48 protein-coding genes, 8 tRNA genes and 1 pseudogene (2 of these 57 running past the window's edge) are annotated in these 56,267 nt (G+C 60.2%); 29 read left to right on the top strand and 28 right to left on the bottom strand.

Annotated elements, in window-relative coordinates; translation table 11 throughout:
* Both BLU46_RS26060 and BLU46_RS26055 read right to left on the bottom strand, forming a co-directional pair.
* Window positions 1–347, bottom strand: the 5' portion of a protein-coding gene (locus tag BLU46_RS26060) for a YkvA family protein (protein ID WP_093207676.1). It extends 109 nt beyond the left edge of the window; only the first 347 of its 456 coding nucleotides appear in the window; its start codon is at window positions 345–347; the stop codon falls past the left edge of the window.
* Window positions 348–810: 463 nt separating this feature from the next.
* The gene (locus tag BLU46_RS26055; protein ID WP_003211122.1) at window positions 811–1,551 is read right to left on the bottom strand and encodes an FKBP-type peptidyl-prolyl cis-trans isomerase; all 741 of its coding nucleotides are present in this window, start codon (window positions 1,549–1,551) and stop codon (window positions 811–813) included.
* A 246-nt stretch (window positions 1,552–1,797) separates the two neighbouring features.
* Here BLU46_RS26055 and BLU46_RS26050 point away from each other — a divergent pair, with 246 nt between their 5' ends.
* The 3 genes from BLU46_RS26050 (at window position 1,798) to BLU46_RS26040 (ending at window position 6,148) form a co-directional block, all read left to right on the top strand.
* Window positions 1,798–3,609 carry a di-heme-cytochrome C peroxidase gene (locus BLU46_RS26050; RefSeq protein WP_093207673.1) on the top strand — a complete coding sequence of 604 codons (1,812 nt, stop codon included), beginning with the start codon at window positions 1,798–1,800 and terminating at the stop codon, window positions 3,607–3,609.
* Window positions 3,610–3,640: 31 nt separating this feature from the next.
* A complete protein-coding gene (locus BLU46_RS26045; protein WP_093207671.1) occupies window positions 3,641–4,771 on the top strand; it encodes a catalase family protein in 1,131 nt (376 codons plus the stop codon).
* Between the two features lie 201 nt (window positions 4,772–4,972).
* Window positions 4,973–6,148 (top strand): integrase core domain-containing protein, encoded by a 1,176-nt coding sequence (locus tag BLU46_RS26040; protein WP_093206837.1) that lies wholly within the window; start codon window positions 4,973–4,975, stop codon window positions 6,146–6,148.
* 649 nt (window positions 6,149–6,797) lie between these two features.
* Here BLU46_RS26040 and BLU46_RS26030 read toward each other — a convergent pair.
* A complete protein-coding gene (locus BLU46_RS26030; protein ID WP_093200084.1) occupies window positions 6,798–7,739 on the bottom strand; it encodes an IS110 family RNA-guided transposase in 942 nt (313 codons plus the stop codon).
* 731 nt (window positions 7,740–8,470) lie between these two features.
* On the opposite strand from BLU46_RS26030, the gene kdpF reads away from it, so the two are divergent.
* The 6 genes from kdpF (at window position 8,471) to BLU46_RS26000 (ending at window position 16,608) form a co-directional block, all read left to right on the top strand.
* Window positions 8,471–8,569 carry a K(+)-transporting ATPase subunit F gene (gene kdpF, locus BLU46_RS26025; RefSeq protein WP_003219423.1) on the top strand — a complete coding sequence of 33 codons (99 nt, stop codon included), beginning with the start codon at window positions 8,471–8,473 and terminating at the stop codon, window positions 8,567–8,569.
* 108 nt (window positions 8,570–8,677) lie between these two features.
* Window positions 8,678–10,384: a potassium-transporting ATPase subunit KdpA gene (gene kdpA, locus BLU46_RS26020; RefSeq protein WP_093207668.1), complete on the top strand. Its 1,707-nt coding sequence runs from the start codon at window positions 8,678–8,680 to the stop codon at window positions 10,382–10,384.
* Window positions 10,385–10,394: 10 nt separating this feature from the next.
* Window positions 10,395–11,054, top strand: a complete 660-nt coding sequence (gene kdpC / locus BLU46_RS26015; RefSeq protein WP_093207665.1) for a K(+)-transporting ATPase subunit C — start codon at window positions 10,395–10,397, stop codon at window positions 11,052–11,054.
* Between the two features lie 11 nt (window positions 11,055–11,065).
* Complete coding sequence (gene kdpB, locus BLU46_RS26010; RefSeq protein ID WP_093207662.1) at window positions 11,066–13,138, top strand: potassium-transporting ATPase subunit KdpB; 2,073 nt, start codon at window positions 11,066–11,068, stop codon at window positions 13,136–13,138.
* A gap of 129 nt (window positions 13,139–13,267) precedes the next feature.
* Window positions 13,268–15,919 (top strand): sensor histidine kinase, encoded by a 2,652-nt coding sequence (locus BLU46_RS26005; RefSeq protein WP_093207660.1) that lies wholly within the window; start codon window positions 13,268–13,270, stop codon window positions 15,917–15,919.
* Window positions 15,916–16,608: a response regulator gene (locus BLU46_RS26000; protein WP_010166411.1), complete on the top strand. Its 693-nt coding sequence runs from the start codon at window positions 15,916–15,918 to the stop codon at window positions 16,606–16,608. The genes BLU46_RS26005 and BLU46_RS26000 overlap by 4 nt, the downstream gene beginning before the upstream one ends.
* Here BLU46_RS26000 and BLU46_RS25995 read toward each other — a convergent pair.
* Window positions 16,568–17,491, bottom strand: a complete 924-nt coding sequence (locus tag BLU46_RS25995) for a LysR family transcriptional regulator (RefSeq protein WP_063028302.1) — start codon at window positions 17,489–17,491, stop codon at window positions 16,568–16,570. The genes BLU46_RS26000 and BLU46_RS25995 overlap by 41 nt on opposite strands.
* A 105-nt stretch (window positions 17,492–17,596) precedes the next feature.
* Here BLU46_RS25995 and BLU46_RS25990 point away from each other — a divergent pair, with 105 nt between their 5' ends.
* Window positions 17,597–19,135, top strand: coding sequence for an MFS transporter (locus BLU46_RS25990; RefSeq protein WP_063028301.1), 1,539 nt, complete (start codon window positions 17,597–17,599; stop codon window positions 19,133–19,135).
* A complete protein-coding gene (locus BLU46_RS25985; protein WP_093207658.1) occupies window positions 19,110–19,880 on the top strand; it encodes an APH(3')-II family aminoglycoside O-phosphotransferase in 771 nt (256 codons plus the stop codon). The genes BLU46_RS25990 and BLU46_RS25985 overlap by 26 nt, the downstream gene beginning before the upstream one ends.
* Window positions 19,881–19,964: 84 nt before the next feature.
* Here BLU46_RS25985 and BLU46_RS25980 read toward each other — a convergent pair.
* Both BLU46_RS25980 and BLU46_RS25975 read right to left on the bottom strand, forming a co-directional pair.
* A tRNA-Asp gene (locus BLU46_RS25980) sits at window positions 19,965–20,041 on the bottom strand.
* Between the two features lie 19 nt (window positions 20,042–20,060).
* Window positions 20,061–20,136, bottom strand: a tRNA-Val gene (locus BLU46_RS25975).
* Between the two features lie 201 nt (window positions 20,137–20,337).
* Between BLU46_RS25975 and BLU46_RS25970 the strand changes: the two genes are divergently transcribed.
* From BLU46_RS25970 to BLU46_RS25960, 3 genes are all read left to right on the top strand, one after another.
* Window positions 20,338–20,856: a sigma-70 family RNA polymerase sigma factor gene (locus BLU46_RS25970; RefSeq protein WP_093207656.1), complete on the top strand. Its 519-nt coding sequence runs from the start codon at window positions 20,338–20,340 to the stop codon at window positions 20,854–20,856.
* A 7-nt stretch (window positions 20,857–20,863) separates the two neighbouring features.
* Entirely contained in the window at window positions 20,864–21,844 is a 981-nt protein-coding gene (locus BLU46_RS25965) for a FecR family protein (RefSeq protein ID WP_093207653.1), read from the top strand.
* Window positions 21,845–21,921: 77 nt separating this feature from the next.
* Entirely contained in the window at window positions 21,922–24,345 is a 2,424-nt protein-coding gene (locus BLU46_RS25960; RefSeq protein WP_093207650.1) for a TonB-dependent siderophore receptor, read from the top strand.
* Window positions 24,346–24,492: 147 nt separating this feature from the next.
* Here the strand turns inward: BLU46_RS25960 and BLU46_RS25955 are convergent.
* A tRNA-Asp gene (locus BLU46_RS25955) sits at window positions 24,493–24,569 on the bottom strand.
* A 20-nt stretch (window positions 24,570–24,589) separates the two neighbouring features.
* Window positions 24,590–24,665: transfer RNA gene (locus BLU46_RS25950), tRNA-Val, on the bottom strand.
* 161 nt (window positions 24,666–24,826) lie between these two features.
* On the opposite strand from BLU46_RS25950, the gene rdgC reads away from it, so the two are divergent.
* The 3 genes from rdgC (at window position 24,827) to sugE (ending at window position 27,289) form a co-directional block, all read left to right on the top strand.
* Window positions 24,827–25,747, top strand: coding sequence for a recombination-associated protein RdgC (gene rdgC / locus BLU46_RS25945; protein WP_008430455.1), 921 nt, complete (start codon window positions 24,827–24,829; stop codon window positions 25,745–25,747).
* Between the two features lie 156 nt (window positions 25,748–25,903).
* Window positions 25,904–26,869, top strand: a complete 966-nt coding sequence (locus BLU46_RS25940) for a bile acid:sodium symporter family protein (protein ID WP_063028291.1) — start codon at window positions 25,904–25,906, stop codon at window positions 26,867–26,869.
* A gap of 105 nt (window positions 26,870–26,974) precedes the next feature.
* Entirely contained in the window at window positions 26,975–27,289 is a 315-nt protein-coding gene (gene sugE / locus BLU46_RS25935) for a quaternary ammonium compound efflux SMR transporter SugE (protein ID WP_003190128.1), read from the top strand.
* Window positions 27,290–27,391: 102 nt separating this feature from the next.
* On the opposite strand, the gene BLU46_RS25930 is transcribed toward sugE, so the two are convergent.
* The 4 genes from BLU46_RS25930 to BLU46_RS25915 all read right to left on the bottom strand — a co-directional run bounded on the left by BLU46_RS25930 (window position 27,392) and on the right by BLU46_RS25915 (window position 32,146).
* The gene (locus BLU46_RS25930) at window positions 27,392–29,266 is read right to left on the bottom strand and encodes an MFS transporter (RefSeq protein WP_093207647.1); all 1,875 of its coding nucleotides are present in this window, start codon (window positions 29,264–29,266) and stop codon (window positions 27,392–27,394) included.
* A gap of 69 nt (window positions 29,267–29,335) precedes the next feature.
* Window positions 29,336–30,493: a TDT family transporter gene (locus BLU46_RS25925; RefSeq protein ID WP_093207644.1), complete on the bottom strand. Its 1,158-nt coding sequence runs from the start codon at window positions 30,491–30,493 to the stop codon at window positions 29,336–29,338.
* A gap of 106 nt (window positions 30,494–30,599) precedes the next feature.
* Window positions 30,600–30,911 (bottom strand): cupin domain-containing protein, encoded by a 312-nt coding sequence (locus BLU46_RS25920; protein WP_093207641.1) that lies wholly within the window; start codon window positions 30,909–30,911, stop codon window positions 30,600–30,602.
* 41 nt (window positions 30,912–30,952) lie between these two features.
* Entirely contained in the window at window positions 30,953–32,146 is a 1,194-nt protein-coding gene (locus BLU46_RS25915) for an MFS transporter (protein WP_093207638.1), read from the bottom strand.
* Between the two features lie 91 nt (window positions 32,147–32,237).
* On the opposite strand from BLU46_RS25915, the gene BLU46_RS25910 reads away from it, so the two are divergent.
* Window positions 32,238–32,783: a TetR/AcrR family transcriptional regulator gene (locus BLU46_RS25910; RefSeq protein ID WP_093207636.1), complete on the top strand. Its 546-nt coding sequence runs from the start codon at window positions 32,238–32,240 to the stop codon at window positions 32,781–32,783.
* Between the two features lie 898 nt (window positions 32,784–33,681).
* Here the strand turns inward: BLU46_RS25910 and BLU46_RS25895 are convergent.
* The 4 genes from BLU46_RS25895 to BLU46_RS25880 all read right to left on the bottom strand — a co-directional run bounded on the left by BLU46_RS25895 (window position 33,682) and on the right by BLU46_RS25880 (window position 36,866).
* On the bottom strand, window positions 33,682–34,461 hold the full coding sequence (locus tag BLU46_RS25895) for an ABC transporter permease (protein WP_003217229.1): 780 nt from the start codon (window positions 34,459–34,461) through the stop codon (window positions 33,682–33,684).
* Window positions 34,458–35,390 (bottom strand): ABC transporter ATP-binding protein, encoded by a 933-nt coding sequence (locus BLU46_RS25890; protein ID WP_017480239.1) that lies wholly within the window; start codon window positions 35,388–35,390, stop codon window positions 34,458–34,460. The genes BLU46_RS25895 and BLU46_RS25890 overlap by 4 nt, the downstream gene beginning before the upstream one ends.
* Window positions 35,391–35,525: 135 nt before the next feature.
* Window positions 35,526–36,149: a glutathione S-transferase family protein gene (locus BLU46_RS25885; RefSeq protein WP_063028279.1), complete on the bottom strand. Its 624-nt coding sequence runs from the start codon at window positions 36,147–36,149 to the stop codon at window positions 35,526–35,528.
* A gap of 57 nt (window positions 36,150–36,206) precedes the next feature.
* Entirely contained in the window at window positions 36,207–36,866 is a 660-nt protein-coding gene (locus tag BLU46_RS25880) for a transglutaminase-like domain-containing protein (RefSeq protein ID WP_063028277.1), read from the bottom strand.
* A 191-nt stretch (window positions 36,867–37,057) separates the two neighbouring features.
* On the opposite strand from BLU46_RS25880, the gene BLU46_RS25875 reads away from it, so the two are divergent.
* Both BLU46_RS25875 and BLU46_RS25870 read left to right on the top strand, forming a co-directional pair.
* Window positions 37,058–39,505 carry an acyl-CoA dehydrogenase gene (locus BLU46_RS25875; RefSeq protein WP_093207632.1) on the top strand — a complete coding sequence of 816 codons (2,448 nt, stop codon included), beginning with the start codon at window positions 37,058–37,060 and terminating at the stop codon, window positions 39,503–39,505.
* 74 nt (window positions 39,506–39,579) lie between these two features.
* The gene (locus BLU46_RS25870; protein WP_003217220.1) at window positions 39,580–39,987 is read left to right on the top strand and encodes a PA2817 family protein; all 408 of its coding nucleotides are present in this window, start codon (window positions 39,580–39,582) and stop codon (window positions 39,985–39,987) included.
* Between the two features lie 127 nt (window positions 39,988–40,114).
* Here the strand turns inward: BLU46_RS25870 and BLU46_RS25865 are convergent, their stop codons facing one another.
* A complete protein-coding gene (locus tag BLU46_RS25865; RefSeq protein WP_063028271.1) occupies window positions 40,115–41,047 on the bottom strand; it encodes a LysR family transcriptional regulator in 933 nt (310 codons plus the stop codon).
* Window positions 41,048–41,138: 91 nt separating this feature from the next.
* Between BLU46_RS25865 and BLU46_RS25860 the strand changes: the two genes are divergently transcribed.
* Window positions 41,139–41,765 carry an alanyl-tRNA editing protein gene (locus tag BLU46_RS25860; RefSeq protein ID WP_093210196.1) on the top strand — a complete coding sequence of 209 codons (627 nt, stop codon included), beginning with the start codon at window positions 41,139–41,141 and terminating at the stop codon, window positions 41,763–41,765.
* On the opposite strand, the gene BLU46_RS25855 is transcribed toward BLU46_RS25860, so the two are convergent.
* Window positions 41,766–43,334, bottom strand: coding sequence for an alkaline phosphatase D family protein (locus BLU46_RS25855; RefSeq protein WP_093207629.1), 1,569 nt, complete (start codon window positions 43,332–43,334; stop codon window positions 41,766–41,768).
* Window positions 43,334–43,888, bottom strand: coding sequence for a GNAT family N-acetyltransferase (locus tag BLU46_RS25850; protein ID WP_093207626.1), 555 nt, complete (start codon window positions 43,886–43,888; stop codon window positions 43,334–43,336). The genes BLU46_RS25855 and BLU46_RS25850 overlap by 1 nt, the downstream gene beginning before the upstream one ends.
* Window positions 43,889–44,077: 189 nt before the next feature.
* On the opposite strand from BLU46_RS25850, the gene BLU46_RS25845 reads away from it, so the two are divergent.
* Genes BLU46_RS25845 through BLU46_RS25825 form a run of 5 tightly spaced genes read left to right on the top strand, consistent with a single transcriptional unit; the run spans window position 44,078 to window position 49,467 of the window.
* Window positions 44,078–44,485, top strand: coding sequence for an ExbD/TolR family protein (locus tag BLU46_RS25845; RefSeq protein ID WP_017480231.1), 408 nt, complete (start codon window positions 44,078–44,080; stop codon window positions 44,483–44,485).
* Window positions 44,486–44,487: 2 nt separating this feature from the next.
* The gene (locus tag BLU46_RS25840; protein WP_063028265.1) at window positions 44,488–45,222 is read left to right on the top strand and encodes an energy transducer TonB family protein; all 735 of its coding nucleotides are present in this window, start codon (window positions 44,488–44,490) and stop codon (window positions 45,220–45,222) included.
* A gap of 24 nt (window positions 45,223–45,246) precedes the next feature.
* Complete coding sequence (locus tag BLU46_RS25835) at window positions 45,247–47,529, top strand: TonB-dependent receptor (RefSeq protein ID WP_063028263.1); 2,283 nt, start codon at window positions 45,247–45,249, stop codon at window positions 47,527–47,529.
* 17 nt (window positions 47,530–47,546) lie between these two features.
* Window positions 47,547–48,194, top strand: coding sequence for a MotA/TolQ/ExbB proton channel family protein (locus BLU46_RS25830; RefSeq protein WP_063028261.1), 648 nt, complete (start codon window positions 47,547–47,549; stop codon window positions 48,192–48,194).
* Between the two features lie 55 nt (window positions 48,195–48,249).
* Window positions 48,250–49,467 (top strand): phospholipase D-like domain-containing protein, encoded by a 1,218-nt coding sequence (locus BLU46_RS25825; RefSeq protein ID WP_063028259.1) that lies wholly within the window; start codon window positions 48,250–48,252, stop codon window positions 49,465–49,467.
* Window positions 49,468–49,728: 261 nt separating this feature from the next.
* On the opposite strand, the gene BLU46_RS25820 is transcribed toward BLU46_RS25825, so the two are convergent.
* From BLU46_RS25820 to BLU46_RS25810, 3 genes are read right to left on the bottom strand one after another with little or no spacing between them, the layout of a single operon-like run.
* Entirely contained in the window at window positions 49,729–49,974 is a 246-nt protein-coding gene (locus BLU46_RS25820; RefSeq protein WP_093207624.1) for a hypothetical protein, read from the bottom strand.
* A 36-nt stretch (window positions 49,975–50,010) separates the two neighbouring features.
* The gene (locus BLU46_RS25815; RefSeq protein ID WP_093207621.1) at window positions 50,011–50,253 is read right to left on the bottom strand and encodes a hypothetical protein; all 243 of its coding nucleotides are present in this window, start codon (window positions 50,251–50,253) and stop codon (window positions 50,011–50,013) included.
* A 36-nt stretch (window positions 50,254–50,289) separates the two neighbouring features.
* A complete protein-coding gene (locus BLU46_RS25810; protein ID WP_063028255.1) occupies window positions 50,290–51,393 on the bottom strand; it encodes a polyamine ABC transporter substrate-binding protein in 1,104 nt (367 codons plus the stop codon).
* Between the two features lie 137 nt (window positions 51,394–51,530).
* Between BLU46_RS25810 and BLU46_RS25805 the strand changes: the two genes are divergently transcribed.
* Window positions 51,531–52,322, top strand: coding sequence for a response regulator transcription factor (locus BLU46_RS25805; protein ID WP_063028253.1), 792 nt, complete (start codon window positions 51,531–51,533; stop codon window positions 52,320–52,322).
* Window positions 52,323–52,389: 67 nt separating this feature from the next.
* Here the strand turns inward: BLU46_RS25805 and BLU46_RS25800 are convergent.
* From BLU46_RS25800 to BLU46_RS25785, 4 genes are all read right to left on the bottom strand, one after another.
* A tRNA-Gly gene (locus tag BLU46_RS25800) sits at window positions 52,390–52,465 on the bottom strand.
* A 3-nt stretch (window positions 52,466–52,468) separates the two neighbouring features.
* Window positions 52,469–52,544: transfer RNA gene (locus BLU46_RS25795), tRNA-Glu, on the bottom strand.
* Window positions 52,545–52,648: 104 nt separating this feature from the next.
* Window positions 52,649–52,724 (bottom strand) — tRNA-Gly (locus BLU46_RS25790).
* 3 nt (window positions 52,725–52,727) lie between these two features.
* Window positions 52,728–52,803: transfer RNA gene (locus tag BLU46_RS25785), tRNA-Glu, on the bottom strand.
* A gap of 370 nt (window positions 52,804–53,173) precedes the next feature.
* On the opposite strand from BLU46_RS25785, the gene BLU46_RS25780 reads away from it, so the two are divergent.
* Both BLU46_RS25780 and BLU46_RS25775 read left to right on the top strand, forming a co-directional pair.
* Entirely contained in the window at window positions 53,174–53,932 is a 759-nt protein-coding gene (locus BLU46_RS25780) for a hypothetical protein (protein ID WP_218167928.1), read from the top strand.
* A gap of 121 nt (window positions 53,933–54,053) precedes the next feature.
* Window positions 54,054–54,866 (top strand): alpha/beta fold hydrolase, encoded by an 813-nt coding sequence (locus BLU46_RS25775; protein ID WP_063028249.1) that lies wholly within the window; start codon window positions 54,054–54,056, stop codon window positions 54,864–54,866.
* Between the two features lie 36 nt (window positions 54,867–54,902).
* On the opposite strand, the gene BLU46_RS33635 is transcribed toward BLU46_RS25775, so the two are convergent.
* Entirely contained in the window at window positions 54,903–55,745 is an 843-nt protein-coding gene (locus BLU46_RS33635) for a methyl-accepting chemotaxis protein (RefSeq protein WP_408003279.1), read from the bottom strand.
* An 18-nt stretch (window positions 55,746–55,763) separates the two neighbouring features.
* Window positions 55,764–56,267, bottom strand: a pseudogene (locus tag BLU46_RS33630) (HAMP domain-containing protein); its annotated part runs 564 nt beyond the window's last position; the annotation flags it as partial.

The raw sequence follows: 56,267 nt of genomic DNA, 5'->3' as shown, positions 1-56,267 counted from the left end.
CTCAGTTCGCCGTCCAGGGTCTTCATGACCCATGCAAGCACGGCAATGTCGTCGAGCATGCCCAATACCGGGATAAAGTCCGGGATTGCGTCAATCGGGCTCAGGAAGTACATCAGCCCCGCCACCACCGAAATCAGTGCCTTGGGGCTGATGGCCCGGTATTCGCCGCGCCAGTAGGCCAGGCACAAGACCTGGAGCAGCTTGAGGTCGTCCTTGAGCTTGCCCAGCCGGCTGCCCTGGCTCGAGCCTTTGGCGGCCACCGCGAACAGCAACGTCGGCAAGCGCCCACGGCCCAGCAGGCGAGCAGCCATGGGCAGGAAGCGGGTGAAATTAAACGGCGCTTTCATCATCACTCCAGTTCCGGGCGACAGAAAAGGTTATCCACACAAATTGTGGATAACCTTGTGAACAGAGCCTATTTTCCAGGCTGAAAGCCACGTAATACAAGGCCTACAGTCAGATCGGGCGTTTTTTGCGCACATAAAAAAAACCCAAGAATTCATTGACTTGGAGATTATCTGCGTCTACCCGTGCTCGGGTCTTTTATCAGACTGCTCTAGCCCGCATGGGTTCGGTTGAATTTGGCCTGGATTCAACTGATCGTTCCCACGCTCTGCGTGGGAATGCCGCCTGTGGCGCTCCGCGCTTGCTGTTAGCGCAAGGCTTGAGCAATGCGCAATGGTGACGCAGAGCGTCACGGGATGCATTCCCACGCAGAGCGTGGGAATGATCGCAGAGCGCGGGAACGATCGCGCAGGCCAGAAACAACAACGCCCCGTCGAGACGGGGCGTTGTGTGTTCAGGCGCTGATTACTTCTTGGCAGCAGGAGCCGCCGGTGCGTCAGGAGCGTCTGCCTTGGACGGGTCCTTGATGGCCAGCAGTTCCAGGTCGAATACCAGCACGGAGTTGGCTGGAATCGCCGGGCTCGGACTCTGCGCGCCGTAGGCCAGGTCGGACGGGATGTACAACTCGACCTTCTCGCCAACGTGCATCAGTTGCAGGCCTTCGACCCAACCTGGAATCACGCCGCTGACCGGCAGGTCAATCGGGCTGCCGCGATCCACGGAGCTGTCAAAGGTGGTGCCGTTGGTGAGCTTGCCGGTGTAGTGAACAGTCACTACGTCGGTAGGCTTGGGTTGAGCACCGTCCGCTTTCTTCACGATCTTGTATTGCAGACCGGAAGCGGTGGTGACAACGCCGTCTTTCTTGGCGTTTTCTTCGAGGAATTTCTTGCCGGCGGTTGCCGACTCTTCGCTCATCTTGGCCATACGCTCTTCAGCACGTTTTTGCAGTGCGGCGAAGGCTTCGACCAGCTCGTCGTCTTTCAGCTTCTGTTCTTTCTTGCCGACGGCATCTTCGATGCCTTGGGCTACCGCTTTGGAGTCCAGGTCATCCATGCCTTCTTGAGCAAGGCTTTTGCCCATGTTCAGGCCGATACCGTAGGAAGCTTTTTGCGCCGGGGTTTTCAGCTCTACGCTGGTTTGCGAATCACAACCCGCAAGTACCAGGCTAACCAGGGCCACCGCCGCCGCCAACCGATGCTGTTTCATGCTATTTCCTTGTTCGTGTGCCAAAAGGGCATTCGAGTAAAGTCGCGAGCTTATCAGGCGGCCACGACCAATGGCTACCGGCATGTGAGCAGGAAACTTCTGATAAGTTCACGTGGTTAAAAGCATTTTCATTCAATCCAGGGCCCTGCAGCGGACAGCAGCAGCACTGGAACGAGACTCATGGCCACTTGCCGCACTGCTGGCCTGATGGCATAAGAACGCTACAACTCGACAAGGATAGTTATCTTGCGCATTTTTTCCCGTGTTTTGCTGATGATTTTCATACTGCTGGGCCTGGTCCTGGCGGTGGTGCTCTATTACGTGGTCAACCCGAAGCTGCCGGTCTACGTGCCGGTGGAACAGGTGCACTATCAGGATCAATGGAGCGCCGCAGATCGCCAGACCTACTACTTCACGCCCCAGGGCACCCAGGTCAAGGGCCTGCGTTATGCCTGGTTTACCGCACTGGAACTGCCGTTCTCCGAGCAGCGTTTCGCCACGCCGGAGTACCTGGCGCGCTTCGGCTTCCTGGTAGACCCCAAGCAGGTACCCACCGCGCAAAACCCCGGCAACCTGCCGGTGGGTTTCGCCCGGCATAAAAATGCCGGCAGCAATGATGAGTTTCTCGACATCACCTGCGCCGCGTGCCACACCGGCCAGTTGAACTTCAAAGGGCAAGGCCTGCGTATCGACGGTGGCCCGGCGCAACATGTGCTGCCGTCCAGCGTACCGACCCTGCGCGGCGGCAGCTTCGGCCAGGCACTGGTCGCCAGCCTTGCCTCGACCTACTACAACCCGTGGAAATTCGAGCGCTTTGCCCGCACCGTGCTGGGCCATGACTATGACGACCGGAACGCGGCGCAACTGCGCCAGGACTTCAAGAAGTCCCTGAACAACTTCCTGAAAGTTGCCTGGAACGACACCCACCGTGGCCTCTACCCCACCGAAGAAGGCCCGGGCCGCACCGACGCCTTTGGCCGTATCGCCAACGCCAGCTTCGGCGACGCCATTTCCCCCGACAACTACCGCATCGCCAATGCACCAGTGGACTACCCGCAACTGTGGGACATCTGGACCTTCGACTGGGTGCAATGGAACGGCTCGGCCCAGCAACCCATGGCCCGCAATATCGGCGAAGCCCTGGGCGTTGGCGCCACCCTGGACTTCTTCGACAGCGCCGGCCAGCCGCTCCAGGGCGATGCGCGCTACGCCTCCAGCGTGCGGGTGCGCGACCTGAATACCATCGAAGAAACCCTGCAACGGCTCAAGCCACCCACTTGGCCTGAAGACCTGTTCGGCGCCATCGACAAACCGTTGGCCGCCCAAGGCCGCGCGTTGTTCACCGAAAACTGCGCCGGCTGCCACGTACCGGCAGTTTCCCAAGTCGATGGCCGCCCGGTGCGCCAGTTGAAAATGCTCCCGGTGGAGGTCATCGGCACCGACCCGACTACCGCCAACAATATCGCTGACCACCGCTTCGACCTCAGCGCCCTGCAATGGGACCCGGCGGAGTTGGCGAAAATGAACGTCGAACTGCACCCCACCCCCACTGAGCCACTGGACCTGCGTAGCCTCTCCTCAGCCAAAGGCCTGGCTTACATCACCGCCTTTGTCGAAGACCACGCCTACCGTGCCGCCGGCGTGACACCCGCCGAACGCCCGCGCCTGGACGGCTTCGGCCTGCCCATCGGCGTGCGCGAATTGCGTGCCTACAAGGCACGGCCACTGGCCGGGGTATGGGCGACACCGCCGTTCCTGCACAACGGCTCGGTGCCGACGATCTACCAATTGCTCTCGCCCCAGGACGAGCGCAGCCCGACCTTCTATAAAGGCACTTTCGAATACGATCCGCGCCACCTGGGCTATCAAACCGCTGCGTTCCCCAACGCCTTCCTGTTCGATACGCGGATCACCGGCAACCACAACAGCGGCCACGAATTCCGTGCCGGGCAGCGTGGCAACGGGGTGATCGGCCGAGGCTTGCTGCCCCAGGAACGCTGGGCGCTGCTGGAATATTTGAAAGTGCTGGGTGGCCCGCTGGAACAGCAACTGCCCTGACCCAACCGACTTCGCAGAAAAGGATTTTTAAATGCTCGCTCGACTTTGGCTGCGCCTCGGCGCGTTTCTCGGCAAGACCCTGTTGTGGCTGGTGGGCCTGGGCCTGCTGGCCTGGTTGTTGTCCACCCTGTGGTTTGCCTGGCAGCACAGCGGCCCGGTGTCACCGGATGAACAGATCCCGCCGGGGGAAGCGGCCATGACCCAAGGCATCATCCAGACCGCCGTGCGCATCGTCGACCAACACCGCGAGGGCACGCGTTACCTGCGGGATGCGCATGCCAAGGCCCATGGCTGCGTGAAGGCCGAGGTCAGCGTACTGCCGGACCTCGACCCAGCCTTGCGCCAGGGCGTGTTCGCCGAGCCGGGCAAGACCTGGCAGGCGATGATGCGCCTGTCCAACGGCAATGCGTACCCGCAGTTCGACAGCATCCGGGATGCCCGGGGCATGGCGATCAAGCTCTTGGACGTGCCGGACAAGCAGTTGCTGGCGGATCAGCAGGCGCGCGGTGAGCAGGACTTTGTGATGTTCAGCCATCCGAACTTTTTCGTCAGTGATGTGGCGGAGTATGCGCAGAACATTTCGGCTCAGGCGGATGGCAAGAAGGTCCTGGCGTTCTTCCCCGGGGTGGATCCGCGCAGTTGGCAGGTGCGGCATCTGTTTATCGCGCTGGCGACGTTGGCGCCGCCGCCGGTGAGTCCTACGCAGACGACGTATTTCTCGGTGTCGCCGTATAAGTTTGGGGCGGCGAATGCGAAGTTTCGGGTGGCGCCGGACCCGCAGAGTTGCCCTGAATATGTGTTGCCCAAACAGAACCACGACCTGCCGAACTTTTTGCGCAGTGCGTTGAATCAGCAACTGTCGACGGACCGGGTGGCGGCGTGTTTTGTGTTGCAGATTCAGCGGCAAAATCCGCAGAAGTTTATGCCGATCGAGGACACCAGCGTTGAGTGGAAAGAGAGTGATGCGCCGTTTGAGACGGTGGCCAAGGTGGTGATTCCGACGCAGGATTTTGATACGCCGGCGTTGAATCTGGCTTGTGATAATCAGTCGTTTAATCCGTGGTTTGGGGTGGAGGCGCATCGGCCGATTGGGGGGATTAATCGGTTGCGTAAGGCGGTGTATGAGGCGGTCAGTGATTATCGGCATAGCCGGAATTTGTAGCTCCGCGGTGTGGGGTGCATATCCGTTGCTGCGGTTGTGGCCGCTATTGGTTCCGCTCTTACAGCGGCTCACTTTTGAAAAGCGCAAAAGTAAGCAAAACGCTCTTGCCCGGTATGACTCACCCACATGGGTTACAAATTAGTTCACGCACATAGGTAACAGTTTTTTAACTGGCAGGGTCGATTTCGCGAGGATCTGACCATGCCCTGGAAAGAGCTGAAACCTATGGACCTCAGAGTGAAGTTCATCGCCGACTATTTGGAGGACGAGCACAGCTTTAGCCAGCTGTGCCTGGACCATCAAATCAGTCGCAAGACTGGCTATAAATGGGTCGAGCGCTACAAAGCGGAGGGGCCCAGAGGCCTCGAAGAGCGAAGTCGCAGCCGCCACAATCAGACGTATGTGGTCCCTTTTGCTGTCCGGCAGGCAATTATTGAATTGCGTTCGACTGGAGAAACGGTTCCCGGCCCGAAGAAGATCCAGAACGACTTGATACGGCGTTTTCCTGGGCAGAACCCACCCTCAAAAACCACCATTTACAACATCCTCAAGGCCGCTGATTTGATCACGCCTCGGCAATTGCGCCCGCGTGTAGCTGTCTATCCCAAGCCTTTACGTAAGGCAGAAATCCCCAACCAGCTTTTCAGCGCTGATTACAAAGGGCAATTTCTGACAGGGGCAGGTGTGTGGTGTTATCCGTTGACGATAATGGATCACGCGAGTCGCTTTTTACTGGCCTGCGAGAGTATGGCCAGCACCAATTTCAAGGAAACCCAGCAAACCTTCGAGCGGGTTTTCCGCGAATATGGGCTGCCTGAGCGCATCCGTACCGACAACGGTGTGCCGTTTGCCAGCACGGGCCGTGCCGGGCTGTCGCAGCTATCGATCTGGTGGCTACGACTTGGGATCATTCCTGAGCGAATTGAACCGGGCCGCCCTGATCAGAACGGGCGCCACGAACGTATGCACAGGACGCTGAAAAGTACGTTACCCCAACCACCGGCGGTTGCGTGGGATGCTCAGCAGCGTCACTTTGATCGCTTCGTGCAGCACTATAATTACGAGCGTGGACACGAGGCTCTTGGGCAGAAAACGCCAGCCTCGTGTTACATGCCTTCAACACGAGTCTATCCGGAGCGGTTGCCGGAGATGGGCTATGCGAGTCATGTCGAGTGTTACCTGGCAGACAGTAGTGGGATCATCAATCGAGCAGGTCTAAGGATTTATGTTGGTAATTTGCTGAGCCATCAAACCATCGGAATGGAGATGATCAGTGATGGCATATGGAATGTGATCTTCGGTCCGGTGATCTTGGGCCGAGTAAACGCTAGGGATGCAAAAAACGGTTATGTTTCAATCAAAGTGTCACCTATGTGAAGGCACTTTTTTGTAACCCATGTGGTTGTCCCGTACATGCCCCACCACTCGGCTCCTCGCCTAGGCTCGGAGTGCCCTCACTCCGGCTTTGGACCGTGGGCCGCCGCGATGGGCCATCCTTGGCCCAGCGCGGCTAACCCGGCGTCCTGCCGGGTTACCCACGCTCCAAAGCCTGCGTTCGGCCAGCGTGGTTTAACGGGGCGCCTAAGATCAAGATCAAAAGCAAGAGCACAGCAGCGGCCTACCGGCCGGCTTGAGTGTTGAAGAGCAAAATCAAAAGCCAAAGCGGGCACGGTCCAAATGTGTGTGCTGGCTTGCCTGCGATGGCATCAACTGGGTGTACCTGATGTACCGAGGTGTCTGCATCGCAGGCAAGCCAGCTCCCACAGAAAAGCAGAGCTGCATCAGCTTCAGATTTGGCTTTCGCTCTGGCTTTTGATCTGGCTTCTAACACTCAAGCCGGCCGGGAGGCCGCTGTGCTCTTGATCTGCTTTTGATTTTGATCTGACTGCCCCAATAAGCCCGAGGCCGAACGCAGGTATTGCGGAGCGGGTAAACCGGCAGGACGCCGGTTTAGCCGCGCCGGGCCATGGATGGCCCGTCGCGGCGGCCCACGGTCCAAAGCCGGAGTGAGCAACCGTGTCGAATCTCAAGCCATTTCAGCGAAATGTTTTTGATCTCGGACCATCGCATTCAGGATCGTCAGCAGCTTTCTCATGCATGCAACCAGCGCCACTTTCTTCGTCTTCCCTGCAGCAAGCAGACGGTTGTAGAACCTCTCGATCACCGGGTTATGGCTCTTCGAGGACAAGACAGCCATGTAAAGCACACTTCGCACCTCAGCTCGACCACCCCATATCCGTCTACGTCCTTTGTACAGGCCGCTATCGCAGTTAAAAGGGGCCACACCAACCAATGCAGCCACTTGTTTGCGATTCACTTTGCCTAGCTCAGGAACCATCGCCAGCAGCGAAAGTGCGAGCACATTGCCAACACCTGAGACCTCGCGCAGCAAATCATAATTGGCCTTCCAGGCCGGCGAAGCTTTGATCGCTTCGTGCAAGTCATCGTCTGTACTTTTAAGACGCTTTTGAAGCCAGACGATATGTGCCTTGATATCCCGTCGAAGCGCCTTGAATACCGCCTGTTTCAGTCGAGACTCCTCCGCCACGATCATATCGATAAGCTGACGGCGTCTAGTCAGTAGATCTGCCAGTTCACGAGCGTGTTCATCTGGCATCTCCCGAATTTCGGGTTTGACCGCCTGAGCAAACTCCGCAATCACCTGGGCATCCAGAGCGTCGGTTTTAGCCAGCCGTCCGGTAGCCTTAGCGAAATCACGGACCTGACGGGGATTGACAACAACGACTGGTAATCCAGCAGCGCAAAGCTCGGCAGCGGCAAGCCGCTCATATCCGCCAGTTGCTTCCAGCACCACTAAAGCGGGCATCTGAGCCTTGAGATGCTTAGCTAAACGCTGGATATCTTCTGGAGTATTGAAAAACTGCTCGACTTGGCCAGTAGTGCTGACGAATGAGTCGAGCTTGTTTTTGGAAACATCAATTCCGACGAACGCAGAGTCATGGTCCATGGCGTTTTCCTCACGTCCAACCTTGCAGAATCGGGCTTTACGCCCAGGCAACCGTTCGGACTAGTTTAGAAAAGAACCTGCTTCGACCCATGCTCACTCACGATCTTGAAATCTGAGGGCACCACGGTCTGAAGCAGGTGAAAATAATCTTACAAGGGAACACCGAGCCTAGGCGAGGTGCCGACAGGCGGGGCAGAGCGTTTTGGTTACTTTGCCGCTTTTGCAAAGTGACTCGCTGTAAGAGCGAAACCATAAGTAGCCGTTACCTAAAAAACGGATATACACACAACAACCACGTAAAGATTCCGTATAGATTCAACCCCAGCCATAACGTTTACGTCGTCTCTATTGAGCAACTAATCCCCCTCCACTACTGTGAACTCCACACCAATCACCCCCGTAGGAAGTCATCGTGGAAAGTTCAACTTTAGGCATGATCGTCCTCTCAATGATCGCCCTGTTCGGCGCCGCCGCCTTTTGCTTCGAACAACTCGCCACCCGCGATTCAAAGAAAAAGAAAGCCAAATAAGCTGATCATCAAAAGCAGCAGAACCCCAGTGTTTCAAGGGATACCCCACCCCCGGGCTATCCCTTTTTTCCGTTCGCCCACCCTAACCCTCTCTATACACCGTCTTAATACCCGCCCCCGTAATCAGTGTCCGAACTTGATACCCAACCTCTTAACCTCCCCGCGTCCGCAATCGCGGCTTATTAATCAGGGGAGTTCCACCGTGCTCACACTCAAGTTCATCTATATCGCCAGCGGCTTATGCGCCGTCGGGCTGTTCGCTTATCTGGGCTATGCCCTCATTCGCGCCGAAAAGTTCTAGGGAGCCCCACCATGTACGACGTGATTTTTGTAGGCCTCTCCCTGGTGTTTTTCGCCACGACAACCATGGCCATTGTCGCCATGGGCAAGATTTGAACGGAGCCTCGACATGCTAAGCACTTTGCTGGAATTTGCGCTGGTTCTGGGGTTGATGACCGGCCTCGCCGTGCTGATGGGCAAGTGGCTGACCCGGGTCTTTACCGGAACCCGCCACGCCCTGCCGGAACGTTATACCTATCGCCTGCTGGGCATCGACCCGCTGGAAACCATGAGCTGGGCCCGCTACGGTTCGGCCCTGCTGCTGTCGAACGCGGCGATGATGCTGCTCGGCTATGCCATCCTGCGGCTGCAAGCCGTCATGCCGATCAACCCGCTCGGGCTGGCCGCGCAAACCCCGGACCTGGCGTTCAATACCGCCGCGTCCTTTATCACCAACACCAACTGGCAGGCGTACTCGGGCGAAACCAGCCTGTCGAACTTCAGCCAGATGGCGGTGATTACGTTCCTGATGTTTGTCGGCGCCACCTCGGGCGTGGTCGCCGCAGCGGGTTTTATCCGTGGCTTGAGCCGCTCAAGCTCGGCGGATATCGGCAACTTCTGGGTCGACTTCACCCGCACCCTATACCGCGTGATGCTGCCGCTGTGCGTGGGCATGGCACTGGTGTATGTGTGGCAAGGCATGCCCCAGACCTTTGCCTCCCAAGCCCTGGCTACAACGCTTGAAGGCGCGCAGCAACAGTTGATTGTCGGCGCGGTGGCGAGCTTTGAATCGATCAAGCATATCGGCACCAACGGTGGTGGCTTCTTCAGCATGAACGCCGCGCACCCGTTCGAAAACCCCACGCCACTGACCAACGCCCTGCACATCCTCAGCATGTTGCTGATCCCGTCGGCGCTGACCTACACCTTCGGCAGCATGCTGCTGCAACGCCGTCAGGGCTGGGTGTTTTTCGGCACCTTCCTGGTGATGTTCATCGGCTTTCTCGCGCTGGTGTATGGCGCCGAGCAAAACGGCAACCCGTTGCTGACCCAGGCCGGTGCCAACCAGACGCTGTCCATCGAGCAAAGCGGCGGCAATATGGAAGGCAAGGAGCTGCGTTTCGGCATTGCCGACAGCAGCCTGTTTATCGCCACCACGACTGCGGCCACCACCGGCTCGGTCAACACGATGCATGACTCATTGACCCCCATGGGCGGCTTCGTGCCCCTGGCGCAGATGATGCTCAACTGCGTGTTCGGCGGCGACGGTGTGGGCTTTATCAACCTGATCCAGTACGCGCTGCTGACGGTGTTTCTGGTGGGCATGATGATCGGCCGTAGCCCGGAATTTCTCGGCAAGAAGATCGAGGCCCGGGAGATGAAACTGGTGATGCTCTCGGTGCTCGCGCACCCCATCAGCATCCTCGGTTTTACCGCCCTCGCCGCCCTGTGGCCCGACACCATGGCCAGCCTGAATAACCTCGGCCCCCACGGTTTCAGCGAGGTGCTCTACGCCTATACCTCGGGCACCGCCAACAACGGTTCGGCGTTCGCCGGGTTGAATGCCAACACGCCGTTTTTCAACACCACCATTGGCCTCGCGATGCTGGTCGGGCGCTTCTTCACCATGCTGCCGATGCTCGCCGTGGCCGGCTCCCTGGCGTTGAAAAAGACCGTGCCTGCCGGCGCCGGCACCATCCCCACCGCCACCCCGTTGTTCATGGTGCTGGTGGTGTTTGTGGTGCTGGTGGTGGGTGGCCTGACTTTCCTGCCGGCCCTCGCGCTCGGCCCGCTGGTGGAGCAACTGCAGTTGCTGTCCGGCCAGACGTACAACTAAGGACACGTTGATGACGACTCAATCGATATTCAAAGGGCTGTTGCGCCCGGTGCTGGTTTCGGCGGTGTTTTTCATGGCCCTGACCGGCCTCGCCTACCCGATCTTCACCACCTTTGCCGCGCAGTTGCTGTTCCCGTTCCAGGCCCAGGGTTCGCTGATTGAACGCGACGGCCTGGTGATCGGCTCGGCGTTGATCGGCCAGGACTTCACCCAGCCCGGGTACTTCCATGGCCGCCCGAGCATGACCCTCGGCGCAGACCCGCAAGACCCGAGCAAAAGCGTGTCGCAGCCTTACAACGCCGGCTCCAGCGGCGCCAGCAATCTGGGCCCTACCAGCCAGAAACTGGTAGACCAGGTTGCAGCCCGAGTTAAAGCCTACCGCCAGGACAACGGCCTCGCCGCCGACACCCAGGTGCCGGTGGATGCGGTCACCGCCTCCGCTTCTGGCCTGGACCCGCATATCTCCGTGGCCAACGCGCGCATCCAGCTGGCCCGGGTCGCCCGCCTGCGGCAGATCCCCGAAGCCGATCTGCTGCAACTGGTGAATGAAAACACCGCCGCCCGCACCCTCGGTTTGCTCGGCGAACCACGAGTCAATGTGCTGCAACTCAACCTCGCGCTGGACGCCCGCCTGCCTGTGCGCCAGCCCCCCATTGCGGCCAGTGAGTAAGAGATTCCCCCATGATCAAGAATGCTCGTTTACCTCTGTTTGACCGCGCCATCGTGCTCACCGCCTGCGGGGACGCGTTCAAGAAACTGCTGCCCCAGGCGCAGTGGAAAAACCCGGTGATGTTCGTGGTGTACCTGGGCAGCCTCCTCACCACGCTGCTGTGGTTCCAGTCCCTCGGCGGCCAGGGTGAAGCGCCCAGCGGCTTTATCCTCAGTATCTGTTTGTGGCTGTGGTTTACCGTGCTGTTCGCCAACTTCGCCGAGGCCCTGGCCGAGGGTCGTAGCCGCGCCCAGGCCGCCAGCCTGCGGGGGATGAAACGCCAGACCCTGGCCAAGCTGCTGCAGCAGCCCAAGCACGGCGCGGCGTGGCTGCCGACCGAAGCGACGCTGTTGCGCAAGGACCAGGTGGTGCTGATCGAAGCCGGCGACCTGGTGCCGCTCGATGGCGTAGTGATCGAAGGCGTGGCCTCGGTGGATGAAAGCGCAATCACCGGTGAATCGGCACCGGTGATCCGCGAAGCCGGCGGCGACTTTTCCTCGGTCACCGGCGGCACGCGGGTGCTGTCGGACTGGCTGGTGGTGCGCATCAGCGTCAACCCGGGGGAGTCGTTCCTCGACCGTATGATTTCCATGGTCGAATCCGCCAAGCGCCAGAAGACTCCCAACGAAGTCGCCCTGACGATTTTGCTGGTGGGCCTGACCCTGTTGTTCCTGCTGGTGATCGCCACGCTGAGCCCGTACTCGATCTTCGCCGTGGCCATGAGTGGCAGCGGTAGCGTGATCAGCGCCACGGTACTGGTGGCGCTGCTGGTGTGCCTGATCCCCACCACCATCGGCGGCCTGCTCTCGGCCATCGGCGTGGCGGGCATGAGCCGCATGATGTCGGCCAATGTGATCGCCACCTCTGGTCGTGCGGTAGAGGCGGCGGGTGACATCGACGTGTTGCTGCTGGACAAGACCGGCACCATCACCCTGGGCAATCGCCAGGCCAGCAGCTTCCTGCCGGCACCAGGGGTCAAGGAAGCCGAGTTGGCGGATGCAGCGCAACTCGCGTCCCTGGCCGACGAAACCCCGGAAGGGCGCAGCATTGTGGTGCTGGCCAAGCAGAAGTTCGACATCCGTGCACGGGACATCAACGCCCTCGGCGCAAGCTTTGTGCACTTCACCGCGCAGACCCGCATGAGCGGCGTCGACCTGCCCGAAGGCCGTGGTATTCGCAAGGGCGCGGCGGATGCCATCCGCAGTCATATCGAAGCATTGGGTGGAAGTTTTCCAGCCGCCTTGCAGGCCAAGGTCGACGAAGTGTCGCGACGCGGCAGCACCCCGCTGGTGGTCTCGGACGGGGCCAAAGCACTCGGCGTGGTGGAGCTCAAGGACGTGGTCAAGGGCGGCATCAAGGAGCGCTTCGCCGAACTGCGGCGCATGGGTATCAAGACCGTGATGATCACCGGCGACAACCGCCTGACCGCCGCCGCGATTGCCGTGGAAGCCGGCGTGGATGACTTCCTCGCCGAGGCGCGCCCGGAAGACAAGCTGCAACTGATCCGCGACTACCAGGCCCAGGGCAAGCTTGTGGCCATGACCGGCGACGGCACCAACGACGCACCGGCGCTGGCCCAGGCCGACGTGGCGGTGGCGATGAACAGCGGCACCCAGGCAGCGAAAGAGGCCGGCAACATGGTCGACCTCGACAGCAACCCGACCAAGCTGATCGAAGTGGTCGAGGTGGGCAAGCAGATGCTGATGACCCGTGGCGCGCTCACCACCTTCAGCGTGGCGAATGATGTGGCGAAGTATTTCGCGATCATCCCGGCAGCGTTTGTCGCGACCTATCCGCAGCTCGGCGCGCTGAACGTGATGCACCTGACCAGCCCCAACTCGGCGATTCTCAGCGCGGTGATTTTCAACGCGTTGATCATCGTGGCGCTGATTCCGTTGGCACTGCGCGGCGTGACCTACCGGGCGATTGGCGCGGCGGCATTGCTCAATCGCAACCTGCTGATCTATGGCCTGGGCGGGGTGCTGGTGCCGTTTGCCGGGATCAAGCTGATTGACATGGTACTGACCGGGCTGGGTCTCGTGTAGCGCCGCAAACCCAATGTGGGAACGGGCTTGCTCGCGAATGCGGTGTGTCAGCCAACTCATCTGTCACTGATACACCGCTTTCGCGAGCAAGCCCGCTCCCACAATTGAACCGCATTGACCAGGAATGACATGCCCGCATTAAACGAAGAACGCCCCGACCCCGACGCCCTCCTCGCCCGGGTCCAGCAGGAAGAACAGGCCGCCTTGCGCGGCAAACTGCGTATCTACTTCGGCTCCAACGCCGGAGTGGGCAAGACCTGCGCCATGCTCGACGCGGCGCAACGGGAAGTCGGCCTGGGGCGCGACGTACTCGCCGGCGTGGTGGAAACCCACGGCCGCCAGGAAACCGCCGACCTGCTCAACGGTCTCGAACAACTGCCCCGGGCCCACCGTCTTCACCGCGACTTTGCCCTCACCGAATTCGACCTCGACGCCGCCCTGCAACGCCATCCCGCCGTGCTGCTGGTGGATGAACTGGCCCACAGCAACGTGCCCGGCTCACGCCACCCGAAACGCTGGCAAGACGTGGAAGAGCTGCTCAGCGCCGGCATCGATGTGTGGACCACCCTCAACGTCCAGCACCTGGAAAGCCTTAACGATCTGGTGAGTGGGATCATCGGCATTCGCGTGCGGGAAACCGTACCGGACCACGTGTTCGACAACGCCCACGAAGTGGTCGTGGTGGACCTGCCGCCGGATGATCTGCTGCAACGCTTGAAGGACGGCAAGGTGTACCTGGGTCCCCAAGCCGAGCGCGCTTCGCGGCACTTTTTTCGCAAGGGCAACCTGTTGGCCCTGCGGGAACTGGCCCTGCGCCGCACCGCCGACCGGGTCGACACGCAGATGCGCGTGTACCGCCGCGAACAGTCGATCAAGACCCTGTGGCCCGCCCGCGAGCGATTGCTGGTAGGCGTGGCCGGTGACGCCGGCGATGAGCGTCTGGTGCGCGAAGCCGCGCGTCTGGCGCAAAAGCTCGAGGCGGACTGGATCGTGGTGCACGTCGCCTCCGCCCAGGGTCGCGGTGCCAAGCGTTATCTTACGGCGATGAAAACCCTGGCCCTGGCCAGCGAATTTGGCGCCGACACCGCTACGCTGCCGGGCATGGACGTCGCCGAAGCACTGGCCGCCTGCGCCCGGGAACACAACGCCAATCGCCTGGTACTCGGCCATCACCCGCGCCGGGCGTGGCGGTTCTGGCACCAGTCGGTGGGCGACCGGATCAGCCGACACCATCCGCAGATCGACCAGATTGTGATCGCCCATGGCGTACTGCCGGGCACTGTCCCGGTCATTGAAAAAACCGCGCCCGCCCCCGGCCGGACCCTCGCCTACCTCTGGGCCACCCTCGCCTGTTTCACCGCCAGCGCCATCGCCGCGCTGCTGCTTCAGGTGTTCGACCTGGCCAACGTGGTGATGCTGTTCCTGCTCACGGTGGTGCTGGTGGCCCTGCGGTTTGGACGCGGCCCCGGCGTGTGGGCAGCGATGCTCGCGGTGCTGTGTTTCGACTTCTTTTTCGTCCAGCCGCGCTACTCGTTTACTGTCAACGACACCCAGTATTTCTTCACCTTCGCGTTGATGCTCGGCATCGCGCTGATCACCGGGCAACTTACCGCGCGCCTGCGCCACGAAGCGCGCACCGCCGCCGCGCGAGAACGCCGCGCCACGTCCCTGGCACGCCTGGCCCGGGATCTGTCGGCCGCCTTGACCGTGGAGCAGATCAGCGAAGTGGCGCTGCGCACCTTCAGCGGCGTGTTCGAGGCACGGGTAGGCCTGGCCTTGCCGGACGCCGCCGACGGCGTGCACAGCGTGGGCGCAGGCGGGCTGCCGATCGACGACAGCATCGCCCAATGGACCTACGACCACGGCCAATCCGCCGGCCAGGGCACCGACACCTTGTCCGCCGCCAAGGGGTGCTATCTGCCACTCAAGGCCCCGATGCGCGTGCGCGGTGTGCTGGTGCTGGAACTGGCGCAAAGCGAACGCCTCAACGAGCCCGAAGAACGCCGCCTGCTGGAAGCCTGCATGAGCCAGCTGGCGATTGCCCTGGAGCGCGTGCACTTCGTCGAAGTGGCGCAAAGCACGTTGGTGCAGATGGAAGGCGAGAAGATGCGCAACACCTTGCTCGCGGCGATTTCCCACGACTTGCGCACGCCCTTGACCACCCTGATCGGCGCCGCCGACACCGCCCTGCCCCATGCGCCGCCGGGGCCGCTGACCGAGTTGCTGCACGGTATTCATGAGCAGGCGACCTCAATGCAACGCCTGATCGAAAACCTGCTGGACATGGCCCGCATGCAAGAGCGCGGCGTGCGGCTCAACCGGCAATGGCATTTGCTGGAAGAGATCGTCGGCAGCGCCCTGCGCCAGTTGCGTGAGCCACTGGCCCGGCATGTGGTGAATACGACGCTGGACCCGCAATTACCGCTGGTGGAAGTCGATGCGCTGCTGATCGAACGGGTGCTGGTCAACCTGCTGGACAACGCCGCCAAGTACACCCCGCCGGGCACGGTCATTACCGTGGCCGCACGCGCCGTTTCGGACAACATCCTGCTGGAAGTCAGCGACACCGGCACGGGCAGCGCGCCGGCCAATCTGTTCGAACCGTTTGCCCGTGGCCAGCAGGAGTCCTCGGTCGCCGGGATCGGCCTGGGGCTGGCCCTGGCCAAACGCATCGTCGAAGCCCACGGCGGGCGCATCGAAGCCATGCCCGGCAGCGAGCGCGGCCTGCATTTCGTCATCACTTTACCGGCGGGTACTCCGCCCCCAATGGACGCCCTATGAGCACTGCACGCATTCTGATTGTTGAAGACGAGGCCAATATCCGCCGTTTTGTCGGCATCGCCCTGCAGGACGAGGGCTTCCAGGTGTTCGAGGCCGACAGCGTCAAGCGCGCGTTGATCCACGCCTCCAGCCGCCAGCCGGACCTGGTGATCGTCGACCTCGGCCTGCCGGACGGCGACGGCAAACAGTTGATCAGCGAACTGCGGGGATGGCTGGCGGTGCCGATCCTGGTGTTGTCGGCGCGGGATCGCGAAGAGGAAAAAGTCGCCGCCCTGGACGCCGGCGCCGATGACTACCTGACCAAACCCTTCGGCGTGCCCGAGTTGCTGGCGCGCATCCGTGCGCAACTGCGTCGGCACGGGCAAACCGGCACCGTGGCGGCCACCAGCAAGGTGGCATTTGGCGAGATTGAGGTGGACCTGGCGACCCATGAAGTGTGGCGCCAAGGCCTGCCGGTGCACCTGACGCCCATCGAATACCGCCTGCTGTGCGCGATGATTCGCGGGCAGAGCCGGGTGCTCACCCATCGGCAGTTATTGCTTGAAGTGTGGGGACTGGACTACGTGGACCGCGCCCACTATCTGCGGGTGCATATGGCGCATCTGCGGCAGAAGCTGGAGGCCGACCCGGCCCAGCCGCAGTACTTCATCACCGAGTTGCAGGTGGGCTACCGACTGGTGGGCTTGTGAACAGATGCGCGGCGGCGAAATCGACAAACACGCGAATTTTCGGCGAGAGGTGCCGGCTGGATGGCCACAGGGCCCAGAACTGACCCTGGTCATCGGAATGGCCGTCGAGCACGGTTTCCAGCTGGCCCTCGGCGAGTGCTTCGCGGGCCAGGAAGTCCGGCACGTAGGCAATGCCATGGCCGTCCATCGCAGCCCGGAGCATGGCTTCCATATTGTTCAAAGTCAGGGCGGTGGGCAGGCGCAATTGGGTGATGGCCGGGTTGGCGGATAAGGTCCAGTCCATGATTTTTCCGGTGGTGGCGAAGCGGTAACGCAAACACGGGTGATGCTCCAAGTCGCTCAGGGACTTTGGCCGGCCGTTGGCCCGCAGGTACTCGGGCGATGCGCACAGTACAAATCTGAACGGCCCCAGCTTGCGGGCCATCAGGGTCGAATCCGCCAGGCCGCCGCTGCGGATGACCACGTCGAAGCCCTCCTCTATCACATCCACCAGATGGTCGTTGAAATCCAGCTCCAGTTCGATCTCGGGGTAGGCTTTGCGGAACGCCATCATGTGCGGAAAGAGAAAGCGATAACCGATGGTGGGCAGGCTGACCCGCAGTTTGCCCCGGGGTGCCTGCATCGCATGGGAAAGCATGGCGCGGGCGTCTTGCAGGTCGTCGAGAATTTTCCGACTGCGCTCGTAGAATAATTGGCCTTCGGCGGTGAGGCTGACCTTGCGGGTGCTGCGGTGCAACAGCCGCACACTCAGTGACGCCTCAAGCTTGGCGACATTCTTGCCCACCGCCGAGGCGGAAATCCCCATCGCCCGGGCTGCACCGGTGAAACTCAGGGCCTCTGCCGTTTTTACAAAGGCGATCACGCCGCTCAAGTTATCAGTCACGTCATTACATCCATCCAGTCCGCTATGAACGGAATGTAAGCCCGTTTATCCGTGATTGCATCCTGATTAGAGTCTTTTTAATCTTCAGACTCGCGGGAATGCCCTATGAACACGACAACCAAATCTGCGCCCGCCCATGGCCGATATTCCATCCTGGCCGCGATTTGCCTGGCGGCCCTGGTATTGCCCATGAGCTTTACCGGTGGCGCCGTCGCCACGCCTTTTATCGGCCAGGCATTTGCCGCCCAGCCAAGTCAGTTGGCGTGGATCACCAATGCGTTCATGCTGAGCTTCGGCAGCCTGTTGATGGCCGCCGGAACCCTCGCCGACCTGTATGGGAGAAAGCGTCTGTTCTTGTGGGGCATGGCGCTGTTTACCCTGGTCTCCTTGCTGCTGGCAGTGGCACCGGGGATTTTCTGGCTGGATGTGTTGCGTGGTGTGCAGGGCGTCGCGGCAGCTACGGCACTGGCCAGTGGCTGTGCGGCGCTGGCCCAGGAGTTTGACGGCCATGCCCGTACTCGCGCCTTCAGCTTGCTAGGCACAACGTTTGGTGCAGGCCTGGCGTTTGGGCCATTGCTGTCGGGGGTGCTGATCGAGCACTGGGGCTGGCGCTCGATTTTTCTCGGCACTGCATTATTGGCCGGTATTTCGCTGCTGTTTGCCGCGCCCAAAATGCGTGAAAGCCGCGACCCGCAAGCGCTGCGGCTGGACACCGCTGGTGTACTGACGTTTTCCGCGATGCTGGTGGCCCTGACCACAGCGGTGATCCTCGCGCCGGAGCACGGCTGGACCTCGCCGCTGGTTGATGCCCTGCTGATCGCTGCGGCGGTGTTTTTGCTGGTGTTTGTCCTCGTCGAAAACCGCTCCAGCCAACCAATGCTGGAGCTGCGGCTGTTTCGCTTCCCGCGGTTTATTGGCGTGCAGCTCCTGCCGATCGGTACCTGTTACTGCTACATCGTGCTGATCGTGTTGCTGCCCCTGCGGTTTATCGGTGTGGAAGGCGCTAGCGCGCTGGACGCGGGGTTGATGATGCTCGCGTTATCGGCACCGATGCTGGTGGTGCCGATGATCGCCGCATCGCTCACGCGCTGGCTGTCGGCAGGTGTGTTGTGCGCCATTGGCTTGCTGATCGCGGCGGTGGGCCTGTGGGGATTAAGCCTGGCCGACCAGCCTGGACAGACTGTCGCTGCGATGCTGGTCATCGGAATCGGCACCGGGCTGCCGTGGGGCTTGATGGATGGTTTGGCGATCAGCGTGGTGCCCAAGGAGCGTGCGGGAATGGCGGCGGGGATTTTCAATACCACCCGCGTGGCCAGTGAAGGCGTGGCGCTGGCGATCACGATGGCGGTATTGGGCGCGTTGGTTGCGCACCACTTGCGCGGAAGCGCAGCGGCGGATGTTTCGGTGGTTGCCCAGGCGCTGGTGATGGGCGATATCCTGCAGGCCGGCACAATAATTCCACTGGCCGAATTGCGAGCGGCCTACACGGCCGGGTTCAACACATTGCTACAACTACTGGCTGGTTTCACGCTGGTCACGTCCTTGGTGGTCTTTGTGTTTTTACGGCGCCAGGGGGCGGCGGATGGAAGCGATATGAAGAAAATGGAAGAATGCGCGCATGACTATTCCAAAAAAATGGCGTGACCAATTCCCCAACGCCCTCATCGAGCCACAGACCATTGGCGAGTCGGGAGCCGACGTCTTCCGCCTGCTCCGTGACAACGGTGAGGACCTGTTCCTGAAATCCGAGCCCATCGGCCCACACGCCGAGTTGCCCGACGAGATCGAGCGGCTGCGCTGGCTCCAGCAATGGAACCTGCCAGGGCCTGGCGTGCTGGATGAGCTGACGGAAAACCATCGTCACTGGCTGCTGATGACCGCCGTGCCCGGGCAGGATCTGGCCAGCGCCAGCGACTTGTCTGCGCCGCAGGTCATTGCCCTGGTGGCGAGCGCACTGCGCAGCCTGCATCAGGTTCCGGTTGCACAGTGCCCGTTCGACCACTCACTGGAACACCGTATTGCGGCCGCCGGTAATCGCGTGAACGCAGGGCTGGTTGACGAGACCGACTTCGACGATCAACGCCTGGGCCGAACCGCCACGGATGTATTCGCCGAACTGCTGTCGACCCGACCCGCCGCCCATGACCTGGTGGTGACCCACGGCGATGCCTGCCTGCCAAACTTCATGGCTGAGGGCGATCACTTCAGTGGTTTCATTGACTGCGGTCGCCTGGGCATCAGTGACCGTTATCAGGACCTTGCACTCGCGGCCCGCAGCATCGAGCGCAATCTCGGAGCGGCCTGGGTGGCGCCGTTCTTCGAGCAATACGGCGTCGAACCCGATGAGCAGCGCATCGCGTTCTACTGTTTGCTGGACGAGTTCTTCTAAACCCAAACCCCAGACAGCAAAAAGCCCGCTCAATGAGCGGGCTTTCCGTGGTACCTGGCGTTCAGCGTTCCAGGTGACCGAATATGGCGCAGCGGACGGGACTCGAACCCGCGACCCCCGGCGTGACAGGCCGGTATTCTAACCGACTGAACTACCGCTGCGCGTAACACATAAAGCGAATGGTGGGTGATGACGGGATCGAACCGCCGACATTCTGCTTGTAAGGCAGACGCTCTCCCAGCTGAGCTAATCACCCTTCACTTTCGGTGTGGGGCGCATTCTATAGCAATTTTTCGTAATGTCATGATTTAAATGCAATTTATTCAAAATATTTTGCCTTAGCCCCTGCGAACCCCGCAAAACCGGCGCTTTGGGCGCAAACGCGAGTCTATTGCGTTTGCACAAGCCTTGGCCCCACAATTAACAATTATTCTCAATAACACCTGGACCGCGCCTTATGTCTGTGGGTGAACCGCCATTCCAACGGGAGATTACCGAGCTATACAGCGCGCATCACGGCTGGCTGTTCACTTGGTTGCGCCGAAAACTGGGCTGTACCCACAATGCCGCCGACGTGGCGCAGGACACCTTCGCGCGGATTTTGCACGCACGAGAGTCGGTGACCAGTATTCGCGAACCCCGCGCCTATTTGAGCACCACCGCCAGGCGGCTGGTCATCGACCAGGCCCGGCGCAAGCAGATTGAGCACGCCTATCTTCAGGAATTGATGCTGACGGTGGAAACCCTGGAGGGTTTCCAGTCGCCGGAACAGATCCACACCACCCTGGAAGCCCTTGAGCACATCGCTTTCATTCTTGAAGGCATGCACGACAACGTGCGTCAGGCGTTTGTGCTGTATTACCTCGAAGACCTGACCCAGCAGCAAATCGCCCGCCACCTGAAATTGTCGGAGCGTACGGTACGCAAGTATTTGATCCAGGCCCTGCTGCATTGCAGCCACAGCGTGGACATCTGAGCCGCGCATGCCCGACGCCCGCCAACAGATCGACGAACAAGCCGCCGAATGGATGATTCGCCTGCACGAAGGCGAATTGAGCGAGGCCCAGCGCCAGGCGTTCGAGCGCTGGAAGCAGCAAGGACCGCAGCACGCAGCCTCAGCGGCGCGCATGGAAGACGTGATTGCGCGGATGCAGGCCCTGCGCGGGCAAAAAGCACCGGCGCGGGCGGCCTTGAGTGCGGCCTTTCCTCGGCAGGGGAAAGCCCGCAAAAATTACGCCCGCGCGTTGGTATTGGCCTGCAGCCTGGCCCTTCCCGCCGCGGCGCTGCTCTACAGCCCTTACCCGCAACAGTGGATGGCCGATGTACACAACGGCCCCGGCGAATGGAAAACCCTGCGCCTGGCGGACGGCTCCACGCTGACCTTGAACGGCATCAGTGCGGCGAACCTGCATTTCGACAGCCGGCAGCGGCGCATCGAATTGCTGCAAGGTGAGATCCTGGTGGAAGTGGCCCACGATGGCGACCGTCCGTTTGTGGTGCAGACGGCCCAGGGCTCCCTGCGTGCGCTGGGTACGCGGTTTGTGGTCAGGCGTGAAGGTGATGTCACCGTACTGAGCATGCTCGAATCGCGCGTTGCCGCCCAAAGCGCGAATGGCCAGCAGACGCTGGAAGTGGACGCAGGCTCGCAGGCTCGGCTCAGCAAGGATGCCGTGCGTCTCTCCGGCAGTATCGATACGGCGAGCATCAATGGGACCTGGCGCCGCCATCAACTGGTGGTGGATAACCGACCGTTGCCGGAAGTGTTGGATGAGATCGCCCGCCACCGTTCGGGCCGCTTGCAGTTTGATCGAGCCGCACTGGCGAACCTCAAGGTCTCGGCCGTACTTCCCCTGGATGACACCGACCGCACCTTGCAGATGCTGGCTCAAACCCTGCCGATCACGCTGAAAACCTTTACGCCGTGGCTGATGATCGTCAGCCCGGATACCGAGAACAAAAAATAATTATCCAAATTGTTTCCGCTTTGTTTAAAGCTACCCGTCAAGGAAGGTATATCGATAACTAAAGGACTGCCATCGTCATGCCGCTCCCTTCCAAACCCCGCAGACGCCTGCTGAGCAGCGCGCCGCTGACCCTCACACTGCTCGCGACGACGTTGTTGAATATCCACGTGGCACAGGCCGACACGGTAAACGTTGCCGCCCAAGCCTACGACATACCTGCAGGGCCGCTGGGCGCAACACTTAACCAGTTTGCCCAGCAAGCGGGGGTGGCCATTGTGTTCCAGTCCCAGAACCTCCAAGGGCTGAATGGGCCAGGGCTGAAAGGCACTTATAGCGTGGACGCAGGGTTCGACAGGCTGTTACAGGGCAGCGGCTACCGCGTGATCAAAGGTGATCAGGTGTACGCGCTGGAAGCTAACCCCGCGGCTACCGACGCCATGGAACTGGGCCCGACGCAGGTAAGCGCCAACCAGTTGGGCAACGTCACCGAAGGTACTGATTCCTACACCCCAGGCAGCATCGCAACTGCGACGCGGCTGGTGTTGACCCCCAAGGAAACCCCGCAATCGGTGACCGTCGTCACCCGCAAGCACATGGATGACTTCGGCCTGAACAACGTCGACGACGTGATGCGCCATACCCCAGGCATTACCGTGTCGGCCTTCGACACCGATCGCACCAACTACTATGCCCGCGGTTTCTCCATCAACAACTTCCAGTACGACGGCATTCCTTCCACCGCGCGCAACGTCGCCTATTCGGCGGGCAATACCCTGAGCGACATGGCGATCTATGATCGGGTCGAAGTGCTTAAAGGCGCCACGGGCCTGCTGACCGGTGCCGGTTCGCTGGGTGCCACGATCAACCTGGTGCGCAAGAAACCTACGGCTGATTTCCAGGGCCATGCCAGCCTCGGCGCGGGCTCCTGGGATAACTATCGCAGCGAACTGGACGTCAGCGGCCCGATGACCGAAAGCGGCAACGTGCGTGGCCGGGCCGTCGCGGCGTATCAGGACAAGCGCTCGTTCATGGACCGTTACTCGCGCAAAAGCCCGGTGTACTACGGCATCATGGAATTCGACCTGTCCCCCGACACGATGCTGACCGTAGGCGGCGACTATCAGGACAGCCTGCCCACCGCCTCGAGCTGGTCCGGCAGCTTCCCGCTGATCAACGCCAATGGCGACCGCAACAGCGTAAAGCGCTCCTTCAACAACGCGGCCAACTGGAGCAGTTGGGAGCAATACACCCGCACCGCCTTCGCCATGCTCGAGCATGACTTGGGTAATGGCTGGGTCACCAAGTTGCAACTGGATCACAAGATCAACGGCTACCATGCGCTGATGGGCTCGATCCAGGGCGATGAGCCACGGGCAGATGGCACCGCCAAAATCACCTCGGGTAAATACACCGGGGAAACCGTCAGCGATTCCGCCGACTTGTATGCCAGCGGCCCGTTCAGCCTGGGCGGCCGCGAGCATGAACTGGTGGTGGGCGGGTCCATCGGCATTTCGGACTGGAACGGCAAGGGTTACTGGAACCTCACCCCCAACATGGTGGACTTCAATAACTGGCACGGCCACGCCACCCAACCCGATTGGGGCGCGCCGCAGCAATATACCGACGACACCATTCGCCAGACCGGCGCCTACATGACCACGCGCCTGAACCTGGCCGACGACCTGAAGCTGCTGCTCGGTGGCCGCGTGGTTAATTACCACCTGACCGGCAACAACCCGTCCTACCGCGAGACCGGACGCTTCGTACCGTACGTCGGCGTGGTCTACGACCTGGATGACACCTACTCGGTCTATGCCAGCTACACCGATATCTTCATGCCCCAGGAAAACTACAACCGCGACCGGCAAAACCAGTTGCTGGAGCCGGACGAAGGCCAAAACTACGAACTGGGCATGAAGGCTGATTTCTTCGATGGACGCCTGAACGCCAGCGCGGCGTACTTCGAGATCCATGAAAACAACCGCGCCGTTTCCGACGATGACTACAACAACCTGAAACCGACACCACAGAACTACGCCTACAAAGGCACCAAGGCCGTCACCAAGGGCTATGAGCTGGAAGTGTCCGGCGAGTTGAGCCCGGGCTGGCAGGTTCAGGCCGGCTACACCCACAAGGTGGTGCGTGACGACCAGGACCAGAAGATTTCAACGTTTGAGCCCGAAGACCAGGTCAAGCTGTACACCACCTATAAACTCAAGGGCGACCTGGACAAGCTGACCGTCGGTGGTGGCGTGCGCTGGCAGAGCGTGGGCTGGCAGGACATCTACAACACTCCCCATGGCGGATATGAAGAGTTTTCCCTGGAGGCATACTGGCTGGTGGACCTGATGACCCGCTACCAGATCACCAAGAACGTGTCGGCGACGCTGAACGTCAATAACATCTTCGACAAGTCCTACTACACCAACATCGGCTTCTATAACTCCGCCGCTTATGGCGAGCCACGTAACTTCATGGTCACCACCCGCTGGGATTTCTAAACCCCATAAAAAACGCCCCCGATCACGGCACATGATCGGGGGCGTTTTTCAGACTGGTGGTTTTGGCAAACCCCAGACAGCAAAAAGCCCGCTCAATGAGCGGGCTTTCCGTGGTACCTGGCGTTCAGCGTTCCAGGTGACCGAATATGGCGCAGCGGACGGGACTCGAACCCGCGACCCCCGGCGTGACAGGCCGGTATTCTAACCGACTGAACTACCGCTGCGCGTAACACTAAAAAGCGAATGGTGGGTGATGACGGGATCGAACCGCCGACATTCTGCTTGTAAGGCAGACGCTCTCCCAGCTGAGCTAATCACCCTTCACTTTCGGTGTGGCGCGCATTCTACGGAGCGACCCATGGTCTGGCAAGCACTTTCTTAAATAATTTTTTTCAGGCCTTCCAATGGCTTAGCGAGGGTTGGCCTATGACGCCATGAGGAGAATAATGCCCCCCTTTGTATATAAGGAGAGACTCACCCCATGTGGTTCAAAAACCTGCTTATCTATCGCCTGACCCAAGATCTGCCTGTTGATGCCGAGGCGTTGGAAACTGCACTGGCCACCAAACTGGCGCGCCCTTGTGCAAGCCAGGAGTTGACCACTTACGGTTTCGTCGCCCCTTTCGGTAAAGGCGAAGACGCGCCCCTGGTGCACGTCAGCGGTGATTTCCTGCTGATCGCTGCGCGCAAGGAAGAACGTATCCTGCCGGGCAGCGTAGTGCGTGACGCGGTGAAGGAAAAGGTCGAAGAGATCGAAGCCGAGCAAATGCGCAAGGTCTACAAAAAGGAACGCGACCAGATCAAGGATGAAATCATCCAGGCCTTCCTGCCGCGCGCGTTCATCCGTCGCTCGTCGACCTTCGCCGCCATCGCGCCGAAACAGGGCCTGATCCTGGTGAACTCCGCCAGCCCGAAACGGGCCGAAGACCTGCTGTCCACCCTGCGTGAAGTGATCGGCACCCTGCCGGTACGTCCGCTGACCGTGAAAACCGCGCCAACCGCCATCATGACCGACTGGGTCACCACCCAGAAACCGGCCGACGACTTCTTCGTCCTCGACGAATGCGAACTGCGCGACACCCACGAAGACGGCGGCATCGTGCGCTGCAAGCGCCAGGACCTGACCGGCGAAGAGATCCAGCTGCACCTGACCACCGGCAAAGTCGTGACCCAGTTGTCCCTGGCCTGGCAGGACAAGCTGTCCTTCATGCTGGACGACAAGATGACCGTCAAGCGCCTGAAGTTCGAAGACCTGCTGCAGGATCAGGCGGAACAGGACGGCGGCGACGAAGCGCTGGGCCAGCAGGACGCCAGCTTTACCCTGATGATGCTGACGTTTGGCGACTTCCTGCCGGCGTTGGTGGAAGCACTGGGTGGCGAAGAAACCCCACAAGGCATCTAAGTCTTAAGTGGGCACAGTCAATGTGGGAGCTGGCTTGCCTGCGATGCGGGCACCTCGGTTTATCAGTTAAACCCGGGTGATGCTATCGCAGGCAAGCCAGCGCCCACAGTTGATCGGGTTAGCACTTCCAGCATTCTAATAACAAGGACCAACCCCATGCGCGCACTCGCCGCCTTGAGCCGTTTCGTCGGCAATACCTTCGCCTACTGGGTGCTGATTTTTGCCGTGGTTGCGTTCCTGCAACCGGCCTGGTTTATCGGTCTGAAAGGCGCCATCGTGCCGCTGTTGGGCCTGGTGATGTTCGGCATGGGGCTGACCCTCAAACTTGAAGATTTCGCTGAAGTCGCGCGCCACCCGTGGCGCGTGGCATTGGGTGTGGTCGCGCACTTCGTGATCATGCCCGGCGTGGCCTGGCTGCTGTGCCAGGTCTTTCACCTGCCGCCGGAAATTGCCGTCGGCGTAATCCTCGTCGGCTGCTGCCCGAGCGGTACGTCCTCCAACGTCATGACCTGGCTGGCCCGGGGCGACCTGGCGCTGTCGGTGGCCATCGCCGCCGTCACTACCCTCCTCGCCCCGCTGCTGACGCCCGCACTGATCTGGCTGCTGGCCTCTGCCTGGTTGCCGGTGTCGTTCATGGAGTTGTTCTGGTCGATTCTGCAAGTGGTGCTGTTACCGATCGTGCTCGGAGTGGTGGCGCAGCGGTTGCTGGGCGCCCGGGTACGGCACGCGGTGGAGGTGTTGCCGCTGGTGTCGGTGATCAGCATCGTGGCGATCGTCGCCGCCGTGGTGGCGGCCAGCCAGGCGAAGATTGCCGAGTCGGGCCTGCTGATCATGGCGGTGGTGATCCTGCATAACACCTTTGGTTTCCTGCTGGGTTACTTCACCGGCCGCGTGTTCGGCCTGCCACTGGCGCAACGCAAATCCCTGGCGCTGGAAGTGGGCATGCAGAACTCCGGCTTGGGCGCCGCCTTGGCAAGCGCGCATTTCTCGCCACTGGCGGCGGTGCCGAGTGCGCTGTTCAGCGTCTGGCACAATATTTCCGGGGCGTTGTTGGCGACGTACTTCCGGCGGATGAGCGAAAAGGAAGATCGCGAACTGTTGGCGAGCAAGTCAGAAACTTGATCACCTGATCAATATTCGGCACTCTACCGGGCTTCGCGGGGACGACCTCGCGACGCTATCGTGCGATTAATCAGGGGACGACCCCACCTAAGAAGGGAGGTCATCATGTCCTGGATCATTCTGTTTTTTGCCGGACTGTTTGAAGTCGGCTGGGCCGTCGGACTGAAGTACACCGACGGTTTCAGCAAGCCACTGCCCACGGCCCTGACGATTGCCGCCATGGCCGTCAGCCTCGGGCTACTGGGGCTGGCCATGAAGGAACTGCCACTGGGCACCGCCTATGCCATCTGGACCGGAGTCGGTGCGGTGGGCACGGTGATTGCCGGGATTATCCTGTTCGGGGAGTCCATGGCGTTGTTTCGCCTGGCCAGTGTGGCGTTGATTATCTGCGGGCTTATTGGGCTCAAGATCAGCGCTTAGGCCACTACCGCCTTCGCGAGCAAGCCCGCTCCCACATTTGGAATGCGTTCCAAGTGTGGGAGCGGGCTTGCTCGCGAAGAGGCCCTCAAATACACCAAAAAACTACCTGACACTCCCGCGCAATTCCCCCACCACCCCATGCAACGCCTCGGGCGTCGCCGCCTCTACCGTCACCGGCGCGCCGGCCACCAAGGTCACCCGCGACCAGATCCGGTGAAAGAAGCCCTTGTTCGGATCGCGACTGAAGAAACTCCCCCACAGCCCCTGCAACGCCATCGGAATCACTGGCACCGGCGTCTCTTCAAGAATTCGCGTCACCCCACCGCGGAACTCGTTCATCTCGCCATCGGAGGTCAATTTGCCTTCCGGAAAGATGCACACCAGTTCACCGTCTTTCAAGTAGTGGGCAATCCGCTGGAACGCCTTTTCGTAGATCTGGATGTCCTCATGCCGCCCGGCAATCGGAATCGCCCCGGCAGTGCGGAAGATAAAGTTCAGCACCGGCAAGTTGTAGATCTTGTAGTACATGACAAAGCGAATCGGCCGACGCACCGAACCGGCAATCAACAGCGCGTCGACAAACGACACGTGATTGCACACCAGCAATGCCGCGCCCTCGTCCGGAATCAGCTCAAGGTTTTTATGCTCGACCCGGTACATGGAGTGGCCGAGCAGCCAGATCATGAAACGCATGGTGAACTCGGGCACGATCTTGAAGATGTAGGCGTTGACCGCGATGTTCAGCAGCGACACCACCAGGAACAGCTCGGGGATCGTCAGCTTGGCCATGCTCAGCAAGACGATCGACACAATCGCCGAGACCACCATGAACAACGCATTGAGAATGTTGTTGGCCGCGATCACCCGCGCCCGTTCGTTCTCGGCGGTACGCGACTGGATCAGTGCGTACAGCGGCACGATATAGAAGCCGCCGAATACGCCGAGGCCGAGGATATCGAACAACACCCACCACGCCTGGCCGTAGCTCAGCACCGCGATCCAGTCGTTGGCCTGGACGTTCTGCGGGAACCCGCCGGAATGCCACCACAGCAGCAGGCCGAACACGGTCAAACCGAACGAGCCGAACGGCACCAGGCCGATCTCGACTTTGCGCCCGGAGAGCTTCTCGCACAGCATCGAACCCAGAGCGATGCCCACCGAGAACACCGTGAGGATCAGCGTAACCACGGTCTCGTCGCCGTACATCCACTCCTTGGCGTAGGCCGGGATTTGCGTCAGGTAGATCGCGCCGACAAACCAGAACCACGAGTTGCCGACAATCGAGCGCGACACCGCCGGCGTCTGCCCGAGGCCCAGCTTGAGGGTGGCCCAGGACTGGCTGAAGATGTTCCAGTTCAGGCGCATCTCTGGGCTGGACGCAGCCGCGCGCGGAATGCTGCGGCTGGCCAGGTAACCCAGCACCGCGATGCCGACGATGGCGGTGGAAACCACCGGCGCGTAATGGGTGGAAGACATCATGATCCCGGCGCCGATGGTGCCGGCCAGGATGGCGAGGAACGTGCCCATCTCCACCAGACCGTTGCCGCCCACCAGCTCATCTTCGTGCAGGGCCTGGGGCATGATCGAGTACTTCACCGGCCCGAACAGCGCCGAGTGCGTACCCATGGCAAACAGCGCCAGCAGCATCAGTTCCAGGTGGTTGAACATGAAGCCCACCGCGCCGACGGACATGATCACGATCTCGCCGATCTTGATCACCCGGATCAGCGCGTCCTTGTTGAACTTCTCGCCAAACTGCCCGGCCAGGGCCGAGAACAGGAAGAACGGCAGGATAAACAGCAAGGCGCAGAGGTTGACCCAGATCGAACGATCACCGTCGATGGTCAGCTTGTAGAGAATCGCCAGGATCAACGACTGCTTGAAGATGTTGTCGTTGAACGCCCCAAGGGACTGGGTAATGAAGAACGGCAGGAAGCGCCGTTTGCGCAGCAAAGTGAATTGCGAGGGGTGGCTCATCGTCCGTGTTCCTGCGTGGCCTGAAGACTGTTATTGGTTTTTCCAGGCCACGACTTTACCTAATCCTGCTTACTTATTCGCTAGTCCTGCAATGCACGGCGATACAAAAAGCTCACCTTTATAGGCACCTTGCACCGTGCGCTTGGCAACGATCAGCCACATCAAGGCCAACGCTGCCACCAGCACACTGCCGACGATGCTGAAAAAGCCCAGGTGCAAGGTGCTCGCCAGTTTCAGCGTGGCCAGCGAGTACACACCCAATGGGAAGGTGAAGCCCCACCAGCCAAGGTTGAACGGAATGCCGGCCCGCAGGTAACGCACGGTGATCAGCACCGCGATCAGCATCCACCACAAGCCGAAGCCCCACAGGGTGATCCCCGCCACCAGGCCGATGCCGTTGGCCATCTCGCCGACGCCGGGCAAGCCATTTGCCGCAAAGATGGCCGGTGCATCACTGCCCAGCACCAACATGCCCAGGGCGCCGGTACCGATGGGGCCGAGGGCCAGCCAGCTCGACGCGGCCATATTGGCGTGGGGCAGTTTGTGCAGGGCCATGCGCAGCATCAGGATGGTCAGGATGCTGAACGCCACCGGCAGGGAAAACGCCCATAAAACGTAGCTGGTCACCAGCATCACCAGTTGCGAATGGGCATCGGCCAGGTGCGGCGCCAGCAGGCCACCGCTGGCGGCGGCGACTTCAGCGGCCACCACCGGCAGCAGCCAAACGGCGGTCATCTGGTCGATGCTGTGTTCCTGGCGGGTGAACATCATGAACGGGATCAACACCCCGCAGGCCAGGGCCATCGCCACGTCCAGCCACCACAGCACTTCGGCCAGTTGCACCACGCCATCACCCCAGCGCGGCAGGCCGAACACCAGGAAGCCGTTAATAATGGTCGCCAGGCCCATGGGAATGGTGCCGAAGAACATCGACACCGTGGAGTGCCCAAAAATACACCGCGCCTCGTGGAAGAACATCACCCAGCGCGCTGCGTACAGCACGCTGAACAACACAAACAGGCCGATGGTAAACAGCCACAGCCCCTCGGCCACGGCGTGCAGCCCCGGCAGGTTGACCGGCAATTGCGCCAGCGCCAACGCCAGCACCCCGGTGCCCATGGTGGCGGCAAACCAGTTGGGGGTGAACTGGCGAATCACTTCCCGGGGACGGGCCAGGTGACTGAAGGGTTTCAAGCTGCTGCTGTGAAGCGTATTCGGGCAAGTCATGGTGTATTCCTCTTCCTCGCATGAGGTTGAGACCATGGTAGAACCGAATCGAATATCTATATAACGGGTAATATCTCTAACTGTTATCTGTTTTGTAGATATACGATTAAACGCTGCCTTCGGATTCAATCACCAGAATCCGCGCGGCCCCCTGTGGATGGGCCACATGCTCGGTTCCGACGCTGGCATAGAAGATGTCACCGACGTGCAGTAACGCCATCTGCTCGGTGCCGTTTTCGCGGTAGTGCATCTGCACCTGGCCATCGAGCACCACGAACACCTCCTCCCCGTCATTCACGTGCCAGCGGTACGGCTGGTCGGTCCAGTGCAACCGGGTGGTGATGCCTTTCATGTTAGCGATGTCCAGCGCCTCCCAGGCGCGGCTGCCGATGAAGTCCTTGCTGCGGATGATCTTCATGTGTGAATCCCAAGGCGTACGGGTGGCGAATTATTACCGAATCAATTACCCGCCGTCGCCCTGCTCCGCGCCAAATCCTGCAATAGCAACGCCACCAACGCGCCGAGCGCCAATACGATCAGCACCACGCCGTAACCGTCGGTGGTGGCGATCAAACCGAAGGTGCGCGTCAAGTTGCCCGCCAACAACGACGGCACGCAGAACGCCAGGTAACTCAGCACATAGAACGCTGACATCAAACCCGCTCGCTCATGGGGCAAGGCCAACGGTAAAACGCTGCGCAGTGCGCCGAGGAACCCCGAGCCGAAGCCGCCGCCGGCGATCAGTGTGGCAATGAAAAACAGCGGCAGGCTGGCGCTGTGGACGGCCGTGAGGATCAGCGCGACACCCACCGCCAGCAGCACGGCGCCCAACCGCAGGACCTTGTCCGCCGGGCGGTTGCGCAGGCTGAAAATCATCACCGCACCGCTCAGCGTCAACACCGCGACCAGCCCGCCGCCAATCAGGTTCGAGGTGGACCCGGTGGCCGCTCGTACCAGCGAGGGCGCCAGGGACAGGTAAAAGCCGCCCATGGCCCACACCGCTACATCCACCGGCAATGAGATCCACAACGCACGACGCGCCTGGGGTGGCACATGCAAGGTAGGCCACAGCGAGGCCAGCGCGCCAGGCATCCGGCTGACTGTTTCCGGCAGGCGCCAGACGTACAACGCCTGGAGGATCATCAACACGAGCAGGGTCCAATAAATCAACGTGGTCGGCATCGGCGCGAACTCCACCAGCAGGCTGCAACCCATGGCGCCACAGGCCATGCCCAACAAAGGCGCTACGCTGTTGATCAACGGACCTTGCTGGCGGTCAGTGTCGAGCAGCGCAGCGCCCAATACGGCGGTGGCCATGCCGGTGGCAAAGCCTTGTACCGTGCGGGCGGCAATCAGCCAGCCGACGCTGTCGGCATTGATAAACAGCAGCATCGCCAGCATATCGAGGAGCAGCGCGGCAAAAATCACCGGCTTGCGCCCCAGATGGTCCGACAGAGAACCCACGGTCAGCAGGGCAGCCAGCAGGCTCAAGGCGTAGATGCCGAATACCAGGGTCAGCATTGCTGCCGAAAAATGCAGGCCTTCCTGATAGAGGTGGTACAACGGCGTCGGCGCGCTGGAGGCGGCGAGGAACGTGAGCAAGGTGATCGCGAGGAACACCAGGCTGGAACGATGGGAAGTAACGCTGGACATGGGCACGCTCCGCTAAAGCTAATATTTTGCTTTTGCGGAGTGTGCTACTGGATGGCGCTTAAAGCAAATTCTTTGTGTTAAGGTTTTACGCATGGCGATAAAAGAAGGGCTCCGCCCGGGGGGCCGTAGTGCCCGGGTTCAGGAATCAGTGCATTCGGCTGTGCGCGAATTGCTCGAAGAGCAGGACCGTTCCAGCGTGACCGTGCCGCAGATAGCGACGCGCGCCGGGGTCACGCCTTCGACTATCTACCGCCGTTGGGGTGACCTTGCTGCGTTGTTGGCGGATGTCGCCATGGCTCGCCTGCGGCCGGACAGTGAGCCGGCTAACACTGGCAGCCTGCGCGGAGACTTGCGGGCTTGGGGTGAGCAGTATCGCGATGAGATGAGTTCGGATCTTGGCCGGGAGATGATGCGCGATGTGCAATGCAGTCAGGCGCCGGGGTATTGCGTGGGGATTCTCACCGGGCAGTTGGAGACGATCCTGGATCGCTATCCGGGCGATGCTGAAACTGCCCCCAGCGTGGATCGGCTGATCAATCTGATCGTCGCGCCCACCGTGTTTCGCAGTTTGTTTTCTACTGCGCCGTTGGAGATTGAAGAGCTGCATGAGTTGATTGAGTTGGCTTTGCGGGGGTGAGGTGGGTTGTGGGTTTGGGTGTATATCCGTTGCTGCGGTAACAGCCGCCTATGGTTCCGCTCTTACAGCGGCTCACTTTTGAACAGCGCAAAAGTAAGCAAAACGCTCTTGCCCCACCACTCGGCACCTCGCCTAGGCTCGGTGTGCCCTCACTCCGGCTTTGGACCGTGGGCCGCCGTCATGGGCCATCCATGGCCCAGGACGGCTAACCCGGCGTCCTGCCGGGTTACCCACGCTCCAAAGCCTGCGTTCGGCCAGCGTGGTTTAATGGGGCGCCTAAGATCAAGATCAAAAGCAGATCAAGAGCACAGCGGCCTCCCGGCCGGCTTGAGTGTTGAAGAGCAAAATCAAAAGCTAAAGCGGGCACGGTCAAATGTGGGAGCTGGCTTGCCTGCGATAGCATCAACTGGGTGTACCTGATGCACCGAGGTGTCTGCATCGCAGGCAAGCCAGCTCCCACAGAAAAGCAGAGCTGCTTTCGCTCTGGCTCTGGCTTTTGATCTGGCTTCTAACACTCAAGCCGGCCGGTAGGCCGCTGTGCTCTGCTTTTGATCTGCTTTTGATTTTGATCTTCGGGCCCCGTCAACCACGATGGCCGCAAGTAGGCACGGTGGAGCGGGTAAATCGGCAGGGATGCCGATTTAGCCGCGCCGGGCCATGGATGGCCCGTCGCGGCGGCCCGCGGAACCGGGCCGGAGTGCGGGCATGCCGAGCCTAGGCGAGGCACCGAGTGGTGGGGCAAAGACCTTTTGGTTACTTTTGGGGCGTTTGCCAAAAGTGACCCGCTGTAAGAGCGGAACCATAAGTAGCCGTTACCTAAATAACGGATATGTACTCCCCCCCAAAATCCCAAAAAAACGGCCTCATCTGGAGGCCGTTTCTCATTACATCTAAACGCTTAGGTGCGCATCCCACGCCCACTCACCAGCAACCGCGCGCACCCCACATACAGCACCACCGTCGCCACCAGCATAAACGTGATCGCCACACTGATCTTGATATCCGAAACGCCCAAGATGCCATAGCGAAACGCGTTAACCATATGCAAAACCGGGTTAGCCAACGACACCGTCTGCCAGAACGGCGGCAGCAAGGTGATCGAATAAAACACCCCACCCAGGTACGTCAACGGCGTCAGCACAAAGGTCGGAATAATCGAAATATCATCAAAGTTGCGCGCAAACACCGCGTTGATGAACCCCAGCAACGAAAAGATCGTCGCCGTCAGCACCACCACCAGCAAGGTGATCCCCAGGTGATGCACCTGCAAATGGGTAAAGAACAACGACAGCAGCGTCACAATCACCCCGACCATCAACCCACGCAGCACGCCGCCCAGGGTGTAGCCGATCAGAATCGTATGGGGCGACACCGGCGACACCATCAATTCCTCGATGGACCGCTGGAACTTGCTGCCAAAGAAACTCGACACCACGTTGCCATAGGAGTTGGTAATCACCGACATCATGATCAACCCCGGCACGATGTACTCCATATAGGTGAAGCCACCCATATCACCAATCTGCCGACCAATCAGGTTGCCGAAGATCACAAAGTACAAAACCATGGTGATCGCCGGCGGCAGCAGGGTCTGCGGCCAGATCCGGGTGAAGCGCTTCACTTCGCGGTAGACGATGGTCTGCAGCGCGACAAGGTTGGGTTGCAGTTCCGAACTCATACCGCCACCTTCGCCAGATTTTTCTCCACCAGGGACACGAACAACTCCTCAAGGCGATTGGTTTTGTTACGCAGGCTCAGCACTTCGATGTTCTGGGTGGCCAACTGGCCGAACAACGCGGTGATGCCCACGGCTTTATCCACCTGGACTTCCAGGGTGTGGCTGTCCACCAGGCGATTCGGGTAACCGATCAACTGGGGCGCAACCGTCATGTCGTTTTTCAGGTCGAGCAGGAAGGTCTCGACGTGCAACTGGCTCAGCAAGTTACGCATGCTGGTGTTTTCGACGATGGTGCCGTGGTCGATGATGCCGATGTTGCGGCACAGTTGCTCAGCCTCTTCCAGGTAGTGAGTGGTGAGGATGATGGTGATGCCTTTCTGGTTCAGCTCGGTGAGGAAGGTCCACATCGAGCGACGCAGTTCGATGTCCACACCCGCCGTCGGTTCGTCGAGGATCAGCAGGCGCGGTTCGTGAACCAGGGCGCGGGCGATCATCAGGCGGCGCTTCATGCCGCCGGACAGGGAGCGCGAAGGCACGTCGCGCTTGTCCCACAACCCCAGTTGGGTGAGGTATTGCTCGGCGCGCTCCTTGGCGATCTTCGGCGGGATGCCGTAGTAACCGGCTTGGGTCACAACGATGTCGAAGGTCTTTTCAAACTGGTTGAAGTTGAACTCCTGGGGCACCACGCCAATGCTGCGCTTGAGCGCCGCCGGGGATTTGTCCAGGTCGTGGCCAAAGATGTTCACCGTACCGGTGGTCTTGTTGACCAGGGTCGAGAGAATGCCGATGGTGGTGGATTTGCCGGCGCCGTTAGGGCCGAGCAAGGCGAAGAAATCACCTTCGGCAACGTCCAGATCGATACCACTCAGGGCCTGGAAACCGTTGCCGTAGGTTTTGGTTAGCTGCCGGATGGACAGAGCGGAACTCATATCGGATTACGCACCAAAGAAGAGGAATAGAATTGTTACATGAGGGCGGACCGCACGGAATACAACGGCTGCGCGTGACAAGCATGGTGCTTGTCCGCGCCGCACAAGTACAGTCACCCGTATTAATAGTGGGTATCAGGTCAACGCGGTCATGACCGCTTTTTGATAGGCCGGACGCTGGCGCAGGCGCTGGTACCAGGCCTCCAGGTTCGGCATCGACGGGCGTTCGATGGGCATCTCGAACCAGGCATAGATGAAACAGCCCAAGGGAATATCACCCATGCCGATCTCTTTGCCGGAGAGGTAAGGTTGCGTCGCCAAGGCCTGATCCACCGTCTGCAATACGTCGATGCAAGCCTGGCGACCGGCGTTGATGGTGTCCCAGTTCTGCTTTTCGGCAGGGGTGCGAAGTACGCCCCAGAACACAGTCCTGAAAGGGTCGGCGAGGGTCGAGGTGGTCCAGTCCATCCACTTTTCGGCGTTGGCGCGGGCTTGCAGGTCGCTCGGGTACCAGTTCGAATCCGACGCATGCCTGGCGGCCAGATAGCGCACGATGGTGTTGGACTCCCAGAGCACAAAGTCGCCATCTTCAATCATCGGCACGCGGCCATTGGGGTTCAGCGCGCGGTATTGCGGCGTGTCGACCACACCAAAAGCCCCGCCCGCATCAATTGCCTCATAGTCCAGGCCGAGCTCCTCGGCGCACCACAGTGCTTTCCTGACGTTTGACGAATTTTTACGACCCCAGATTTTCAGCATGACCGCCCCGATTTTGAAAAAGATGGTTGGATGAATGCCGAGGCAGCATACGCCGGATCACGCCCGGCTTAAATCACTCTGCATGTCGCCCAACAGGATCGGCATCTGCTCGCCAAACAGGTGCGGGTAACATTTCTGAATGTGAGCGAAGAAGAATTCCTCGGGCACTTCGGCGAATTGCCCATGGTCCACCACGTACTCCATGGAACGCTGGCCCTTGCGGTTGAAGGCGTGGAAAACACTGTCGTGGATGCCGTCGAACTCCAGGGGTGGCACGTCGAACAGTTCACACAGTTGCTGGTTGAATGCGGGCGTGGCCTTGACCCAACGGCCATCCAGATACAGCTCGGTGTAGCCGTGCATGGCAAATACGTCACTTCTGAGCAGCTCGATCAAACGGGGCGTCGAGAGGTGGTTGCGCACGTCGGCCAGGCCGATGCGTGCCGGAATGCCACAGTGCCTTGCGCACGCCGCCAATAGCGTCGCCTTGGGCACGCAATAACTCTCGCCGGCCGCCAGGGCGAAGCTGCCGCTGAGGGTTTGCGGGTCACGGCTGAAGGTGTAAGGGTTGTAGCGCACCGCCTCGCGCACAGCGTAGTAAAGACTGACTGCCTGGTCACTGAGCGCGGCACTCGAACCGCGATGTTTTTCGGCGAACTCCACCACCGCAGGGTGGTCACTATCGATGAAGCGGCCGGGATTCAAGTACGCATTCATGAGGTTAATCTCCGAGGCAAGCCTTGAGTCTAACCACAGGCCTGCACCTGGGATAACGACGATTCGGCCAAATGTCGGCGCTTGGTGCTGATCTTTGCCGGCACACCACGTAACACCCTCGTCACCGCGCTTTTTCGGATGCCGACTAAGCTCAGAGGTGATTTCGCACCTGGTTTCACGGAGGATTGAATATGCTGTTGTTGTGGATACTGGTTCTGGTGGTGGGCATTGCCTATCTGGCGCACCGGCGCATCGCGCCCCTGCCCGCCATCGGCGTGGTCGCCGTCTACCTCTTGGCGATGGGCGCCTTCAGCCATGCTCCAGGCTGGTTGCTGTTGATCTTCTGGGTGCTGATCGCCGTGGTGGCCGCCCCGCTGCTGCTGCCGGACCTGCGTCGCAAGTACTTCACCGCGCCGCTGTTCAACTGGTTCCAGAAAGTCCTGCCGCCGATGTCCGAGACTGAGCGCGACGCCATCGACGCCGGCACCGTCTGGTGGGACGGCGAGCTGTTCAGCGGCCGCCCCGACTGGGACAAGTTGCTGGCCTATCCCAAGGCGCAACTGACCGAAGAAGAACAAGCCTTCATCGACGGTCCTACTGAAGAACTGTGCGCCATGGTCACCGACTGGGAAATCGGCCAGGCCATGGACCTGCCGCCCGCCGCCTGGGAGCACATCAAGCAGCACGGTTTTTTTGCCCTGATCATCCCCAAGGAATTCGGTGGCAAAGGCTTCTCCGCCTACGCCCACTCCCAGGTCGCGATGAAGCTGGCAACCCGCAGCGGCGACCTCGCCTCCACGGTCATGGTCCCCAACTCCCTGGGCCCGGCCGAATTGCTGCTGCACTACGGCACCGATGAACAACGCAACCATTACCTGCCCCGCCTCGCCCGTGGCGACGATATCCCGTGTTTTGCCCTGACCGGCCCACTGGCGGGCTCCGATGCCGGCTCCATGCCCGACACCGGGGTGATCTGCAAAGGCGAATGGGAAGGCAAGGAAACCCTCGGCCTGCGCCTGAACTGGGAAAAACGCTACATCACCCTCGGCCCGGTGGCGACCCTGCTTGGCCTGGCCTTCAAGGCCCACGACCCGGACCACCTGCTGGGCGACAAAGAAGACCTCGGCATCAGCCTCGCGCTGATCCCCACCGACACACCGGGCGTTGAAATCGGCCGCCGTCACCTGCCACTGGGTGCCGCGTTCATGAACGGACCCAACTCCGGCAAGGACGTGTTCATTCCCCTGGAGTTCCTGATCGGTGGCCAGGAAATGCTCGGCAAGGGCTGGATGATGCTGATGAACTGCCTGTCGGTAGGCCGTTCGATTTCCCTGCCAGCGGTTGGCACCGGCGCGGCCAAGTTCACCAGCCTGGTGACCGGCCAATATGCCCAGGTGCGTGAGCAGTTCAACGTACCGCTGGCGGCCTTTGAAGGCATCCAGGAAGCCCTGGCCCGCATCGGCGGTAACGCGTGGCTGATGGACAGCGCGCGAATGCTCACCGCCAATGCCGTCGACCTGGGAGAAAAACCCTCGGTGCTGTCGGCGATTCTCAAGTACCACCTGACCGAACGCGGCCGCGAGTGCATCAGCCATGCGATGGACGTGCACGGCGGCAAGGGCATCATCATGGGGCCGAACAACTACCTGGGCCGCAGCTGGCAAGGCGCGCCGATCTTCATCACCGTGGAAGGCGCGAATATCCTCTCGCGCAACCTGATGATCTTTGGCCAGGGTGCGATCCGCTGCCATCCGTTCGTACTCAAGGAAATGGCCCTGGCTGGTCGTGAAGACCATGACCAGGCCCTGAAGGAATTCGACGGACTGCTGCTGCAGCACATCGGGTTTGCCGTGAGCAACGCCGCCAGCACCCTGGTGCTGAACCTCGGTTTCGGCCACTTCGAGAAAGCCCCGGGCAATCGCTTGAGCCAGGGCTACTTCCGCGCACTCAACCGTCAGGCTGCTGCGTTTGCGATGCTGGCGGACCTGAGCATGATGCTGCTGGGCGGCGAGTTGAAACGTCGCGAACGCCTGTCGGCACGTCTCGGTGATGTGCTGAGCCATATGTACCTGGCGTCGGCGGCGCTCAAGCGTTATCACGACCTGGATTCGCCAGACCATCTGGAACCGCTCTTCGCCTGGGCCATGGAAGAAAGCCTTGGCCACTCCGAGCGGGCACTGGATGAATTGCTGACCAACTTCCCGAGCAAGGTGTTGGGTTGTCTGTTGCGGGTGATCGTGTTCCCGTTCGGCCGCCGTCATAAAGGCCCGTCCGATGCACTGGATGCCGAGGTGGCCGCAGTGCTTGGTCGCGCCAAGGGTGACCCGACGCTGGAAGCAGTGCTAGCGGGCTGCTATCGCCCACAGTCCGCCGAAGATCCGGTGGGTGCCCTGCAACACGCCTACGACCTGTTGGCCGACAGCCATCCATTGCAGAAAAAACTCCACGAAGGCCTCAAGAGCGGCCAGGTCAAACCGACCGCCGGCGAACACGCCATCGACGCCGCGCTGCATGCCGGCGTGCTGCAACCAGCCGAGGCGCAGACCCTGCGTGACGCCGAAGCGGCACGACGCAAGGTGATCGACGTGGATGATTTCAGCAAGGAAGAGCTGACCCAGGCTGAGGGAAAAGTCCGCTGATCCCAGCGGTCATATAAAAACGGGCGCTTGAGCTATATACTCTCGCGCCCGTTTTGCTCTTGAGGACTTATCTCGTGTCCAATGTCGTTGCCGATCATCTCGTCTTGCTCGACCACCTGCGCAGCATCCTGGTTGCCGTCGGCGAAGCCGAACAGGTGCCCGAGGAAAGCCACCTCCTGTTCCTGGAGCGCTTCGATGAACTGCGCGCCCTGCTGCCCATCGACCCGATCGAAAGCCAGTACCTGGGCCAGGACATGATGAGCCAGGTCATCCTGCGCTACCCGCAAATTGCTCACCTGGTGCCGCGTGACTTGCTGTGGTTCTTCGGTGGCGACTGCCTGCACTTCATGCCCGACGACGAACTGGACCTGTACCAGGCTCTGGAAGAGCGTCGCTTCGAAGCGGAACAGAACGACGAACCATTCGACTGGAACCAGGAAAAGCAGTTGTTGGCCATGTCCAATGACCAGCCCAAGCACTGATTTCAGGGCTCACGAAAATCCAATGTGGGAGCGGGCTTGCTCGCGAATGCGGTGTGTCAGTCAATATTTTAGGTGACTGATACGCCGCATTCGCGAGCAAGCCCGCTCCCACATTTCGATCGCATTCCTACCGTTTCTTCAGCGTCGGCTCTTTGGCCATGCACTCCACCAGATAATCAATAAACACCCGCAACTTCGGCGGCAGATATCGCGTCGGCGAATGCAGCAACCAGGCATCCCCGTGGTACGACGCAATAAAATCCCACCCCGGCAACACCTGCACCACCTCCCCCGCTTCCAGCGCATGCCGCGCCGTGAAATACGGCAAGCTGCCAATTCCCACATGCTGCAACACCGCATCCAGCCGCACCCCGGTGTGATTCGCCGCATACCGCCCGCGCACCCCGACCGTCACCGCCTTGCTGCCCTGGCGAAACTTCCAGCGCGCATCCCCAGGCGTCTCGCCCAGGTAGATGCAACTGTGCTCCAACAAATCATGGGGATGCTGCGGCGCACCGTGCTCCGCCAGGTAATGCGGCGTGGCGCAGATCAAGTGTTCGATAGGTAGTAATTGGCGCCCCACCAAGCCCGGCGGCGGGCTGTCGGTGATGCGGATGCTCAGGTCGACATTGTCATCAATCAGGTCAACATGCCGGTCCTCAAGGATCAATTGCACATCGACCTTGGGATAACGCCGCAGAAATTCCGGCATATGGGGATGCACCACAAAACGCCCCACCGCCTTAGGCACGCTGACCCGCACCAACCCTTCGGCTTCATGGGTGTACTGCCCGCTGATTTCCATTACAGAACGCGCGGCGCTGACCATCTCCTGGCAGCGCTTGAACACCTCTTCGCCTCCTTCGCTGAGGCGCAACTTGCGCGTGGTGCGTTGCAGCAGTCGGGTCGCCAGGGCTTTTTCCAGGCGCGAGATGCTGCGGCTCACAGAGGACGGCGATGCACCCAATTGCCGTGCGGCCTCGGAAAAGCTGCCGGTTTCCACCACCTTGACGAAAATCGCCATTTCGCCGAGCAGTGGCAAGGGAAGATTGATGCTCATGACGCACAAGTCCATTGAGATTTGAACGGATTATCACCCATTGGCGCACTTCTTATACTGCTGGATAGAAACCCTGATGCGGATGTAGATGATGACCCAGCGCCTGTTTTTTACCCATGACCACCTGAATGCCGAACTTGAAGTGCTGGGATGCACACCTTTTGATAACCAATTTGCAGTGACCCTGCAGTCAACGATCTTCCATCCCCAAGGTGGCGGCCAGCCTTGCGACACCGGCTGGTTGGGAGAAAGCCAGGTGTTGAAGGTCGTGCAGGAAGGCGATCGCATCGTGCATTACGTCGACCGCCCCGTAGTACCCGGCGCGATCCAGGCACGCGTCGATGAAGACCGCCGTAACCTGCACACGCGCCTGCATTCAGCCGGGCATCTGATCGGCAATGCCGGCGAAACCCTGGGCTGGATGCCGATCAAGGCCCATCACTGGCCGGGCGAAGGCAAGATCACCTTTATTCGCGGTACTTCGGCTCAACCCATGGACGCCGAGGCGATTCAGCGGCAAGTCGACCAATGGATCGCCGCCAACCTGCCGCGCCATATGGCACTGGATGAGGGCACGCGGGAAGTGGGTTTTGGCGAGCTGCCGGCCTATGCCTGCGGCGGTACGCATGTGCAGGCATTGGGGGACGTGGGCCAAGTGACGATCCTGGCCCTCTCCGAGAAAAAGGGTGCGTTGTCGGTGCGCTATACCCTGGACTGACTAAACCGAAATCGCTCCCGCCCTGCCCGGCTCCACCACAAACGACTTGAGGGTTGAGACACTGGCATTCGGATCCTTCGGATCGGAAATCACCCGGAAGTGCGTCAGCATGCTCTTCTCCTCAAGCGCTACCGACACATAGCCGCGCTGGCGGCTGTCGAAAAACTTTACATGGGGATTGAGCGGCAGGATCGCACTGAACGCCTCAAACGGCGGCCCGTCAGAGGTCACCGAGGTGCCGACAAACTCGGTAGCGACCACCGGCGAATCCAGGTTCCCTCCGTCAGCGTGCAGGTCCGTCGCCCAGAACGAGTGAATATCGCCACCCCAGAACACCGGGTTATTCACCTTCCTGCGCACCATCGAAGCGAGCATCCGTTCACGGTTGGCCATGTAACCATCCCAACCATCGGTCCAGCGGCCAGGCTTGTGATTGGTCAGGTCTCGTTGTGTGAGCGGCGCGACCAACAGGTCCTGGGCGATCACGTTCCATTGCGCCCGGGACTCGGCAAAGCCCTGATCCAGCCACGCTTCCTGCTCCCAGCCGAGCATGGTGCGACGGGGATCGCGCAGGTCGGCACAGGTATTCGCGGCCACATGCCCCTTGTGGCTGCCATTGGCCAGGATGCATGGCTGCTCGGAGCGGTACTGACGCCCATCCAGCACATGGAAACGCGCCAGTCGGCCGTAGTCCAAACGCCGATAAATGCGCATGTCCGGCCCGCGCGGCAGGCTGCTCGCCCGCAGCGGCATATGCTCGTAGAACGCCTGGTAGGCCGCCGCCCGCTGCTTGAGAAAACTCGCCACCGGGATGTTCGGGTCCTGGGACCATTCATTGGCATAGTCATTTTGCACTTCGTGATCGTCCCAGGTGACCACACTGGGCGCCGCGGCATGCAGTGCCTGCAGATCCGGATCGGTCTTGTACAGGGCGTAACGGTTGCGGTAATCCACCAGGTTCAGCGCATTGCCGCTGCCGTGGGGGCGAATGATCTTGCCGGAGTCGGCCGCGTAGGAACTGTCATAGATGTAATCACCGAGGAAAAACACCAGGTCAGGCTGCTCGGCCGCCAAGTGACGATAGGCGCTGAAGTAGCCTCGCTCCCAATGGGAGCAGGAGACAAAACCCAACTGCGCCGATGCCACGGCATGCACCGCCGGGGCCGTACGCGACTGCCCCACCGGGCTTTGCGCGCCGAGGCCTTCGAACTGGTACCAGTACGGTCGACCCGCTTCCAGCCCGGCGACTTCCACATGCACCGAATGGGCGAAACACTCGCTGGCCATCACCTCGCCCTGGCGCACAACCCGCGTCATCGCCGCATCACTGGCCACCTTCCAGCGCACCGGCACTGCTCGGTTCAATCCGCCGCGACCGTCTGCGGCATTGAACAACGGCGCGAGGCGCGTCCAGATCACGAAACCATCGGGCAACGGATCGCCTGAAGCCACGCCGAGGGTGAAGGGATAGTCGATGCCTGCACTGCGGGCAAAAGGACTAAGGATCGAAAACGCGGTGGCAATCGCCAGCCCGCCCAGTACTCGACGGCGGCCGTGATCGACACTCATCAACCGTGCTCCTTCCAATCCGCACGCACCAGGCCATACAACAACATGTCCTCCTGCACCCCATTCTTGAGGAAGGCGCCCTTCATGCACCCTTCGTAAGCCAAGCCGATTTTTTCCATGACCCGAGCGGACCCTTTGTTACGGGCAAAGCACTGGCTGCCCACACGCTGCAGCGCCAATTCGCTAAACCCAAACGCCATGATCTGCGCCGCTGCTTCGGCGGCATAACCCTGGCTTCGACAATGGGCGGCCACCCAATACCCGAGATGCCCACTTCGATGAGCCGCAGACAACCTGAGGCTGATCACGCCGATCAATTCGCCCGTTTCCCGCAGATGAATACCCAGCCCCAGTGAATGCCCCGAGCGGTAATTCTCTGCCTGGCCATCAATAAAGACGTGTGCGGTTTCCAAGGTGTAAGGCGATGGAATCGCAGCCGTGTTGTTCGCAATATCGGGATCGTTGGCCAGCACCGACAACGTCTCGGCCTGCTCCTTTTGCAGAGGTTTCAACAGCAGGCGCGGGGTGGATAAATGCGGCAGTGCAATGCTCATGCAGAGGGACTCGCGAAATAAATTCTCCAAGAATGTACCCGCGTCGTGTCAGTTTCATTACGTAGATAAATAGACCCACGAGTCGTCTGTAAGACGCGTCCTAGAGCCTTAAAAGCTTAAATTAAAGTTAACCATTCGGTCATTTTTGGTTGCTAGCGTGTCGCCCCTAATCAACGGTGGGGTAGCGGAATGAGAACTTGGGATGAACCCAAAAAGCGCAAGGCACACATCGAACTGATCCCGATGATCGACGTGATGATGTTCCTGTTGGTGTTTTTTGTACTGGTGAGTTTGAACGTGATTCCGGCCCTGGGCATGAAGACTCAGTTGCCGAGCGCCAGCAGTTCACAACAGCTCAAGCCGCAGAATAAATTCATCCTGACCCTGGGCCTGGAAGGCCAGTTGCAGCTCGATGGCAAGGACATGAGCGTCGAGGCACTGGTGCCTGCTCTCAAGGCCGCCGAGAAGCCTGACACCAAGTCGACGATCATCGTCAACAGCGACAAAGGCGTGGAAGTGTCGCGCCTGGTCGAGGTGATGGACACCCTGCGCGTGGGTGGCTTTACCTCTGTCTCCATCGCCACGAAAAAGTCCTGATCATGTATGCCTTGTTTCGTGCGCGTCGGCTGCTGGGCAGTGTCCCGGCCCTGATCGCCCTGGTGCTGATTGCACTGGGTATCCAGTCCCAACCCCTGAAGATCCAGCCGCAGTACGACGAGTCGGCGGTTGAACTTGCCCTGGTGGAGCCCGAGCCGGAAGTGGTCCCCGAGCCCGTGGTGGAGCAAGAGCCACCGCCGCCGGTGATCGAAGACGAAGAGGCCGAACCCGCCCCGCCGCCTCCGCCACCCAAACCGGTGCCCAAGCCTCTGCCAAAACCTGAGCCCAAGCCAAAACCGGTGCCCAAGCCCGTGGTCGCCAAGCCAACGCCTGTGCCTGCGCCAGCTCCGGTGGCCGCCAAACCGGTGCAAGCCGCTCCCGCACCCACGCCAGCACCCGCCGCGCCACCGGCGCCGCCGAAAGTCGACGGTCAGGCGCTGGAAGGCGGCTACCTCAAGGGCTTGCGCAACGAGTTGGACACCTACAAGCAATACCCCACCGGGCGCCAGGCGTCCCTCGAACGCCCCAGTGGCGAGGTGGTGGTCTGGTTAATGGTGGACCGCCAAGGCCGCGTCCTCGACTCCGGGATCCAGACCCCGGCGCCGAGCATGCTGCTCAATCGGGCCGCCACCAACAGCCTACGCCGTATCAAGCAGGTGAAACCGTTCCCCGAACAAGCCTTCGGTGGACGTAACGAGCAGCGCTTCACCGCCACCTTCAACTACAGCGTGCAATAAGCACACACCACCAGGACGACAGTGATGAAGTTCACCCGGATTCATCTGGCACTCGTTGCCGCGACGAGCATGACCCATGGAGTGGTCATGGCAGACACCAGCGACAGTGACGTCGGGACTATTGGGGTACAGGGCAAGGCAACCGCGGGGGGCGGTTACATGGTCCAGGAAGAGAGCGCCAAGGGCCGCTCGACCATCACCAAGGAAGCGCTGGACAAACAGACGGCCACCGGCAACGCCATCGACAAGCTCAAGTACACCCCGGGCCTGAACATCTCCAGTGAAGACAACACCGGCCTCTCGGGTTTCCGCTTCACCATGCGCGGCATGAACTCCGACCAGGTCGGTATGTCGGTGGACGGCATGCCGATCAACGACTCCGGCAACTACGCCTTGTACTCCAACCTGTTGGGCGACCCGGAAAACATCGACCAGATTTTCGTCACCCAGGGCTCGTCGGAAGCCGACGGCCCGCACATCGGTTCCAGCGGCGGCAACATCGGCATCGTGACCATTCGCCCCACCAAGGAAACCGGTGCCTTCGTCAAGCAAGTGGTCGGCAGCAACGCCACCCGCAAGACCTTCGCCCGCCTCAACACCGGTGAAGTCAACGGCCTGAGCAACTGGCTGTCGGCCTCCCACACCGAAGGCCAGATGTGGCGCGGCTCGGGTGCCGTGCGTGCGGACAAGGTGGAGTGGAACAGCTTCTTCGACGCCGGCAACGGCAACACCGCCAACCTGATCCTCAAGTACCACGAGCAGGACAACAACAGCTACAGCCAACTGACCAAGTCACAGTTCCAGCAGTACGGCCGCAAGTACGACCCGTATCCGGCGACACCGGCGGTGGGCGCCAACGGCAAGATCAGCAGCTACTACGACCTGGCGCAGAACCCGTTCCAGACCTTCACCGCCGTGCTCAACACCCAGTACAAACTGAGCGACAATCTGTCCCTCTCGGTGATCCCGTATTACTACTACGGCAACGGCAGTGGCGTGGGCTCTTCGGCCTATGCGCTGAACAGTGGCTCGAACAAGGGCGGCGTTTTCGACCTCGGCAACCTGCCGACACAGGCTCAATACAACGCCGACGGTTCCGCGACCACCGGCGTCTACTACCGCCCTTCGCGCACCCAGACCTGGCGCCCGGGCATCACCACCAAGCTGAACTGGGACCTGGGCGATCACAGCCTGCAATTCGGCTACTGGTACGAACGCGCCCGCCAAAGCCAGACCCAGCCGTTCATTGCCCTGAAGAACAACGGCAAGCCGAGCGACACCTGGCCCGACGGCAACTCCGTGGTCGACGCCAACGGCAACACCGTGCAGGGGCGCGACCGCTACACCGTGACGCCGGCGCAGAAGGTCTGGACCCAGGACACCTGGTACATCAACTCGGACTGGACACTGATCGCCGGCATCGCCTACATGAACGTCGAGCGTGACGGCACCAACCACGGCAGCCTCACCGAGCAACCGGGCAAGGCCAGCCAGACCTACAACAAACTGCTGCCCAACGCCGGCCTGAAGTACCAGATCGACGAGCGTGACCAGTTGTTCTATAGCCTGTCGCGCAACATGCGGATTCCGCAGAACTACGTGCTGTACGACAAAGGCGTCGGCTCCCTCGACTCCAAGCCGGAGCTCAGCTGGAACCAGGAACTGGGCTGGCGCTACACCGGCGAAGACAGCACCCTCGCCGCCACCTTGTTCTACATGCAGTTCAAGAATCGCCAGCTCACCTCCCTGGACAGCAATGGTGATTCCGCCGACATCAACGCCGGCACCGTCATCAACAAAGGCCTGGAACTGGAGTGGAGCGGCAAGCTGCCGCACAACTTCAACTACTACACCTCCTACACCTACACCAGCTCCAAGCAGCAGGATGACCTGACCGTCTACAGCGCCGGCAAGCCGATCGTGCTGCCCACCAGCGGCAAGCAATTCGCCAACGTGCCGACCAACATGCTCGCAGCCAACGTCGGCTATGACGACGGGCGCTTCTACGGCACCTTCGGCGGCAAGTTCACCAGCAAGCTCTATGGCGACCTGACCAACGACGAAGCCATCTCCGCCCGCACCGTTTTCAACCTCGGCGCCGGTATCTACCTGCCGGTGGACAAGAAAGTCGTCAAGGACGCAACCCTGCGCCTGAACGTCGACAACCTGTTCGACAAGAAGTACCTGGACGGCGTGTACACCACCAAGACCAACTCGGCGAGCTACAGCGGTTTCCGCGACGGCGACCCGGCTTACATCGTTGGGCTTGACCGCACCGTCACCGTATCCCTGGAAGCCAATTTCTAACTGCGAGGCTCAGCATCATGGACATGAACCTGCTTCACCAAATCACCTTTTATGTGATGTACGCCGCCCTGGCGATTGCGATCTTCATCACCATCGAACGTGGCATCTACTTCGCCTACGTGCGCCGTCAGGCCCGTGCGCTGACTGAAGTGCTGGGCGCCAATGTGCACAGCGAGCGTGACCTGCCGGAAAACCTGACCCGCCGCGACAGCCTGCCACTGAGCATGGTGCTGCCGATCCTGGCGCAGAAGGCTTCCCATGGTTCGCGCAAGGACCTGGACGACGAGATCGAAACCCAGTACCTCAAGACCCGCGCGCCGCTGTCCCGCAGCCTGTGGATCATCGAAACCATCACCACCGCCGCGCCGCTGCTCGGCCTGCTGGGCACCATTCTCGGCATCATCGACACCTTCAAAGCGCTGGCCACTGCCGGCGTGTCCGACCCGGGCCAGATTTCCGGTGGTATCGGTACGGCCCTGTTCGCCACGGGTTTGGGTATCGCCATCGCGCTGTTCTGCGTGGTGTTCCACAACTTCTTCCAGGACAGCCTGGAGCGCATCAACGACCAGCTGAAAATCCTGCTGATCCGCGCTGCGACCGGTGCCCGCGTACAGGGTGAAGTGCCGCACCTGGTGCCGACACCGCTGCATACCCGCACAGCATGACCTTCAAGGCGGGCGCATGATGCGCCCGCCTTTCTTTTTGCCCGATGAGACGCCTATGTCCCTCTCGATGAAGTTGCGTATCGCAGGCCTGACCGGCTTGCTCCTCAGTCCGCTTGCCCAGGCGGACTTTTCAATTCCGGGGTTTGAACTGGTGCACACCGTGCCGGTGGATACCACGTTGGGCACGGCCGATTTGCGTCAGCCGGGCCCGGTGTGGATCGAATTGTTTGACGGTGCAAAAAACAGCATTGATATCGGCCAGTTCTACGCGGCCGACCATCCCGGCTCGGTGATGGACACGGTCATCGAACACTTGGAAGCCGCCGGCAAGCGCGGGGTGAAAATCCGCTTTCTGTTGGAAGAAAAAGGTATCCGGCTGTCGGAAGCGTCGACCCTGGAGCGCTTGCGCGCGATTCCCAACCTGACCTTCCGCGTGCTTTCGTACGGGCAACTGAGTGGCGGAATCATCCACGCGAAATACATGGTGGTGGACGGCAAGCAGGCGTTTATCGGCAGCCAGAACTTCGACTGGCGTTCGCTGGAGCATATCCACGAAACCGGTTTGCGCATCAGCGATACAACCGTGGTCAGCCAGGTGCAGGCGATCTTCAATCAGGACTGGCAAGCCCAGGCCGCCCTTACAGATAAACAACCCGTGCCGCTGCCGGCTGCGGGCCAGGAGCAGGGACGCACCGGCAACTATCTGGTGGCCAGCCCACAACGCTACAATCCGCCCGGCGTGGGCGATTCACAATTGGAACTGCCGCGCCTGTTGAGCGAGGCCAAGAAAGAAGTGCGCGTGCAACTGCTCGACTACGCGCCGCTGTCCTACGGGCCGGACCGAACCCGGCCGTACTACGCGGTGATCGACAACGCCGTGCGCGCCGCCGCAGCGCGTGGTGTGTCGGTGAAGCTGATGGTGTCCAACTGGAACACCGAAGCCCTGGAATTGCCGTACCTGAAAAGCCTGGCCGTGCTGCCGAATATCGAGGTCAAGATCGTTACGCTGCCCGAGGCCAAGCAGGGATTTATTCCTTACGCGCGGGTGATCCACAGCAAGACCATGGAAATCGACGGGCAAGTGGCCTGGGTGGGGACCAGTAACTGGCTGGGTGGTTACTTCGATAACTCGCGCAACCTGGAAGTGGTGATGCATGACGCGGTGATGGCCAAGCGTGTGGGCGAGCTGCATGCGCAATTGTGGGATGGGCCGTATGCCAAGGCACTGGATGTAGCGGCGCAGTACCCGGAACCGCATCCTGGCAAGCCTTGATAACCCATTTCAAACTTCACCGAAAAACCCAGTGGGAGCGGGCTTGCTCGCGAAGGCGCTGCCGTAACACGGCAGCAGTCTGCCCCTCAGAAGTCGGGGCGTGGTGGTGCGCAGCGCGCGTCAGTTCTCACCGCTGAATATGCCGGAAAATGCCCTGAGCCTGGGGTTTGTCCCGCTTGACCGGGATGAGATCCGGGAAGTCATACTGCGTTTGGCGCGGGTGATGAGCAGGCGTTGACGACACGCATGCATCGACAAAAGCTAGAGCGCGCCATGGCCGCTGTTTTGGAGCCGAGCAAGGTCGGGACACTCGAGCAACAGCGCCCGATTGCCCCGACCGATATGCTCCATCACCGCCAGCGTGATGAACTCGCGCACCATCCCGCTCGAGACGTAATACATCGCCCAGGCTTGTTCGGGCGTGCAATGGCCGATCTGTTCTTCGATTTCCTTGTAGGCCTGGTATTCGTCCGGCTTCAGAAAGTATGGGTTAGCCGCATGGCGCATGATTTTTCTCCTCCCTGGAAACGCTGCGACAGCCCCTTAGTCTGCCGACGGATAAAGCGGGGCCGTTGTGGCCCCATTCATACGCCTGCGCTGATCGACTTTCGTCGAGCGACTCCTCCCATCATGTTTATGGAGCAATGCCTTGATGCGGTTCAGCAGTCGTTCATCATTACCCAGTGACGCGAGGCCATGGGTTCTTTGCGCCTCATAGGCCTCAACCATCTTTATCAGCGTCACTAATTGATGACTGTCGGCTTTGGTTTCTTTGCAAATAGCCATGTAACCCTCTGCCAATAAAGATGAATGCCAAGCGGGTTATGTACCGCTCTTGACCTTGGTCCACACACGCGTGCGGATTCGTTCTAACTTCAACGGTAGTGGTTCAAGCGGAACAAGTGTGGCTACCGTATTCTTGTCAGGATAAATCCAAGGGTTGTCGCGCAGCTTCTGCTCGACGAACTCAGTGGCGTCCTTGTTAGCGTTCGGGTAAAGCGTGTGGTTCGAGCTTTTGGCAATCACTTGTGGTTCAAGCATGTAATTGATGAAAGCCAGACCTTCCTTGGCATGGGGCGCATCTTTGAGCAGCACAAAATTTTCCGACCAGACCAGCCCACCTTCACGCGGCAGGCTGTAGGCAATCTTGCGCCCGGTGTTGTTTTTCTCGTTGATGGCCTGCGCCGTCAGTGCCCCGCTCGCCCAACCCACGACCACGCATATGTTGCCATCAGCAAAGTCAGCATCGGTTCTGGAAGAGTCGAAGTAGAGGACGTAAGGGCGGATTTTCAATAGCAGCGCCTGTGCCTTCAGGTAATCCTCTGGGTTCTGGCTGTTACTCGGCAGCCCGAGGTAATGAAGAGCGATGGAGATGATTTCACTCGGAGAGTCGAGCATCGCCACGCCGCACGACTTGAGCTTGCTGATGTTTTCTTCTTTGAAGATCAAGTCCCAACTGTCCACCGGGGCGTTATCACCCAGGGCCGCTTTGACTTTATCCACGTCGTAGCCAATGCCGGTGGTGCCCCACAAGTAAGGCACGGCGTAGAGATTGCCGGGATCATTTATCGCAAGCAACGCCATCATCTCGGGGTCGAGATGGGAGTAGTTGCTCAGTTGGCTGCGGTCCAGCGGCGCCAGGACGCCAGCCTGAATCAGGCTTGGCAAGACGTTGGACGTGGCAACGACGACGTCGTACCCGGTGCGCCCAGCCATGGCTTTGCTTTGCATGACCTCGGCACTGTCGAAGGTATCCACGTGCATCTTGGCGCCAGTTTTCTGCTCGAATTCTTTCGGCGTCTCAGGGGCGATCAACCCGAACCAGTTGTACAGATTGACCCGTGGCTCTGCCGCCGCTGCCGGCGTGCTTGCGCCAACACAGACAAGCGAGGCCAAAAAAATGGCTCGCAAATGTGATTTATTCATATAACTATCCTTGTCATAACGAATGGCCTTCATGGCCATCACCACTGGTGGGTGAATATACCCGCCGTCGTCGATTAGTAAATACCTACAAGTACTTAGCTCAGACCTATGAATCCCTAACCCTAAAGGGGTAGTAAATGTCACTCGACCTTCATGACTTGGCCTGGCACCGGTCGGCCGGCAAGCTGATCATGGAGCTGAACCGCCCGGCTTTCTGGAGCTCTCTGGTTCGCGTATTAAAAGAATACGTACAGATCGATAACTGGGTTGTATTGGTGTTCAGCGATCAACACGTCACTGTGATCTCCGTGCCCGAAGTTGCCGACGCCGAGGAAGTGGATGCACTGACACAACGCTACGTAAAAGGGCTTTATTTGCTCGACCCTTTTTACATAGCCAACCGTGAAAACCCACAGAGTGGCTTTTTCCATTTGTCAGACATCGCGCCGGAGCATTTCCTGACTACCGAGTATTACCACCAGTATTTCGCCCCGTATGTCTCTGTGGATGAGGTGCAGTACAACGTGCAGCTCGACGCGAACAGAACGCTGTGTATTTCCTTCGGCAGTAACGTGCGCTTCAGCCCGGAGCAGATCACCACACTGGAGATCATCAAGCCTTGGGTCATGGCATTGATGCATCAACGCATGTGCTTTGAGACGGACCTGGAAAAAAATCTCAGTGAGCCACCACCGTGGTCGGAAGCCATCGTTCAACTCGGCACGCAGATAACCGCGCGTGAAAAGGATGTACTCAAATTGCTGCTCAGCGGCTTTTCGAACAAAGAGATCGCCGGCAAATTGTCCCTGTCTACCGAAACAATCAAGGTGCACCGGCGCAACATTTACAACAAGTTGAACATCAAGTCGCAGTCCGAACTGTTCTCACGCTTTTTTATACCGAAGCAAGACGCTTACGCGCCAAACTAGATTCGGCGGATAAAAAGCCGCGCACACAAAAACGCCGATCATTGCTGATCGGCGTTTTCGTTAAATATGGAGCGGGAAACGAGACTCGAACTCGCGACCCCGACCTTGGCAAGGTCGTGCTCTACCAACTGAGCTATTCCCGCAAATGGCGTCCCCTAGGGGACTCGAACCCCTGTTACCGCCGTGAAAGGGCGGTGTCCTAGGCCACTAGACGAAGGGGACACGCTACTGAAACACATGGTGTGTATTTCAGTGCCCAGAGATTAAATCCGAAGATTATGCCCTGGTTTCACTCAGTGCCGCCCGAGAGCAACACTGCTTAAATTTGGAGCGGGAAACGAGACTCGAACTCGCGACCCCGACCTTGGCAAGGTCGTGCTCTACCAACTGAGCTATTCCCGCATATGGCGTCCCCTAGGGGACTCGAACCCCTGTTACCGCCGTGAAAGGGCGGTGTCCTAGGCCACTAGACGAAGGGGACACACGTACAACATTCACTCCCTACCGCGTTTCGCTGTGTGCTTTACGCTGTAAGTGGCGCGCATTCTATGGATGGATTGGGAGGTCGTCAACCCCCAAGGATAAATTTATTTAAATCAATGACTTCGCCGTGGTTTACGGGGGTTGCAAGGGTTTCTCGCCGTCCAGGCTTTGGCGCCTATATTCTGGCGTTCCACAAGACGCTATAGTTGGCCACAGCAAATGATGGCAATGTGCATCTACGCAGGGACTGCCCAGCTATATAGAAGAAACTACTGACGCAACTGGTCGCTCAGTCCTATCCGGCCACTGCACCAGTCACTACACTTCAACGCAAACCCCATAAAGAGGTCACACCGGTGACACCACTCATGATCACCCTGCTGGTAATAGCCGGGATCGTAATACTGATCGCCATTGGCTACATGAACCACGTGGTGGAAAACAATAAGCTGGAAAAGAACCGGACCCGGATCGAACTCAATGACCGGCTGCGTCGCTGCGGTGAAATCACCGAGACCTTTCCAGGCCAATTGATGACGCCGCGACTCAAGTTGCTGCTGACCCGCCTGGAGCTCAACGTCAACCAGCGCCTGTTGAATCTGGACAAGTCGAATGCGGCGCTCAAGGCACGCATCACCGAACTCAACGCACTGGTGGCCCAGGGCGAATCGATTCCGGTGAACAACCCGCCCGGCCCGATCCAGACCGAAGCCAAGGCCAAGGATGTACGGTTCCTGCTGGAAGCCCTGCATGGCCAGGTCACTCGCGCGGCCCAGGACGGTTTCCTGCCGACCAATGAAGCCAAGCACTGGATCAAGGAAATCCGCCACATCCTGGTGTTGCTGCACATCGAGTTCTTCAACAACCTGGGCCAGCACGCGCTGCAACAAGGCCAGCCTGGCCAGGCACGCCTGGCGTTCGAACGCGGCGTGCAGTACCTGCGCAAACAGCCGGAGCCCGTGGTGTACAGCCAGCAACTGCAATTGCTGGAGAAACAACTGGCGCGCGCCAACTCCATGGTGCTGACCAACCTCGAGCCGGCTGAAGACGAGGTCAACGAATTGACCCAAGGCTTGAAAGAGGTGGATGCGGACGCGGACTGGAAGAAGAAAGCCATCTACGACTGATCCCCTGCCATTGTGGTGGGCGGTAAACCCGCTCGCCACATGCCATCACTCTGCACCTATCCCCTTCCCCCCGAATAGCGTAAAAAAGGCCCCTCTCTCCGTTAACGAAAAGGGCCTCGCCATGCCTGTCGTGATCATCGATGGACAACCGCTGCACTACCTCGACCAGGGCACCGGCCCGGCCGTTCTCCTCGGTTCCAGCTACCTGTGGGACAGCCAGATGTGGGCACCGCAGATAGAAGCCCTTTCCCAACAATACCGAGTGATCGTCCCCGAGCTATGGGGCCACGGCGAGTCCGGCCCACTGCCTGCAAGCACCGTGTCCCTGGACGACCTCGCACGCCAGCACCTGGCCCTGCTGGATCACCTGGACATTGCCCAGGTCAACCTCGTGGGTTTGTCGGTCGGCGGCATGTGGGGCGCACGCCTGGCGCTGCTGGCACCCGAGCGGGTCAACAGCCTGGTACTGATGGACACGCACCTGGGTGCCGAGCCGGAAGCCACTCGCCAGTACTATTTTTCGCTGTTCAAGATGATCGAAGATGCCGGCGCCATTCCGGAGCCGCTGCTGGATGTGGTGGCGCCGATCTTCTTCCGCCCCGGCATCGACCGGGAATCTGCCTTGTATCAGGATTTTCGCAACGCACTGAAGGCCTTTCCGAAAGAACGCCTGCTGCAAAGCATCGTGCCCCTGGGCCGGATTATCTTCAGCCGCACCGATGTGCTGGAGCAGCTTTCGCGCCTCGACACCGATACCACCCTGGTGATGTGCGGGGAGCAAGACAAGCCACGCCCACCGGCCGAATCAGAAGAAATGGCGACCTTGATCGGCTGCACACTGACGTTGATTCCGGACGCCGGGCATATCTCCAGCCGCGAAAACCCCGACTTCGTCAACGAAGCGCTGCTGACCTTCCTGGTCAACAACGCCTGACGACCCTGCCCTTTGATCACCGCAGGCCTGCGGTGATCAAAGTCGGAAGTGCCCGACCATCCCTTTAAGCTCCGTGCCCAACTGCGCCAGCTCGATGCTCGACGCCGCGTTGCCCTGCATGCTCAACGCCGATTGATCGGCACTGGCACGGATGCTGGTGACGCTGCGATTGATTTCCTCGGCCACCGAGCTTTGCTCTTCGGCCGCCGCGGCAATCTGCTGGTTCATTTGCTGGATCAGCGACACCGCCGCTGCAATGCTGCCCAGGGCACTTTCAGTTTCCAGGGCATCACTGACCGCCAGCTTCACCAATTCGCCACTCTGTTTGATCTGCTGCACCGAAGACTGTGCCGCGCTGCGCAAGGTGCTCACCAGTCGCTCGATTTCCTCGGTCGATTGCTGGGTACGCTTGGCCAGTGCCCTTACCTCATCGGCCACTACCGCAAAACCACGGCCCTGCTCGCCCGCCCGGGCCGCTTCGATGGCCGCATTCAGGGCGAGCAAGTTGGTTTGTTCGGCCACGCTTTTGATCACCTCGAGTACCGTGCCGATATTCTGGATTTCCGCACTGAGGCTTTCGATGCTGGTACTGGCAGAGGTCGCGGAACTGGCCAGCAACTCGATACGTTGCAAGCTCTGGCGCACGACCTGCTGGCCGCTGTCGACCTTGTCATCCGCGGTCTGCGCAGCCTCGGCCGCTTGTTCGGCGTTACGCGCCACGTCGTGCACGGTGGCAGTCATTTGGTTCATTGCCGTGGCGACCTGTTCGGTCTCTTCCTTCTGGCAGCTGACCTCGACGTTGGTCTGCTCAGTCACGCTGGACAGCGAATGGGCCGAGCTGGCCAGTTGCTCGATACCCGCCTGCAACCCACTGACCATATTGCTCAGGCCACTGCTCATCTGCTGCATCGCCAGCATCAACTGGCCCATTTCATCCCGACGGCTGACGTCCATGCGGCCACTGAGATCACCGGCGGCAATCTGCTGGGCCACCGCAATCACGCTGCGCAGCGGGGCGACGATCAACCGGGTGATGATCCACGCCGCAATCAGCCCGACCAGCAAGGCCAAGGCTGAAGAGCCAATGATCAGTAACGCGCTTTTCTTCAACTGCGCCTGCATCGACACGTCTTCTGCGTCATAGGCCTGATTGACCCGGGTGACCACCTCGGCAGCACGCTCGTGGAGTTGCTTATAGACCACCTTTTCCTGGGCCAGCAGGCCGGTGTACTCACCGAGTTTTTCACTGAAGGCCGCGATATGCCCGGATACCTCGTTAAGCACAGTTTGATAACCGGGATCCTTGACCGTGGTTTTCAGCTGTTCGACCTGGGCCAGGGCCTGGTCAGCCTGCTCGATCTTGCCTTGCTCGGCGTTCTCGTCATCGCCCTTGCGGCTTTG

This window comes from Pseudomonas yamanorum (assembly GCF_900105735.1).
Classification (GTDB): domain Bacteria; phylum Pseudomonadota; class Gammaproteobacteria; order Pseudomonadales; family Pseudomonadaceae; genus Aquipseudomonas; species Aquipseudomonas yamanorum.
Note: the sequence above shows the minus strand (reverse complement) of the source record. Positions and strands in the feature narration are given on the sequence as shown.

What these genes read in the sequence shown, in the direction of transcription:
- BLU46_RS25885 (WP_063028279.1), bottom strand. Translation starts at nt 36,149, where the DNA reads ATGCTGAAAATCTGGGGTCGTAAAAATTCGTCAAACGTCAGGAAAGCA.
- BLU46_RS25810 (WP_063028255.1), bottom strand. Translation starts at nt 51,393, where the DNA reads ATGAATAAATCACATTTGCGAGCCATTTTTTTGGCCTCGCTTGTCTGT.
- kdpB (WP_093207662.1), top strand. Translation starts at nt 11,066, where the DNA reads ATGATCAAGAATGCTCGTTTACCTCTGTTTGACCGCGCCATCGTGCTC.
- BLU46_RS25845 (WP_017480231.1), top strand. Translation starts at nt 44,078, where the DNA reads ATGAGAACTTGGGATGAACCCAAAAAGCGCAAGGCACACATCGAACTG.
- BLU46_RS26005 (WP_093207660.1), top strand. Translation starts at nt 13,268, where the DNA reads ATGCCCGCATTAAACGAAGAACGCCCCGACCCCGACGCCCTCCTCGCC.
- BLU46_RS25825 (WP_063028259.1), top strand. Translation starts at nt 48,250, where the DNA reads ATGTCCCTCTCGATGAAGTTGCGTATCGCAGGCCTGACCGGCTTGCTC.
- BLU46_RS26030 (WP_093200084.1), bottom strand. Translation starts at nt 7,739, where the DNA reads ATGGACCATGACTCTGCGTTCGTCGGAATTGATGTTTCCAAAAACAAG.
- BLU46_RS25940 (WP_063028291.1), top strand. Translation starts at nt 25,904, where the DNA reads ATGCGCGCACTCGCCGCCTTGAGCCGTTTCGTCGGCAATACCTTCGCC.
- sugE (WP_003190128.1), top strand. Translation starts at nt 26,975, where the DNA reads ATGTCCTGGATCATTCTGTTTTTTGCCGGACTGTTTGAAGTCGGCTGG.
- BLU46_RS25860 (WP_093210196.1), top strand. Translation starts at nt 41,139, where the DNA reads ATGACCCAGCGCCTGTTTTTTACCCATGACCACCTGAATGCCGAACTT.
- BLU46_RS25855 (WP_093207629.1), bottom strand. Translation starts at nt 43,334, where the DNA reads ATGAGTGTCGATCACGGCCGCCGTCGAGTACTGGGCGGGCTGGCGATT.
- BLU46_RS25925 (WP_093207644.1), bottom strand. Translation starts at nt 30,493, where the DNA reads ATGACTTGCCCGAATACGCTTCACAGCAGCAGCTTGAAACCCTTCAGT.
- BLU46_RS25840 (WP_063028265.1), top strand. Translation starts at nt 44,488, where the DNA reads ATGTATGCCTTGTTTCGTGCGCGTCGGCTGCTGGGCAGTGTCCCGGCC.
- BLU46_RS25865 (WP_063028271.1), bottom strand. Translation starts at nt 41,047, where the DNA reads ATGAGCATCAATCTTCCCTTGCCACTGCTCGGCGAAATGGCGATTTTC.
- BLU46_RS25815 (WP_093207621.1), bottom strand. Translation starts at nt 50,253, where the DNA reads ATGGCTATTTGCAAAGAAACCAAAGCCGACAGTCATCAATTAGTGACG.
- BLU46_RS25970 (WP_093207656.1), top strand. Translation starts at nt 20,338, where the DNA reads ATGTCTGTGGGTGAACCGCCATTCCAACGGGAGATTACCGAGCTATAC.
- BLU46_RS25920 (WP_093207641.1), bottom strand. Translation starts at nt 30,911, where the DNA reads ATGAAGATCATCCGCAGCAAGGACTTCATCGGCAGCCGCGCCTGGGAG.
- BLU46_RS25990 (WP_063028301.1), top strand. Translation starts at nt 17,597, where the DNA reads ATGAACACGACAACCAAATCTGCGCCCGCCCATGGCCGATATTCCATC.
- BLU46_RS25985 (WP_093207658.1), top strand. Translation starts at nt 19,110, where the DNA reads ATGACTATTCCAAAAAAATGGCGTGACCAATTCCCCAACGCCCTCATC.
- BLU46_RS25915 (WP_093207638.1), bottom strand. Translation starts at nt 32,146, where the DNA reads ATGTCCAGCGTTACTTCCCATCGTTCCAGCCTGGTGTTCCTCGCGATC.
- BLU46_RS33635 (WP_408003279.1), bottom strand. Translation starts at nt 55,745, where the DNA reads ATGGTCAGTGGGTTGCAGGCGGGTATCGAGCAACTGGCCAGCTCGGCC.
- BLU46_RS25880 (WP_063028277.1), bottom strand. Translation starts at nt 36,866, where the DNA reads ATGAATGCGTACTTGAATCCCGGCCGCTTCATCGATAGTGACCACCCT.
- BLU46_RS25805 (WP_063028253.1), top strand. Translation starts at nt 51,531, where the DNA reads ATGTCACTCGACCTTCATGACTTGGCCTGGCACCGGTCGGCCGGCAAG.
- BLU46_RS25835 (WP_063028263.1), top strand. Translation starts at nt 45,247, where the DNA reads ATGAAGTTCACCCGGATTCATCTGGCACTCGTTGCCGCGACGAGCATG.
- BLU46_RS25850 (WP_093207626.1), bottom strand. Translation starts at nt 43,888, where the DNA reads ATGAGCATTGCACTGCCGCATTTATCCACCCCGCGCCTGCTGTTGAAA.
- BLU46_RS25780 (WP_218167928.1), top strand. Translation starts at nt 53,174, where the DNA reads ATGATCACCCTGCTGGTAATAGCCGGGATCGTAATACTGATCGCCATT.
- BLU46_RS26000 (WP_010166411.1), top strand. Translation starts at nt 15,916, where the DNA reads ATGAGCACTGCACGCATTCTGATTGTTGAAGACGAGGCCAATATCCGC.
- BLU46_RS26045 (WP_093207671.1), top strand. Translation starts at nt 3,641, where the DNA reads ATGCTCGCTCGACTTTGGCTGCGCCTCGGCGCGTTTCTCGGCAAGACC.
- BLU46_RS25910 (WP_093207636.1), top strand. Translation starts at nt 32,238, where the DNA reads ATGGCGATAAAAGAAGGGCTCCGCCCGGGGGGCCGTAGTGCCCGGGTT.
- BLU46_RS25775 (WP_063028249.1), top strand. Translation starts at nt 54,054, where the DNA reads ATGCCTGTCGTGATCATCGATGGACAACCGCTGCACTACCTCGACCAG.
- BLU46_RS25895 (WP_003217229.1), bottom strand. Translation starts at nt 34,461, where the DNA reads ATGAGTTCGGAACTGCAACCCAACCTTGTCGCGCTGCAGACCATCGTC.
- rdgC (WP_008430455.1), top strand. Translation starts at nt 24,827, where the DNA reads ATGTGGTTCAAAAACCTGCTTATCTATCGCCTGACCCAAGATCTGCCT.
- BLU46_RS25965 (WP_093207653.1), top strand. Translation starts at nt 20,864, where the DNA reads ATGCCCGACGCCCGCCAACAGATCGACGAACAAGCCGCCGAATGGATG.
- BLU46_RS26055 (WP_003211122.1), bottom strand. Translation starts at nt 1,551, where the DNA reads ATGAAACAGCATCGGTTGGCGGCGGCGGTGGCCCTGGTTAGCCTGGTA.
- BLU46_RS25820 (WP_093207624.1), bottom strand. Translation starts at nt 49,974, where the DNA reads ATGCGCCATGCGGCTAACCCATACTTTCTGAAGCCGGACGAATACCAG.
- BLU46_RS26040 (WP_093206837.1), top strand. Translation starts at nt 4,973, where the DNA reads ATGCCCTGGAAAGAGCTGAAACCTATGGACCTCAGAGTGAAGTTCATC.
- BLU46_RS25890 (WP_017480239.1), bottom strand. Translation starts at nt 35,390, where the DNA reads ATGAGTTCCGCTCTGTCCATCCGGCAGCTAACCAAAACCTACGGCAAC.
- BLU46_RS25875 (WP_093207632.1), top strand. Translation starts at nt 37,058, where the DNA reads ATGCTGTTGTTGTGGATACTGGTTCTGGTGGTGGGCATTGCCTATCTG.
- BLU46_RS25830 (WP_063028261.1), top strand. Translation starts at nt 47,547, where the DNA reads ATGGACATGAACCTGCTTCACCAAATCACCTTTTATGTGATGTACGCC.
- kdpC (WP_093207665.1), top strand. Translation starts at nt 10,395, where the DNA reads ATGACGACTCAATCGATATTCAAAGGGCTGTTGCGCCCGGTGCTGGTT.
- BLU46_RS25960 (WP_093207650.1), top strand. Translation starts at nt 21,922, where the DNA reads ATGCCGCTCCCTTCCAAACCCCGCAGACGCCTGCTGAGCAGCGCGCCG.
- BLU46_RS25930 (WP_093207647.1), bottom strand. Translation starts at nt 29,266, where the DNA reads ATGAGCCACCCCTCGCAATTCACTTTGCTGCGCAAACGGCGCTTCCTG.
- kdpA (WP_093207668.1), top strand. Translation starts at nt 8,678, where the DNA reads ATGCTAAGCACTTTGCTGGAATTTGCGCTGGTTCTGGGGTTGATGACC.